The organism is Methylobacterium sp. WL8 (assembly GCF_008040045.1).
In the GTDB taxonomy this organism is placed as follows: Bacteria; Pseudomonadota; Alphaproteobacteria; order Rhizobiales; family Beijerinckiaceae; genus Methylobacterium; species Methylobacterium cerastii.
Window position 1 is genome coordinate 1 of sequence record NZ_VRVF01000014.1, and the last position, 56,038, is coordinate 56,038.

The 56,038-nt window shown below is 69.9% G+C and carries 52 protein-coding genes and 2 pseudogenes (1 of these 54 cut by a window edge); 29 read left to right on the forward strand and 25 right to left on the reverse strand.

Going from position 1 to position 56,038, the window contains the following annotated elements:
- Positions 1-203 (forward strand): annotated as a pseudogene (locus FV234_RS07530) (sugar transporter); the annotation flags it as partial.
- 205 nt (positions 204-408) lie between these two features.
- Complete coding sequence (locus FV234_RS07535) at positions 409-1,470, forward strand: branched-chain amino acid ABC transporter substrate-binding protein (protein WP_246686137.1); 1,062 nt, start codon at positions 409-411, stop codon at positions 1,468-1,470.
- Positions 1,471-1,479: 9 nt separating this feature from the next.
- On the opposite strand, the gene FV234_RS07540 is transcribed toward FV234_RS07535, so the two are convergent.
- Positions 1,480-2,055: a protein-tyrosine-phosphatase gene (locus tag FV234_RS07540; RefSeq protein ID WP_187273614.1), complete on the reverse strand. Its 576-nt coding sequence runs from the start codon at positions 2,053-2,055 to the stop codon at positions 1,480-1,482.
- Between the two features lie 94 nt (positions 2,056-2,149).
- On the opposite strand from FV234_RS07540, the gene FV234_RS07545 reads away from it, so the two are divergent.
- The 4 genes from FV234_RS07545 (at position 2,150) to FV234_RS07560 (ending at position 8,180) form a co-directional block, all read left to right on the forward strand.
- A complete protein-coding gene (locus tag FV234_RS07545; RefSeq protein WP_147828603.1) occupies positions 2,150-3,247 on the forward strand; it encodes an ABC transporter substrate-binding protein in 1,098 nt (365 codons plus the stop codon).
- Positions 3,248-3,340: 93 nt separating this feature from the next.
- On the forward strand, positions 3,341-6,526 hold the full coding sequence (locus FV234_RS07550; protein ID WP_246686132.1) for a CheR family methyltransferase: 3,186 nt from the start codon (positions 3,341-3,343) through the stop codon (positions 6,524-6,526).
- Positions 6,527-6,626: 100 nt separating this feature from the next.
- Complete coding sequence (locus tag FV234_RS07555; RefSeq protein WP_147828604.1) at positions 6,627-7,364, forward strand: Crp/Fnr family transcriptional regulator; 738 nt, start codon at positions 6,627-6,629, stop codon at positions 7,362-7,364.
- Positions 7,365-7,442: 78 nt separating this feature from the next.
- A complete protein-coding gene (locus FV234_RS07560; protein WP_147828605.1) occupies positions 7,443-8,180 on the forward strand; it encodes a sensor histidine kinase in 738 nt (245 codons plus the stop codon).
- A 117-nt stretch (positions 8,181-8,297) separates the two neighbouring features.
- Here the strand turns inward: FV234_RS07560 and FV234_RS07565 are convergent, their stop codons facing one another.
- Entirely contained in the window at positions 8,298-8,672 is a 375-nt protein-coding gene (locus FV234_RS07565; protein WP_147763650.1) for a response regulator, read from the reverse strand.
- Positions 8,673-8,778: 106 nt separating this feature from the next.
- The gene (locus tag FV234_RS07570) at positions 8,779-9,849 is read right to left on the reverse strand and encodes a hypothetical protein (protein WP_147828606.1); all 1,071 of its coding nucleotides are present in this window, start codon (positions 9,847-9,849) and stop codon (positions 8,779-8,781) included.
- Between the two features lie 621 nt (positions 9,850-10,470).
- Here FV234_RS07570 and FV234_RS07575 point away from each other — a divergent pair.
- From FV234_RS07575 to FV234_RS07590, 4 genes are all read left to right on the forward strand, one after another.
- Positions 10,471-11,859, forward strand: coding sequence for a deoxyribodipyrimidine photo-lyase (locus tag FV234_RS07575; RefSeq protein ID WP_147828607.1), 1,389 nt, complete (start codon positions 10,471-10,473; stop codon positions 11,857-11,859).
- A 118-nt stretch (positions 11,860-11,977) separates the two neighbouring features.
- Entirely contained in the window at positions 11,978-13,342 is a 1,365-nt protein-coding gene (locus FV234_RS07580; protein ID WP_147828608.1) for a chloride channel protein, read from the forward strand.
- A 67-nt stretch (positions 13,343-13,409) separates the two neighbouring features.
- Entirely contained in the window at positions 13,410-13,589 is a 180-nt protein-coding gene (locus FV234_RS07585) for a DUF1328 family protein (RefSeq protein WP_147752961.1), read from the forward strand.
- Between the two features lie 10 nt (positions 13,590-13,599).
- Complete coding sequence (locus FV234_RS07590) at positions 13,600-14,499, forward strand: SDR family NAD(P)-dependent oxidoreductase (RefSeq protein ID WP_246686133.1); 900 nt, start codon at positions 13,600-13,602, stop codon at positions 14,497-14,499.
- Between the two features lie 336 nt (positions 14,500-14,835).
- Here the strand turns inward: FV234_RS07590 and FV234_RS07595 are convergent, their stop codons facing one another.
- Both FV234_RS07595 and FV234_RS07600 read right to left on the reverse strand, forming a co-directional pair.
- The gene (locus tag FV234_RS07595) at positions 14,836-16,806 is read right to left on the reverse strand and encodes a PAS domain-containing sensor histidine kinase (protein ID WP_147828609.1); all 1,971 of its coding nucleotides are present in this window, start codon (positions 16,804-16,806) and stop codon (positions 14,836-14,838) included.
- Between the two features lie 506 nt (positions 16,807-17,312).
- Positions 17,313-18,296: a cation diffusion facilitator family transporter gene (locus FV234_RS07600; protein ID WP_147828610.1), complete on the reverse strand. Its 984-nt coding sequence runs from the start codon at positions 18,294-18,296 to the stop codon at positions 17,313-17,315.
- Between the two features lie 150 nt (positions 18,297-18,446).
- Here FV234_RS07600 and FV234_RS07605 point away from each other — a divergent pair, with 150 nt between their 5' ends.
- The gene (locus FV234_RS07605) at positions 18,447-18,878 is read left to right on the forward strand and encodes an HIT family protein (RefSeq protein WP_147763644.1); all 432 of its coding nucleotides are present in this window, start codon (positions 18,447-18,449) and stop codon (positions 18,876-18,878) included.
- A gap of 4 nt (positions 18,879-18,882) precedes the next feature.
- Here the strand turns inward: FV234_RS07605 and FV234_RS07610 are convergent, their stop codons facing one another.
- The 3 genes from FV234_RS07610 to FV234_RS07620 all read right to left on the reverse strand — a co-directional run bounded on the left by FV234_RS07610 (position 18,883) and on the right by FV234_RS07620 (position 21,805).
- Positions 18,883-19,305, reverse strand: a complete 423-nt coding sequence (locus FV234_RS07610; RefSeq protein WP_147828611.1) for a PilZ domain-containing protein — start codon at positions 19,303-19,305, stop codon at positions 18,883-18,885.
- 93 nt (positions 19,306-19,398) lie between these two features.
- Positions 19,399-19,626 carry a hypothetical protein gene (locus FV234_RS07615; protein WP_147812966.1) on the reverse strand — a complete coding sequence of 76 codons (228 nt, stop codon included), beginning with the start codon at positions 19,624-19,626 and terminating at the stop codon, positions 19,399-19,401.
- 103 nt (positions 19,627-19,729) lie between these two features.
- Positions 19,730-21,805 carry an NAD(+) synthase gene (locus tag FV234_RS07620; protein WP_147828640.1) on the reverse strand — a complete coding sequence of 692 codons (2,076 nt, stop codon included), beginning with the start codon at positions 21,803-21,805 and terminating at the stop codon, positions 19,730-19,732.
- 280 nt (positions 21,806-22,085) lie between these two features.
- Here FV234_RS07620 and FV234_RS07625 point away from each other — a divergent pair, with 280 nt between their 5' ends.
- The 3 genes from FV234_RS07625 to FV234_RS07635 all read left to right on the forward strand — a co-directional run bounded on the left by FV234_RS07625 (position 22,086) and on the right by FV234_RS07635 (position 27,196).
- Positions 22,086-25,382: a DNA translocase FtsK gene (locus FV234_RS07625; protein ID WP_246686134.1), complete on the forward strand. Its 3,297-nt coding sequence runs from the start codon at positions 22,086-22,088 to the stop codon at positions 25,380-25,382.
- 223 nt (positions 25,383-25,605) lie between these two features.
- Positions 25,606-26,568, forward strand: coding sequence for an outer-membrane lipoprotein carrier protein LolA (locus FV234_RS07630; protein ID WP_147828613.1), 963 nt, complete (start codon positions 25,606-25,608; stop codon positions 26,566-26,568).
- Between the two features lie 157 nt (positions 26,569-26,725).
- Complete coding sequence (locus tag FV234_RS07635; protein ID WP_147828614.1) at positions 26,726-27,196, forward strand: cupin domain-containing protein; 471 nt, start codon at positions 26,726-26,728, stop codon at positions 27,194-27,196.
- A 156-nt stretch (positions 27,197-27,352) separates the two neighbouring features.
- Here the strand turns inward: FV234_RS07635 and FV234_RS07640 are convergent, their stop codons facing one another.
- Positions 27,353-28,072, reverse strand: a complete 720-nt coding sequence (locus FV234_RS07640; RefSeq protein WP_147750962.1) for a lysophospholipid acyltransferase family protein — start codon at positions 28,070-28,072, stop codon at positions 27,353-27,355.
- Between the two features lie 175 nt (positions 28,073-28,247).
- On the opposite strand from FV234_RS07640, the gene xth reads away from it, so the two are divergent.
- Complete coding sequence (gene xth, locus FV234_RS07645; RefSeq protein ID WP_147828615.1) at positions 28,248-29,057, forward strand: exodeoxyribonuclease III; 810 nt, start codon at positions 28,248-28,250, stop codon at positions 29,055-29,057.
- Positions 29,058-29,265: 208 nt separating this feature from the next.
- Here xth and FV234_RS07650 read toward each other — a convergent pair whose 3' ends face one another.
- Both FV234_RS07650 and serA read right to left on the reverse strand, forming a co-directional pair.
- Complete coding sequence (locus FV234_RS07650; protein WP_147828616.1) at positions 29,266-30,708, reverse strand: amino acid permease; 1,443 nt, start codon at positions 30,706-30,708, stop codon at positions 29,266-29,268.
- A 317-nt stretch (positions 30,709-31,025) separates the two neighbouring features.
- Positions 31,026-32,273 carry a phosphoglycerate dehydrogenase gene (gene serA / locus FV234_RS07655; RefSeq protein ID WP_147828641.1) on the reverse strand — a complete coding sequence of 416 codons (1,248 nt, stop codon included), beginning with the start codon at positions 32,271-32,273 and terminating at the stop codon, positions 31,026-31,028.
- A gap of 504 nt (positions 32,274-32,777) precedes the next feature.
- Between serA and rpsO the strand changes: the two genes are divergently transcribed.
- From rpsO to FV234_RS07670, 3 genes are all read left to right on the forward strand, one after another.
- Complete coding sequence (gene rpsO, locus FV234_RS07660) at positions 32,778-33,047, forward strand: 30S ribosomal protein S15 (RefSeq protein WP_147750959.1); 270 nt, start codon at positions 32,778-32,780, stop codon at positions 33,045-33,047.
- Positions 33,048-33,359: 312 nt separating this feature from the next.
- On the forward strand, positions 33,360-35,579 hold the full coding sequence (gene pnp, locus FV234_RS07665; RefSeq protein WP_147750958.1) for a polyribonucleotide nucleotidyltransferase: 2,220 nt from the start codon (positions 33,360-33,362) through the stop codon (positions 35,577-35,579).
- A 162-nt stretch (positions 35,580-35,741) separates the two neighbouring features.
- Positions 35,742-35,963: a YgaP-like transmembrane domain gene (locus tag FV234_RS07670; RefSeq protein WP_147750957.1), complete on the forward strand. Its 222-nt coding sequence runs from the start codon at positions 35,742-35,744 to the stop codon at positions 35,961-35,963.
- Positions 35,964-36,042: 79 nt separating this feature from the next.
- On the opposite strand, the gene FV234_RS07675 is transcribed toward FV234_RS07670, so the two are convergent.
- Positions 36,043-36,309 (reverse strand): GlsB/YeaQ/YmgE family stress response membrane protein, encoded by a 267-nt coding sequence (locus FV234_RS07675; RefSeq protein WP_147750956.1) that lies wholly within the window; start codon positions 36,307-36,309, stop codon positions 36,043-36,045.
- Positions 36,310-36,534: 225 nt separating this feature from the next.
- Here FV234_RS07675 and FV234_RS07680 point away from each other — a divergent pair, with 225 nt between their 5' ends.
- Together FV234_RS07680 and FV234_RS07685 are read left to right on the forward strand one after the other, a co-directional pair.
- Positions 36,535-36,894 (forward strand): RidA family protein, encoded by a 360-nt coding sequence (locus FV234_RS07680; RefSeq protein WP_147750955.1) that lies wholly within the window; start codon positions 36,535-36,537, stop codon positions 36,892-36,894.
- A gap of 56 nt (positions 36,895-36,950) precedes the next feature.
- Positions 36,951-38,012: a polyamine ABC transporter substrate-binding protein gene (locus tag FV234_RS07685; RefSeq protein WP_238272488.1), complete on the forward strand. Its 1,062-nt coding sequence runs from the start codon at positions 36,951-36,953 to the stop codon at positions 38,010-38,012.
- Positions 38,013-38,078: 66 nt separating this feature from the next.
- On the opposite strand, the gene FV234_RS07690 is transcribed toward FV234_RS07685, so the two are convergent.
- Positions 38,079-38,495 carry a DUF3597 domain-containing protein gene (locus FV234_RS07690; RefSeq protein ID WP_147828617.1) on the reverse strand — a complete coding sequence of 139 codons (417 nt, stop codon included), beginning with the start codon at positions 38,493-38,495 and terminating at the stop codon, positions 38,079-38,081.
- 92 nt (positions 38,496-38,587) lie between these two features.
- Positions 38,588-38,758, reverse strand: a complete 171-nt coding sequence (locus tag FV234_RS26120) for a hypothetical protein (protein ID WP_187273615.1) — start codon at positions 38,756-38,758, stop codon at positions 38,588-38,590.
- A 317-nt stretch (positions 38,759-39,075) separates the two neighbouring features.
- On the opposite strand from FV234_RS26120, the gene FV234_RS07695 reads away from it, so the two are divergent.
- From FV234_RS07695 to FV234_RS07705, 3 genes are read left to right on the forward strand one after another with little or no spacing between them, the layout of a single operon-like run.
- Positions 39,076-40,101: an ABC transporter substrate-binding protein gene (locus tag FV234_RS07695; protein WP_147828618.1), complete on the forward strand. Its 1,026-nt coding sequence runs from the start codon at positions 39,076-39,078 to the stop codon at positions 40,099-40,101.
- Entirely contained in the window at positions 40,098-40,850 is a 753-nt protein-coding gene (locus FV234_RS07700) for an ABC transporter permease (RefSeq protein WP_147828643.1), read from the forward strand. Before FV234_RS07695 ends, FV234_RS07700 begins: the two co-directional genes overlap by 4 nt.
- 4 nt (positions 40,851-40,854) lie before the next feature.
- Complete coding sequence (locus FV234_RS07705; RefSeq protein ID WP_147828619.1) at positions 40,855-41,631, forward strand: ABC transporter ATP-binding protein; 777 nt, start codon at positions 40,855-40,857, stop codon at positions 41,629-41,631.
- Positions 41,632-41,745: 114 nt separating this feature from the next.
- Here FV234_RS07705 and FV234_RS07710 read toward each other — a convergent pair whose 3' ends face one another.
- The 4 genes from FV234_RS07710 to FV234_RS07725 form a co-directional block, all read right to left on the reverse strand.
- A complete protein-coding gene (locus tag FV234_RS07710; protein ID WP_147828620.1) occupies positions 41,746-42,000 on the reverse strand; it encodes a hypothetical protein in 255 nt (84 codons plus the stop codon).
- 179 nt (positions 42,001-42,179) lie between these two features.
- On the reverse strand, positions 42,180-42,458 hold the full coding sequence (locus tag FV234_RS07715; RefSeq protein ID WP_147828644.1) for a hypothetical protein: 279 nt from the start codon (positions 42,456-42,458) through the stop codon (positions 42,180-42,182).
- Between the two features lie 16 nt (positions 42,459-42,474).
- On the reverse strand, positions 42,475-42,660 hold the full coding sequence (locus FV234_RS07720; RefSeq protein ID WP_147750950.1) for a hypothetical protein: 186 nt from the start codon (positions 42,658-42,660) through the stop codon (positions 42,475-42,477).
- 464 nt (positions 42,661-43,124) lie between these two features.
- Positions 43,125-43,409 (reverse strand): hypothetical protein, encoded by a 285-nt coding sequence (locus FV234_RS07725; RefSeq protein WP_147750949.1) that lies wholly within the window; start codon positions 43,407-43,409, stop codon positions 43,125-43,127.
- Between the two features lie 296 nt (positions 43,410-43,705).
- On the opposite strand from FV234_RS07725, the pseudogene FV234_RS07730 reads away from it, so the two are divergent.
- Positions 43,706-43,879: pseudogene (locus FV234_RS07730) on the forward strand (SRPBCC domain-containing protein); the annotation flags it as partial.
- Positions 43,880-43,964: 85 nt separating this feature from the next.
- On the opposite strand, the gene FV234_RS07735 reads toward FV234_RS07730, so the two are convergent.
- Entirely contained in the window at positions 43,965-44,222 is a 258-nt protein-coding gene (locus tag FV234_RS07735; protein ID WP_147750947.1) for a hypothetical protein, read from the reverse strand.
- A 333-nt stretch (positions 44,223-44,555) separates the two neighbouring features.
- On the opposite strand from FV234_RS07735, the gene FV234_RS07740 reads away from it, so the two are divergent.
- A complete protein-coding gene (locus FV234_RS07740; protein ID WP_147750946.1) occupies positions 44,556-45,566 on the forward strand; it encodes an NAD-dependent epimerase/dehydratase family protein in 1,011 nt (336 codons plus the stop codon).
- On the opposite strand, the gene FV234_RS07745 is transcribed toward FV234_RS07740, so the two are convergent.
- Together FV234_RS07745 and FV234_RS07750 are read right to left on the reverse strand one after the other, a co-directional pair.
- On the reverse strand, positions 45,563-45,928 hold the full coding sequence (locus FV234_RS07745) for a nuclear transport factor 2 family protein (RefSeq protein ID WP_147828622.1): 366 nt from the start codon (positions 45,926-45,928) through the stop codon (positions 45,563-45,565). The two genes, FV234_RS07740 and FV234_RS07745, sit on opposite strands and share 4 nt — an antisense overlap.
- Positions 45,929-45,972: 44 nt before the next feature.
- On the reverse strand, positions 45,973-46,416 hold the full coding sequence (locus FV234_RS07750; protein ID WP_147814925.1) for an OsmC family protein: 444 nt from the start codon (positions 46,414-46,416) through the stop codon (positions 45,973-45,975).
- 366 nt (positions 46,417-46,782) lie between these two features.
- Here FV234_RS07750 and FV234_RS07755 point away from each other — a divergent pair, with 366 nt between their 5' ends.
- The 3 genes from FV234_RS07755 to FV234_RS07765 all read left to right on the forward strand — a co-directional run bounded on the left by FV234_RS07755 (position 46,783) and on the right by FV234_RS07765 (position 50,136).
- Positions 46,783-47,202, forward strand: coding sequence for a PAS domain S-box protein (locus FV234_RS07755; protein WP_147764254.1), 420 nt, complete (start codon positions 46,783-46,785; stop codon positions 47,200-47,202).
- 202 nt (positions 47,203-47,404) lie between these two features.
- On the forward strand, positions 47,405-48,655 hold the full coding sequence (frc, locus tag FV234_RS07760; protein ID WP_147764255.1) for a formyl-CoA transferase: 1,251 nt from the start codon (positions 47,405-47,407) through the stop codon (positions 48,653-48,655).
- 302 nt (positions 48,656-48,957) lie between these two features.
- Positions 48,958-50,136 carry an HPP family protein gene (locus tag FV234_RS07765; RefSeq protein WP_147828623.1) on the forward strand — a complete coding sequence of 393 codons (1,179 nt, stop codon included), beginning with the start codon at positions 48,958-48,960 and terminating at the stop codon, positions 50,134-50,136.
- Positions 50,137-50,148: 12 nt separating this feature from the next.
- On the opposite strand, the gene FV234_RS07770 is transcribed toward FV234_RS07765, so the two are convergent.
- From FV234_RS07770 to oxlT, 3 genes are all read right to left on the reverse strand, one after another.
- Entirely contained in the window at positions 50,149-50,841 is a 693-nt protein-coding gene (locus FV234_RS07770) for an esterase (RefSeq protein WP_147750940.1), read from the reverse strand.
- Between the two features lie 63 nt (positions 50,842-50,904).
- Entirely contained in the window at positions 50,905-52,641 is a 1,737-nt protein-coding gene (gene oxc / locus FV234_RS07775) for an oxalyl-CoA decarboxylase (RefSeq protein WP_238272489.1), read from the reverse strand.
- 179 nt (positions 52,642-52,820) lie between these two features.
- Positions 52,821-54,107: an oxalate/formate MFS antiporter gene (oxlT, locus tag FV234_RS07780; RefSeq protein WP_147828625.1), complete on the reverse strand. Its 1,287-nt coding sequence runs from the start codon at positions 54,105-54,107 to the stop codon at positions 52,821-52,823.
- A 336-nt stretch (positions 54,108-54,443) separates the two neighbouring features.
- Here oxlT and FV234_RS07785 point away from each other — a divergent pair, with 336 nt between their 5' ends.
- Positions 54,444-55,547, forward strand: coding sequence for an OpgC domain-containing protein (locus FV234_RS07785; protein ID WP_238272456.1), 1,104 nt, complete (start codon positions 54,444-54,446; stop codon positions 55,545-55,547).
- Here the strand turns inward: FV234_RS07785 and FV234_RS07790 are convergent.
- Positions 55,531-56,038, reverse strand: partial view of an MASE4 domain-containing protein gene (locus FV234_RS07790; protein ID WP_246686135.1) — the end only. 1,916 nt of this gene lie beyond the right edge of the window; the window shows 508 of its 2,424 coding nt (coding positions 1,917-2,424); its start codon lies beyond the right edge, outside the window; the stop codon is at positions 55,531-55,533. The two genes, FV234_RS07785 and FV234_RS07790, sit on opposite strands and share 17 nt — an antisense overlap.

Genomic DNA, 56,038 nt, shown 5'->3' on the forward strand with positions numbered 1-56,038 from the left:
CCCCGGTCGTCCCCGTCGTCTACCGCATCGACATGCGCGACCCCAACAGCCTGTTCACCTCCCAGGCCTTCCGCATGCGCAACCGCGACCTCGTCTACGTCTCCAACGCCCCCTTCACCGAAGTCTCGAAGGTCGTCAGCGTCTTCTCCACCGTCGCAGGACCCGTCGCCTCCGCTGCATCCGTCTACGCCTACGCACGGTAGACGACACCGCGGCTTGCCGGATCGACGGTTTTCCCGGAAACAGGCGGCCGTCCGGGGCGCGGCGCAGCGTTTCGTGCGCCGCCTGCCGGGAGGGGCGTTGATGCCGAGAAGGGGCCTGATGACGATCGGACGCGCTTTCCGGTTCGGCCCGAACCTGCCCGGCCCCTGCTTCCGCGGTGTCAGCGCCGCCGCACTTCTGTTCGCGATGTTGGCGGTGGGACCGGCCGCGGCCGACGTCGTGGTCGGCGTGGCGGTGCCGCGTTCGGGGGCCTACGTCTCCGTCGGCGAGCAGGTGCTGCGCGGGGTCGAGGCTGCGGCCCGCGACGCCAACGCCAAGGGCGGCCTCGACGGTCAGACCATTCGCCTCGACGTCCAGGACGACGCCTGCGACTCGAACACCGCGACCGCCGTCGCCAACCATTTCGTGCGCTCGGACGTCGGCCTCGTGGTCGGCCACGTCTGCTCGAACGCGTCGCTCGCGGCGTCCGAGGTCTACAGCCAGAACGGCGTCACGATGATCACCGCGGCCTCGGTCTCGGCCAAGCTGACCGATCGCGGCCTGCCGACGATCTTCCGCGTCTGTGGGCGCGACGACGACCAGGCGCGCCTCTCGGCGATCGTGCTGGCCGAGCGGTTCCGCGACCGCAAGATCGCCCTCCTCCAGGACTTGACGCCTGCGGCGCGCGCGCTCGCCAACGCGACCAAGGACAACCTCAACCGGATCGGGATCAACGAGACGCTGCTGTCCGCCTTCTCACCGAGCGACGCCGACGACGCGGCTCTCGCCGACCGGCTGAAGGCCGCCGGCATCGAGGTCGCCTATTACGGCGGCGACGCCGTCGAGATGGGCCGTCTGGTTCGGATTTCGGCCGAGCGCGGCTTCCGGCCGCAATGGTTCGGCACCTCCGCCATCGCCACGCCGGACTTCGCCAAGATCGCTGGCGGGGCCAGCAACGGCGTGCTGATGACCTTCTACCTCGATCCGAGCCGCCAGCCGGCGGCGGCCGAGGTGGTCAAGGCGTTCAAGGCGGAGGGCGGCGAGCCGACGGGCTCGACGATCTACGGCTACGCCGCGCTCCAGGCTCTGGTGGCCGCCGGCAACTTTGCCCGGACGCAGGACCCGAGGCGCATCGCCGCGACGCTGCATGCCGAGCGCTTCGACCTCGTGCTCGGCACGGTCGGCTTCGACGGCAAGGGCGACGTCACCGCCCAGGGCTACGTGCTCTACGTCTGGAAGGACGGCGTCTTCACCCCGGCGCCGAAGTAGCCGATCGGCTCAGGCGGCCTCGGCCGCGTCGACCTCGGCTCCACGGCCGAGGCCGCGGAGGAGGTCGGCGAGGTGCGGGCGCACACCGAGCTGGAGCTTGTGTAGGCGCCGCACCGCCTCGTTCAGCGTTCCCTGGCGGTCGAGCATCCGGTCGGCGAAGCCGATCATCCGCGCGTTCGGCCAGGCCGGCTCGCGGATCGCGTGCAGGCGCCGCACGAGGGTTTCCGCCTCAACGGTCGGCTCCGCGTCGCTCATCAGGATCAGCAGCGCCGCGGTCGAGCGCGACAGGCCGTAATGGCAGTGGACGAGGAGATGCGCGGCGGGCCCCGCCTCGCGGTCGCGCCCGAAGGCCAGGATCTCAGCCACGTGGTCGGGCTCCGGCGGGACGAGGCCGTCGCCCGGGCCGAGGCAATCGTGGAAATAGAGGGTCGTGCGTCGGTGCGCCCCGTAGGCGGCGAAGCCCGCCGGCTCCGGCGTGCCCGGATCGAGCAGCGACAGCACGCGGTCGACGCCGCTCGCGCCGTGGCGGGCGAGCTCTTCGAGGCCGCAGACCGTGTGGAGGGTGATGGAAGCCGGTGTCACGATGGCACCGCCCTACCACGCGCTGCCCGCGGTTTCGAGACCAGCGCCGGACGTGTTAGGGCCGCGGGACCGCGACCGATGCCTTGAGGGAGGTGCCATGACGACCGTGAAGCGACGTGCGCTCCTCACCGCGGGGCTCGGTGCCGCGCTGTCGGCGCCTGCGCTCGCCGCCGCGCCGGCGCAGAACGGGTCGGAGGTCCGGTGGCGGTTGGCCTCCGCCTTCCCGAAGAACCTCGACATCCTGTTCGGGGCGTCCGAGGCCCTCGCCCGCATCGTCGGCGAGGCGACAGACGGGCGCTTCGCGATCCAGGTCACGGGCCCGGGCGAGCCGGTGACGGCCGACGGGCTGCTCGACGCCGTGGCGGCCGGGACGGTCGAGATGGGCCACGGGCCGGCGACCGTCGCGCCCGGCAAGGACCCGACCCTCGCGCTCGCGACTGCCCTCCCTTTCGGTCTGAACGCCCGTGGCCAGAACGCGTGGTGGCTCGCCGGCGGCGCCAACGACCTGTTCGCGGAGCTGTTCGCCAAGAACGGGCTCGCCAGCCTGCCCGGCGGCAACACCGGCGCCCAGATGGGCGGCTGGTTCCGGCGCGAGATCAAGACGGCGGCCGACCTCCAGGGGCTGAAGGTCCGCATCGGCGGCCTCGGCGCGCAGGTGCTGGCCAAGCTCGGCGCGGTGCCGCAGGCGGTCTCCGGCTCTGAGATCGCCGCCGCGCTCGAGGCCAAGCGCCTCGACGCCGCCGAGTGGATCGGCCCCTACGACGACGAGCGCCTCGGCCTTCAGAAGGCGGCGCCGATCTACCATTATCCCGGCTTCTGGGAGGGCGGCGCGATGCTGCACTTCTGGCTCAACGCCGAGACGTGGAAGGCCCTGCCCAAGCCCTATCGCGCGATCCTGCAGGCGGCGGCGGCCGAGGTCGCCGCCGACGTCCAGGCGAAGTACGACGCCCGCAACCCCGGCGCCCTCCGCCGGCTGGTGGCGACGGGCGCGCAGCTGCGCCCGTTCCCGCAGGATGTGATGGAGGCGGCGCTGAAGGCGGCCAACGACGTCTACGCCGAAATCGCCGCCAAGAACCCCGATTTCCGCCGGATCCACGAGGCGATGAAGACTTTCCGCAACGAGGAATACCTCTGGTTCCAGGTGGCGGAGTACACCTACGACAATTTCATGATCCGGGCGCGTGCGCGCGGATAAGGCCGGTGCCGCCGTCCCTGGTTTCGTGGCAGGGTCGCGGTTCTCCGATGCCCGTTCGCGACAGGGCCGAAGTGGTCGCGGGAACAGCACGCGATGATGCCCGATGACGATGCGGTCCAAAGCTCCGGTCAGCGCTCGGGCCAAGGCTCCGGGGACGAGGCCGTCGACGACGCGCAGGAGCGGCCCGAACGCTTCCTGATCGTCGGCGTCGGCGCGTCGGCCGGCGGGATCGAGGCGCTGGAAGGCTTCTTCCGCGGCATGCCGTCGATGCCGGGTCTCGGGATCGTCATCGTCACGCATCTCAGCCCCTGGCGCGAGAGCGTGCTGCACGAGATCGTCTCGCGCTTCACCGACATGCCGGTTGAGGTCGCGAGCGACGGCGTCGCGGTCGCGGAGAACCACGTCTACGTCCTGCCGGCCGACGCCGTCGTCGGCATCCGTGACGGGCTCCTCGTCCTGCGCCACCAGAGCGCCGAGCACCGCGAGCGTCACCCGGTCGACATCTTCCTCAGCGCGCTCGCCGCCGACCAGGGCGAGTATGCCGGCGGGGCCATCCTGTCGGGGGGCGACTCCGACGGCACGCTCGGCATCAAGGCGATCAAGGAGCACGGCGGCGTCACGTTGGCCCAGATTGCCAATGGCGACGGGCCGCAGCACCCGAGCATGCCCTCCAGCGCGATCGCGACCGGGTACGTCGATTTCGGCGTGCCCTCGCACGAGATGGGCGCGAAGCTCGTCGCCTACCGGGCGAGCCTGTCGATGACCGACACGATCCTGGCCGGCAACGAGGCCGGCCCGTCGCCCGACGAGCTGCGCGGGGAGATCTACGCGATCCTGCGCGCCCAAGTCGGGCACGACTTCGGCGGCTACAAGACCAAGACCTTCCTGCGCCGCGTCCAGCGCCGGATGCAGATCCTGCAGGTCGAGGTCGTCGCCACCTATGTCGAGCGGCTGCGTCGCGACCCGGTCGAGGTCTCGGCCCTGTTCCGCGACCTCCTGATCAACGTGACCACGTTCTTCCGCGACGCCGAGGCGTTCGCCATGCTCAGCGAACGCGTCATCCCGAAACTCTTCGAGGGGCGCGGCGCCGACCAGACCGTCCGGGTCTGGGTGCCGGGCTGCGCCACCGGCGAAGAGGTGTTCTCGCTGGCGATCCTGATGATCGAGCACATGGAGACGCTGACCGCGGCCTGCCGGGTACAGATCTTCGCCACCGACATCGACGAGCACGCCCTCGGCGTCGCGCGCGCCGGCCGCTATCCGGAGCAGCTGCTCGACGGCGTCTCGCCCGAGCGCCGGCGCCGCTTTTTCCTGCAGGACGGGGCGAGCTTCGTGCTGGCCAAGACCGTGCGCGACCTGTGCATCTTCTCGCCCCACAGCGTCATCCGCGATCCGCCCTTCTCGCGGCTCGACATGGTCTCGTGCCGGAACCTGCTGATCTATTTCGGGCTCAGCATCCAGAACCAGGTGCTGCCGACCTTCCACTACGCGCTGAGGCCCGGCGGCTTCCTGTTCCTCGGCATGTCGGAGAACCTGAGCCAGTTCGCCGACCTGTTTGCGCCGATCGACAAGAAGCACCGCATCTTCCGCAGCCGCGCCGACAACGCGACCGAGCCCCGCGTCCCCCTCGCTCTCAGCGGATTGCGCGCGATGTCCCATGGCAGAGACCTGAGACCGCGCCAGGGCGGCAACAGCTCCCTGGCGCTCCGCCATTCGGTCGAGATGCAGGTCCTGGAGCGGTTCACGCCGCCGCACGTCGCGGTGAACCGCCAGGGCGACGTGGTCTACTACTCGAACCGCACCGGCAAATATCTCGAGGCGGCGGCGGGACTTCCCACCCGTCAACTGCTGACGATGGCGCGCAAGGGGTTGAGGCTCGAGCTCCGGGCCGCGTTCCGCGAGTCTGTCGACACCAACGCCCAGGTGGTGCGCGAGGGGCTCGTCGTCGAAGGCGACGACGGCCGCGTCCAGATCGTCACCGTGACCATCGAACCCCTCGTCGCCCAGCGATCCGAGGAGCCGCTGTTCCTCGTGCTGTTCAGCGACGAAGGGCCCTCGATCAGCCGCGAGGCGGCGCAAAAGCGCTCGGTCTCCGCCCACGACGAGGTCGCGCTCCAGATCGAGCGGGAGCTGCGCGAGACCCGCGAGCGGCTGCAATCGCTGATCGAGGAGTACGAGACCGCGCTGGAGGAGCTGAAATCGTCCAACGAGGAACTCGTGTCGGTCAACGAGGAGCTGCAATCCACTAACGAGGAGCTGGAGGCCTCTAAGGAGGAGCTGCAATCGGTCAACGAGGAACTCTACACCGTCAACGCCGAGCTGAACGGCAAGGTCGAGGCGCTGGATCGCGCCAACACCGACCTGCACAACCTCTTCGCCAGCACCGACATCGCGACGGTGTTCCTCGACGCCAAGCTCGTGATCCGCAGCTACACTCCCGCGGTCACCGAGATCTTCAACATCCTGCCGAGCGACCGCGGACGCCCGATCACCGACTTCGCCGGGCGGCTGACCCTGCCGAACCTGGCCGAGGACGTCGCCGCGATCATGCAGGGCAGCGACACGATCGAGCGGCAGATCGACCGGACGAAGGATTCCGCGCGCTTCCTCGTGCGGCTCGCGCCCTACCGAAACGGCGAGAACCGGATCGAGGGCGTCGTCGTCAGCTTCATGGACGTCACCGTGCTCGCCCGCGCCGAGATGAGCCAGCGCGTGCTGGTGGCGGAGTTGCAGCACCGGACCCGCAACCTCCTGGCCGTGGTCCAGTCGATCGCCCGGCAGACCCTGGGAACGGGGTCGGCGGTCGAGGCCTACTCTGAGCGGCTGAAGGCGCTCGGCCGGGTGCAGGGCCTGTTCGGCCGCTCCGACAGCGGCGCGGTCGACCTCGCCGAGCTGGTGCGGCTCCAGCTGCGCGCCCACGGAACCGAGGAGGGCAGCCGGATCACCATCGACGGGCCGGAGGTCGCCCTCGGCTTCGAGCACGTCCAGACCTTCGCCCTCGCGCTGCACGAGCTCGCGACCAACGCGATCAAGCACGGTGCCCTCGCACAGGCCGGCGCCCGCCTCGCCATCGCCTGGTCCCTGGAGGCGAACCCGGCCAGCGGCCGGCTGCTCGTGCTCGATTGGACCGAGAGCGGGGTCGCCATGCCGCCGGAGCCCGAGCGGCGCGGTTTCGGGCGCGACCTGATCGAGAAGGCGCTGAGCTACAGCCTGCGCGCTCAGGCATGGTTCGAGCTCGGGGCCGACGGCGTCCACTGCCGGATCGAGATGCCTCTATGAGTCGTGACCTCGGGCGGCTACACCTTCAGACGGCAATTGGCGCCGACCGCCGGGACGTCTCGGTCCTCAAGCATGGTTCGGCGCTCAGGTTCGAGACGGCATGAACAACCCCTTCATCCGGAAACTGGAGAACTTCACCCGTTTCTCCCAGGCGGAGCGCAAGGCGCTCGAGGACGCGACCGGGCAGAACGTGCGCCGCCTCGGCTCGCGCGAGGACATCGTCAACGAGGGCGACGAACCGCGCGCCGTCAATCTCGTCCTCGAAGGATGGGCCTGCCGCTACAAGCAGCTTCAGGACGGGCGCCGGCAGATCATCGCGTTCTTCCTGCCGGGCGACCTCTGCGACCCGCACATCTTCACACTGCGCCAGATGGACCACGCCGTCGCCTCGCTGACCCCGGTGACGCTGGCCCGGGTCACCCAGCCCACCATCGAGGGCCTGACGGAGAGCTCGACCCGCATCGCCGAGACGCTGTGGTGGGAGATGCTGCACAACGCGGCGGTCCAGCGCGAGTGGACGGTGAGCCTCGGCCAGCGCTCCGCCGTCGAGCGCCTCGCCCACCTGCTGTGCGAGCTGTACATGCGCCTGCGCGCGGTCGGCCTCACCGAGGGCACCGCCTACGACCTGCGGGTGACGCAGGCCGACCTCGCCGACACCCTCGGGCTGTCGAGCGTCCACGTGAACCGGACCATCCAGGAGCTGCGCGGCGCGGGCCAGATCACCTGGAAGGGCCGGCGCCTGACGATCCACGACCTGCCGGCGCTGATGGCGTTGGCCCTGTTCGACCCCAACTACCTCCACCTCGATCACGAGGGTGCGCATCTCGATGCGCAGTGAGATCCGTTTCGCTCCGGCCACTTTCGCGCGCCGCGCCGCCCGGCGTGGCGGCGATCCCTCCGTAGCGACGGCCGTCCGATGAGCGACGAAGGCCGGATCGCCGCGCTCGAAGCCGAGAACGCGGCCCTGCGCCGACGCCTCGTCGCCGCCGGCCTCGACCTGGATGCGTCGGCGTCGGCGTCGCCCGAGGTGGACGCGGTGCTGCACCGGACGCGCAACACCCTGGCGATGGTCCGCGCGATCATCCGCCGCTCGGCCGATGCGGATCGAAGCGCCGAGGATTGCATGATGCGCCTCGACGGCCGCCTCGGTGCGATCGCACGGGTGCAGAGCGCCGGCATCGCCGACCCGTCGGCCGGCCTCGACCTGCACTCGATCGTCGCCGATGCGCTGATGGCGTTGCTGGCCCGCGAGGGCGAGCGCGTCCACATCGTCGGGCCGAAGGTGCTGCTGGCCCCGCGTGTCGCCGAGGTGTTCGCGCTGGCCGCCCACGAGCTCGCCAGCAACGCGATGGAACACGGGGCGCTGACGGTCCCCGACGGCCGCATCGCCGTCACCTGGACTCTCGACTCGTGCGGGGATGCGCCGACCCTCTCGCTCGGCTGGACCGAGACCGGATTGCACGACTTGCCTGCCGAACCGGCGCCGCTCGGCTTCGGCACCGAGATGCTGACGCGCACCCTGCGCTACGAACTGGGCGCAGAGACCACCCTCGCCTACCGGCCGGACGGCCTGCGCTGCACGATCCGCTTCGCGCTGGCGCCGCGGCTCGGACGCGTCGTCGAGGCTCCGGCGGAGGACGGGGGCGACGCCTAGAGCATTTTCGAGCGAGGTGGATGCCGGCTCGCGTGAAGGAAATGCAACCACACCCGGCTCGAGCATCGTCCGTGATCCAGAGATCATGGACGATGCTCCAGGCGCCGCCGACGGCGCTCAGGCCCCGAACAGGACGCGGGCGATCGTCCCCGGCTCGACCGGCTTCTCGCAATGGGCGACCGCAGCGTAGCGCGGCGGCACCATCGTCCGGTCGTAGCCGGTGGCGAAGACGAAGGGGACACCCCGCGCCGTCAGCGCGTCCGCCAGCGGGAAGACCATCTCGCCCTGCAGGTTGATGTCGAGCACGGCCCCGTCGAGGTCTGGCGCCTCGGCGAGCAACGCCAGCCCGTCGGCGACGGTCGCCGCCGGTCCCACCACTTCGGCGCCCTCCGCCTCGAAGCTGCGCGCCAGATCGGACACGATGAAGTAGTCGTCCTCCACGAGCAGGACGCGGCGCTTGGCCAGCGGTGCCGTCGACGTGGCGTCGCCCATTCGGTCCATCGATCTCAAGACGTTCCACGACCGCGCCCGTCGCGACGTTCATGGCATAGAATGCCAGGGAAAGCGGCCGCGGGCGAGCGGCGTGCGCGCAAGTCGCTCAGGGCGTGCGCTTGCGTAGGACGAAGTTGCCCGAGGCGAGGAATTTCTGGGCGCGCTTGCCGGTGTCGACCTCCGTCGTGAAGACGTTTCCCTTCGAATCGACGGCGAGGTTGTGGACCCAATGGAATTGCCCGGCTCCGCGGCCGTTGCGGCCGAAGGCGCCGAGGGTCTCGCCGGTGGCGCGCGACAGGGTTCGCACCTCGTTGTTCGCCCCGTCGGCGTTGAAGAGGAAGCTCTCGTCGGCATCGGGCCACAGCGCGAGCTCCCAGACCGTGCCGTCGGCGCGGGTCTTCGTCTCGACGAACATCTCCTTCGCGAAGCTGCCGTCCTTCCGGAACACCTGGATACGGTCGTCGGTGCGGTCGCAGACATAGACGAGCCCGTCGCGCGCGATCTTCACACAGTGCACCGGGTTGGCGAATTGCTGCGAGGGAGCTGCGGCCGGATCGTAGGCGGGTAGCTTGTCGTCGGTCGGCGGGCGGCCGTAGGCGCCCAACATCCGCTTGAACGCCCCGGTCTCGGAATCGAACACGATGATTCGGTGATTGTAGTAGCCGTCGGCGACGTCGACTTCGTTGGCGGCGTCGAAGTCGACGTTGGCGGGCCTGCCGAGGCGGCTCGTGTCGCGGCTGTCGGTCTGCGGGCCGGACTTGCCGATCTGCATCACGAACCGCCCGTCGGCCGTGAACTTGAGCAGCTGCCCGTCGTTCGCGCCGTTGCCGGCGATCCAGACGGAGCCCTTCGGGTCGACCTGGATGCCGTGCTCGTTCTCGGGCCAGTCGTAGCCCTGCCCCGGGCCGCCCCAGGAGCGCAGCACCGTGCCGGCCTGATCGAATTCGCGCACCGGGGGCGCCGGCTTGCAGCATTTCGTCCGCGGCGGATCGAGGCTCGCCGCCTTCTCGTCGTCGGTGAGCGTCCGCGGGCGCTGGATCACCCAGACGTGGTCGTCGGCGTCCACCGCGACGCCGGATGCCTGACCCATGATCCAGTTGTTCGGGAGTGGCTTCGGCCAAGCCGGATCGACCTGGAAAGTCGGCACCTCGGCCGCTTCTCCGAGACCGACGGGGATCGCGGCCTATACGAACCCGATCGCCAGCGCTCCAGCGAGCCTGCGCAGGATGTCGTCCTCCCGGCGGCGCTTCTGCGCCTTCCAGACGATCTTAGGCTCGCCTCGATGCGCGGCCAGGGCACGGGGGCGGCAAAGCCGCGCCGACGGTGACAGATCGCGGGAAACGGTTCGAGGCGACGCGGGAAGGGGCGCACCAAGAAAAAAGGCCACTCCCGAAGGAGCGGCCCGAAGTCTAGGGAGGAAACGCCCAAGAAGGGCAGCAGGACCGCGACGCCATCGCTGTCCCGCGTTGCACAATCTGATCCTCCCTCGCCGAAATACAAGGGGGTTCGGTCAGTGACCCTGTCGTTTCTCGGCCCGACCTGCAGCTCGGTCGAAGCATGTGTTGAAAATGTCGCAGACGGGTTCGATCAATCTTCGGCCGTCCTTGGTGTCGTCCTTGAGCGACAAATGCATGCAAATGACTGATCGAAAACAGGTTTCGTCCACCGATGCGGCCCTGTGCTATGGCCCGGATTTCAGCCCCTCCCGCATTGGTGCGCGCGGGACGATCGCGATCTCCGCTCTAGCTGAGCCGGTACGGTTCCGGGCCGTGGACCGGGTTGGGGACGACGCGAGACGATGGCGATTCACGAAAAGCGCTTCCGGGTCCTGAACGATGTCGCACCGCGGAAGGGCGGCGCTTACGTCTTGTACCTGCTGCAGCAGGCCAACCGCGCGCATCACAACCCGGCGCTGGAATACGCGATCGAGGAAGGCAACCGCCTCGGGCTACCGGTGGTCGCCTGCTTCGGGCTGCTCGACGGCGCCAACGGGTTTCCCGAGGCCAACGCCCGGCACTACGCCTTCCTGCTCCAGGGGCTCGCCGACGCGAAGGCGGGACTGGAGAAGCGCGGCGTCGGCTTCGTCATGCGCAAGGCTTCGCCCGCCGAGATCGCGATCGACCTCGGCCGCGAGGCCGCCCTCCTCGTGCTTGATCGCGGCTACCTCGCGATCCAGAAAAGCTGGTACGGCGAGATCGCGAAGGCCGTCGAGACCCGCGTCGTGCAGGTCGAGGGCGATGTGGTGGTCCCGGTGGAGACCGCTTCCCCCAAGCACGAGTTTGCCGCGCGCACGCTGCGCCCAAAGCTGCACAAGCTGTGGGCCGATTTCGTGGAGCCGCTCGCGGCCCGCAAGGTCGAGCATAAAGCCGACGGCCTGAAGCTCCCGAGTGAGATCGATCCGTCCGACCCGATGAAGGTCCTGGCCGGGATGACCCTCGACACCGACGTCGGGCCGGTGAAGCGCTTCGTCGGGGGCGAGACGCAGGCGCGCAAGCGCCTGAAGGCGTTTCTCAAGGACGGGCTGTCCGGCTACGGCAACGGCCGCAACCGGCCGGAGGCGGCGGCAGCTTCGCACATGAGCCCCTACCTGCATTTCGGCCAGATCTCGCCCGTCGAGATCGCGCTCGCCGTGCGCGCGGCGAAGGACGGCGACGACGACGACCGCGGCGCCTACCTCGAGGAACTGGTCGTCCGGCGCGAGCTGGCCTCGAACCACGTCTTCTACACCGAGGGCTACGACCACTACGCCAAGGCGGTGCCCGACTGGGCGCAGAAGACGCTGGCCGAGCACGCGGAGGATCCGCGGCCCTACAGCTACACCGAGGCGCAGCTCGCGGCCGGCGAGACCCACGACCGTTACTGGAATGTAGCGCAGGCGGAGATGCGGGTGACCGGGTACATGCACAACCAGTTGCGCATGTATTGGGGCAAGAAGATCCTCGAGTGGTCGCCGTCGCCGAAGGTCGGCTTCGAGCGGACCCTGCGGATCAACAACCGGTACTTCCTCGACGGGCGCGACGCGAACTCGTTCACCAACGTCGCCTGGGTCTACGGCCTGCACGACCGGCCGTGGGCGCGGCGCAAGGTGTTCGGCACCGTGCGCTACCAGAGCGAGAACTCGCTCAAGAAGTTCGACGCCAAATCCTACGTGAAGGCCGTCGAGACCCTGTGCGCGGCGGAGAAATAGCCGTCGCGCCCCTCGCGGCCTGGCCCGCTCCTCGCTAAGGCAGGGCGGCCGACGCAAACCTCGCCCCAGGCAGGCTTGCCGAGGCGAGCGTGTTCCGTCGGTGTCGAGTCCTCGCGCAATGCCGCCCCGTTTCCGCACCCGCGCCTCGATCGCGCGCCTGCGCCGCGTCTCCATCGGCGCCTACCCGCTCTGGCGCGGGCGGTTGCTGTTCCTGTTCGGCGGCATCTGCGTCGGCCTCGCCGCCGTCCTGATGGCGCGCTGCGCCGACGCGGCGCAGGTCGGCTTCAAGGCGCTGGTCGGCGTCTCGCCGCTGGTCGCCCTCGTGGCGACGCCCGCGGGCTTCGCGCTGGCGGCCCTGCTGGCGCGGACCGTCTTCCCGAACTCGCAAGGCTCGGGCATCCCGCAGGTGATCGCCGCGCGCCACACCCGCGATCCGGCCTTTCGCCACCGCCTGATCTCGCTGCGCGTCGCCTTCGGCAAGATCGTGGTGATGACCTTGGGCCTCGCCTGCGGCGCCTCGTCGGGCCGCGAGGGGCCGACGGTGCAGGTCGGCGCCGCGATCATGGCCGCCGTCGGCCGCCTCACCCCGGATCGGCTGCCCGGCCTGATCCTCGCCGGCGGCGCGGCCGGGGTCGCGGCCGCCTTCAACACGCCTCTGGCCGGCATCGTCTTCGGGATCGAGGAGCTCGGCCGGGCCTACGAGCCGCGCTCGTCCGGCCTAATCGTCGCCGGGATCGTCGCCGCCGGCCTCACCTCGCTCTGGCTCGTCGGCAACTACACCTATTTCGGAACCAGCGACGTGACGCTGCCGCTCGGCAAGGGCTGGCTCGTTGTGGTCGTCCTCGGCGCGGCGGGGGGCTTTGCCGGCGGCGTGTTCAGCCGTCTCGTGATCCTGTTCGCGCGCGGGCTCCCGGGCCGGGGCGGACGCTGGATCGCCCGGCATCCGATCGCCTTCGCGGGGCTGTGCGGCCTCGGCGTCGCGCTCGCGGGGCTCGCCTCGGGCGGATCGGTCTACGGCACCGGCTACGAGGAAGCGAAAGCGCTGCTGCACGGCGATTCGGCAGCCCGGCTCGACTTCGCGCCGCTGAAATTCTGCGCCACCGCGCTCTCGGCGATCAGCGGCATCCCCGGCGGTCTGTTCGCGCCCTCGCTCGCGGTGGGCGCCGGCCTCGGGGGCATGCTTCAAGACGTGTTCCCGCACGTGCCGATCGGCGCGCTGGTGCTGACCGGGATGGTCGCCTACCTCGCCGGCGTGCTGCAGGCGCCGATCACCGCCTTCGTCATCGTCACCGAGATGACCCAGGACCACGCGATGATGATCCCGCTGATGATCGCGGCGGTGCTGGCCGACGCCGCCTCGAAGACCGTCTGCCGCACCGGCCTCTACCACACGCTGGCCGAGATCATGCTCGCCCGCGCCGCGCCGGCGCAGGACGAGGCCGAAATTCCGGGCGCGTCCGCGCGGGTCGGCGGGAACGGTTGAGCTTGGGCCGCATTGATCGGACGCTTTCCACGCCGGCCGTTCGCCGGTTCGATCCGGAGTTTTCGGCATGACCCTTCTGAAATGGGCCCTCATCTGCTTCGTCGTCTCGGTCATCGCCGGCGGCCTCGGCTTCACCGGCATCGCCTCGGGCGCCGGCTCGCTCGCCCGGATCCTGTTCGGCATCTTCCTGGTGATCGCGATCGTCATCGTCGTCATCGCCTTCGCCGTCGGTCAGGCGGTGTTCTAGGGCGCGCCACGTGGCGTCGGGCCTGAGCCGGGGCGCCCCCCCGGCGAAGCGCACGTGTCTGGTCACCGGCGCCACCTCCGGGATCGGCTACGAGACCGCCCTGGGGCTGGCCAAGGCCGGCGCCCGGGTCGGGATCGTCGGCCGTGACCCTGGCAAGGTCGCGGCGACGGCGGCCGCGCTCACCGCGGCCGTGCCGGGCGCCGCGATCGACCGCTTCGTCGCCGACCTTTCGTCGCAGGCGGAAATCAGGCATCTAGCCGGCGAAGTCCGCGCGGCCTATCCCCGCCTCGACGTGCTGGTGAACAACGCCGGGGCGATCTTCGACCGGCGCGAGACCACCGTGGATGGCTTCGAGCGGACCTGGGCCCTCGACCATCTCGGCTACGTCCTCTTCACCCTCGAGCTTCTCGACCTGCTCAAGGCCTCCGGCCGGCCGGGCGCCGCCGCCCGCATCGTCAACGTGGCCTCGGCCGCGCACACCCGCGGCCGCATCGCCTTCGACGACCTCCAGGCCGAGCGGTCCTACGGCGCGATGCGCGCGTATTCGCAGGCCAAGCTCGGCAACGTGCTGTTCACCTACGCGCTCGCCCGCCGCCTCGCCGGCGCGCCCGTGACAGTGAACGCCCTGCATCCCGGCGTGATCGACACGGGCTTTGCCAAGAACACCGGCGGCGCGTTCGGCCTCGCCTGGAACCTGATCCGTCCGTTCCTCAGCACCCCTGCCGCCGGCGCGGCGACGACGCTGCACCTTGCGACCGCGACCGCGGCCGAGGGGGTGAGCGGGCGCTACTTCGCGCGTAACCGCGAGAAGACCTCGTCGCGCTACAGCCGGGACGAGGCGGTGCAGGAGCGGACTTGGGCGATCAGCCTGGAGCAGGTCGGGCAGGCACCGATCGAGGCGTGGACATGAACGCCTGGGAACCGTGCCCGAACGTTCGAGAAGCGCGGACAGGAGCGTCCAACCGTTTGCTTTGGGGCAGGCGGTCCGCTCCCGACCGAGCTCCGTCGTGGAAGCGACTCGTTAGACCAGACCTCGATGAGCCCGACTCATCGAGGTCTGGCCCCCGCGACTGCGGGGCGGCGGCAATCCGCCGGACCTCATGGGTTCCTACCCATGAGACTTGGTATTCGACCGGCCGAAAGCGGGTGTCGGTCGGCGTCGCCGCGTTGGTCTGTCGCTCCGAACCGCCCGCTTCTCTGTGGAGTTCGGCTGGCCGACTCGGTCGCGGAGGGCGACAGGCCAGCCTCAGGCCAGCTTAGGGCGGAAGGGAAGAACGAGACCTTCCGGACGCAAGCTCGTCATGAGGGTCCGCGCGAGTTCCGACTGTCCGAACGGCTTGGTCAATCGCGGGACCGGAACCAGGCCGTTCTGAGGCAGCTCGGCGTAGCCGCTTGCAAGGATCGCGACCATGTCCGGATACTCGGCCCAGATCGCGTCGATCAGCTGCGTCCCGGTCATACCGGGCATCATCTGATCCGTGATGACAAGATCGATGGTCTCCCTCGACCGACGCAGGATGCGCAGAGCCTGCTCCCCGGAGACCGCCTCGACGACCGTGTGCCCGAGATCTTCGAGCATCGCCGCCGTGTTCATCAGCACCAGAGCATCGTCGTCGACGACCAGGACCGTGACCGGGTCGAGCTTCGGAAGTTCCGGCTCGGCCTGTCGGTCGGGTTGGATCGCTTTGCTCATGTCGGCCTCGGGCAACCAGAGCTCAGCCGTCGTGCCCTGGCCCTTGACGCTCTTGAGGAGCAAACGGCCGCCCGACTGCTCGGCGAAGCCGTGGGCCATCGAGAGGCCGAGCCCGGTGCCTTTGCCGACGCCCTTGGTGGTGAAGAACGGCTCCGCCGCCTTCGCCAAAGTCTCCGCATCCATGCCTTCGCCGGTGTCGATCACGGACAGGCAAACGTAGTTGCCCGGCTTCAGGCCTTGGACGTCCTCGGCCGAAACTTTGGCCTCGCGGGCGACCAGCGTGATCGTGCCTCCGGCCGGTGTGGCGTCGCGTGCGTTCACGCAGAGGTTCAGGACGACCAGTTCGAGTTGGTTGGCGTCTGCCAGAACGTGCGGAAGCTGCAGTGGGAACTGCATGTTCACCGGGATGTTCAAGCCGATCGACCGCTGCAGCATGTCGCCCATGCCGCGGATGAGGTCCGGCACGTCGACGGGCGTCGTAGACAACTCCTGCCGCCGCGCGAACGCAAGCATGCGCTTGGTCAGGGTCGCGCCACGATGGGCGGCCTGGATCGAGTTGTCGATCAGCTGCCGGAGCTTTGGGTCGGGCGGCAGGCGCTTGCGGGCAAGCTCCAGGTTGCCGAGAACCACCGCGAGCAGGTTGTTGAAGTCGTGGGCCACCCCTCCGGTGAGCTGCCCGACCGCCTCCATCTTCTGAGATTGGATGAAGCGTGCACGAGTCTCTTCGAGCGCCTGCTGCGCGTCGCGTCGCTCGGTGATGTCACGTGTGATCTTGGCGAAGCCGATGAGTTCGCCGTGGTCACCCCGGATGGCGTCGATCACGACGTTGGCCCAAAAGCGTGAGCCGTCCTTGCGGATGCGCCAGCCTTCGGCTTCGAACCGGCCTTCTTTCGTGGCCGTCGCCAGCGCCGTTCCCGGCAGATCGGTCGCCCGGTCCTCGTCGGTGTAGAACCGCGAGAAATGCTCGCCGATGATCTCCGCGTCGGAGTAGCCCTTGAAGCGCTGGGCGCCCTTGTTCCAGCTGGTCACCCGCCCAGTCGGATCGAGCATGTAGATGGCATAGTCGCGCACGCCTTGAACCAGCAGGCGGAAGCGCTGCTCGCTCTGTCGCAAGGCGGCCTTCGTGGCCTGCTGCTCGGTGAGATCGCGGGTCACCTTGGCGAACCCGAGCAGCGTGCCGTCCTCGGTGCGGATCGGGTCGATAAGAACGTGCGCCCACATCAGGCTGCCATCCTTTCGAACGCGCCAGCCCTCCTGCTCGAAGCGGCCTTCGGTCTCGGCGATCATCAGAGCCCGCGCTGGAAGGTCCGTCGCCCTGTCCCCGACCGTATAGAACCGGGAAAAATGCTGTCCGACGATCTCGTGGTCAGTGTAGCCCTTGAAGCGCTGTGCGCCCTTGTTCCAGCTTGTGACCACGCCTGCCGGGTCGAGCATGTAGATCGCGTAGTCGATGATGCCCTCGACGAGGATCCGGTAGCGATCCTCGCGGGTCAGTCTCGGCGTGGCGGCCTCTTCGATGTCCATGCGGCGGTCCAGAGCTCATTTGGGCCGGGACCCGGCTTCGAGGGCCGCGTGCAGGTTGGTGGCGGAGCGGCCCTGGGCACGATGGGGTGACAGTCGCCCGAACCTAGAACGCCCGTCCCGGACGCTCGTATCCTTCGATCAGGGTGAAAAGCCCCGCGAGCCATGCGGTCACCAGACCGCCGACCTTCGTGTTGTGCCGACGTGCTCCATTCGCAGGGGGCGTTTTCCGAATGGTCGATCGACAGAAGACCATCGCAAACCAACCCATATCGGCCGCCGGTCTCTGGTTCATCAAGCGATCTGCAAGCGGACATTCCCAGGGTCCGCGATGGGTCGAACGCGGGTTCATGACCTGGGTACCACCCGTCGGGTTTCGACCACGAGAAACCTCGCGCGTCCAATGCTGGCGGTCCCTGCGGAAGGGCGGTTTCGAGTTTCGCGCCTTCGCGGCGCGGGCTCGCCTGGAACCACCTCCGCGTCGATCCAGCGGGAGGTGGTCCCGGCGCTCAGCCGCCGACGGCGGCGGCCTTCTCGCGCCCCGCGACTCGTTCGGAACTTGCGCGCGCCTGAGCCTCGATGAACACCCGCGTCACGTCCGGCACGCGTGCCTTCAGCTCGCGGTCGAGGCGCGTCGAGATCCGCTCGACCTCACCCGCGGTGAGGTCGTCGGCCAGGTCGAGGCTCACGTTCACGAGGATGTCCGTCGGCCCGAGGTGCTGGGTCAGCACCTCGTTGACGTGGTTCACCCCGGGCTCGGCGCCGACGACCTCCTGGATCGCTGCGACGACCTCCGGGTCGGCGGCCTCGCCGATCAGCAGGCCGTGGGTCTCGATCATCAGGAAGATCGCCATCCCGACGAGCACGAGCCCGATGCCGATCGAGGACCAGCCGTCGAGCGCGGGCATGTCGAGGAGGTCGGCCAGTACCACGCCGGTGAGCGCGATGACGAGGCCGATCAGCGCCGCCACGTCCTCCACGAGGATCGTGAACAGGGCCGGGTCCTTGCTGCGCCGGATCGCGCTCAAGGGCGAGCGGTCGCCCTTCTCGGCCCAGAACGCCCGCATCGCGACGAAGCAGGAATAGCCCTCGGCCGCGACGGAGAAGCCGAGGATGGCGACGTTCACCCAGAAGCCCGGCAGCGCGTAGCCGAACAGGCTCGCGTCGGCGGCGGGCTCCGGATGCCGGATCTTGTGGGCACCCTCGTAGATCGCGAAGATGCCGCCGCCGAGGAAGATCAGCAGCGCGACGATGAAGGCGTAGAAGTAGACCTCGCGGCCGTAGCCGAACGGGTGCCTTGCGTCCGCCGGCTTCTTCGCGCGCTTCAGGCCGACGAGCAGCAGGATCTGGTTGGCGGTGTCCACCACCGAGTGTGCGCCCTCGGCCAGCATCGCGGAGGAGCCGGTGACGGTGGCGCCCACGAACTTCGCCAGGGCGATGGCGAGGTTGGCGCCGGCGGCGGTGTAGATGGCGCCGGTGCTCTCATGTGCCATGCGCGGGCGTTCCTGTTCGATCTGGGGGGCGGATCGCAGCCGGGCCGCGGCGATCCGAGCCTAAGCGCCGGCGCCGCCGACGGGTTCCGCGCGCGTGGACGCGGCGGCGGCGCCGGTGCATCCTGGCGGCCGCAACCACGGGTACCCTGCATGACGGACACGGCCTACGACCCCGACAACATCTTCGCGAAGATCCTGCGCGGCGAGATCCCCGCGCACCGGGTCTACGAGGATGCCGACACCCTGGCCTTCATGGACGTGATGCCTCAGGGGCCGGGGCACACGCTGGTGATTCCGAAGGCGCCCGCGCGCGGCCTGCTCGACGCCGATCCGGCCTCGCTCGCGGCGTTGGCGGCCAGCGTGCAGCGGGTCGCGCGGGCGGTGAAGGCCGCGTTCGAAGCGGACGGGCTCACGGTGTTCCAGTTCAATGAGGCGGCCGGGGGGCAGACGGTGTTCCACCTGCACGTCCACGTCGTACCCCGGTTCGACGGGGTGCCGCTCCAGCGCCACGAGGGCGGGATGGCCGACCCGACGGTGCTCGCAGGTCACGCGGAGCGCATCCGCGCCGCCCTCGAGGTCTGACGGCTCAGGCGGCCGTCGCCGCGCCGGTTTGCGCCATCCCGGTCAGCAGCCGGCGCAGGGTCGCGTTCTCGGCCTCGAGTTCGGTGATCCGACGCAGCAGCACCGTGACGGAGTTGTCCTCCGTCGCCGGCTCGGCCGCCGCCGTCGGCGCCGCGACGGAAGCGGGCTTGGCCGCCTCGTCGGCGAAGGTGATCCCGACGCCGTCGGCGCGGCGCCAGCGCAGGGTCGAGCGGTAGGTCCGGTCCTTCTGGGGGATGTAGAGGTCGAACACCTCGGGCAACGTCGAGCTTTCGCTGAGGGCCAGCCGCGCCCCCGAGGAGGAGAAGTCGCGCACGAGGCAATCCATGCTCGAGGCACCGTTGTTGAACACGATGCGGCCCTTCAGGAACACCCTTTGACGGGTCTCGTTGCGGTGTTCCGAAGACATGAACAGGGCCCCAGGCTCGAAGACGATAGGCCGATCATCCCACGTCGCCCCTTAAGGAATGCTCGCCGCGACCTTCGACTTACGGCCCTAAGCCTACAAAAAGCGCCGGTCGACGGTCTGGAACAGGTAGAATCCGTTGAAGCGCACGCCGGTCTCCGCGGCCCGGCCGTCGAAGTCGAGGGGGATGTCGGACCGGTCGTCGAGCTTGCCGCCGAAGGTCCAGCGGCCGCCACCGAGGAAGCGCGGCACGCGGCTCGACTCCGGCACGGCGCAGCACAGACCCTCGACGCTCTTCAGGCGGAACAGGTTGTAGCTCTGCATGGGCGCATCCTCCCCTCGGCCGACCCCTCGAACCGGATCTGCCGTACACGGCAAATCAGCTTGACCGTGTGGATAATCACACACTCTGTCCGGTTTGTGTCGATCACGTTTCGGGGACGTTGCGCTCCAACTCGTCGAGCCAGATCCGGGCCGTCCCGTCGGAGGGCGCCCGCCAGTCGCCGCGCGGGGAGAGGGCGCCCCCGGCCGACACCTTCGGCCCGTTCGGCAACGCCGAGCGCTTGAACTGGCTGAAGCCGAAGAACCGGGTCAGGAACACCCCGAGCCAGCGCCGGATCTCCGGCAGGCCGTAGGCGAGCCGCTTGTCGGCGGGGAAGTCGGGCGGCCACGCGCCCTTCGCCGCGTCGCCCCAGGCATGGAGCGCCAGGAAGGCGATCTTCGACGGGCGAAAGCCGTGGCGCAGGGTGTAGAACAGGGTGAAGTCCTGCAGCGCGTAGGGGCCGATCACGGCTTCCGTGCTCTGCGGCGCGGCGTCCGCCCCGGCGGGCACGAGCTCGGGCGAGATCTCGGTGTCGAGCACCGCGCTCAACACGCGCCCCTCCTCCGTACCGAACTGACCGGAGGCGATCGTCCAGCGGATCAGGTGCTGGATCAAGGTCTTGGGCACGCCGGCGTTGACGGCGTAGTGGCTCATCTGGTCGCCGACGCCGTAGGTGCACCAGCCGAGCGCCAGTTCCGACAGGTCGCCGGTGCCGACGACGATCCCGCCGGCGTGGTTGGCCAGCCGGAACAGGTAGTCGGTGCGCAAGCCCGCCTGCACGTTCTCGAAGGTGACGTCGTAGATCGCCTCCCCCGCCGCGTAGGGGTGGCTCATGTCAGCGAGCATCTGGCGGGCGGCGGGGCGGATGTCGATCTCGGCCGCGGTCGTGCCGAGCGCCCGCATCAGCGCGTGGGCGTTGCCCTTCGTCGCGTCCGAGGTGGCGAAGCCCGGCAGGGTGTAGGCCAGGATGTCCGAGCGCGGAAAGCCGAGCCGGTCGAAGGCCTTGGCGATCACGATGAGGGCGTGGGTCGAGTCGAGCCCGCCCGAGACGCCGATCACGGCCTTGCGCGTGCCGGTGGCTTCCAGGCGCTTGGCGAGGCCCGCGACCTGGATGTTGTAGGCCTCGTAGCAATCCTGGGCGAGGCGGGCCGGGTCGGCCGGCACGAACGGAAACCGCTCGATCCGCCGCATCAGCCCGAGGTCGCCGGCCGGCGGATCGAGGCGGAACGGCACGCGGCGGTAGGCCGGGCGGGGGCCGCCGCGAGCGTTGTCGTCGAAGCTGCCGGCCTGCATACGCTCCTGGGCGAGGAGGTCGAGGTCGACGTCGGCGAGCGTCGCGACCGGCGAGGCCGAGAAGCGCTCGCCTTCCGCCAGCCGCACGCCGTTCTCGTCGACGCTGGTCTGCCCGTCCCAGGACAGGTCGGTGGTGGATTCGCCCAAGCCCGCCGCCGCGTAGACGTAGGCGCACAGGCCGCGCATCGAGGCCGCGCGCGAGAGCAGGGCGCGCGACTCCGCCCGGCCGACCGTGATCGGGCTGCCCGAGAGGTTGGCGAGCACCGTGGCGCCGGCAAGCGCCGCGTGCATGCCCGGGGCGTCGGGCACCCACAAATCCTCGCAGATCTCCACGCCGACGGTCAGGCCCGGCACGTCCTCGGCGACGAACAACTGGTCGGCGCCGAAGGGGGCCTCGTGGCCGGCGAAGCGCACGGTCTCGCCCGCGATGCCGGCGCCGGAGGCAAAGTGCCGCTTCTCGTAGAACTCGCGGTAGTTCGGCAGGTGGAGCTTCGGCACGACGCCCAGCAGCCGGCCGCCCTGGATCGCGAGCGCCGCGTTGTAGATCCGGTTCCGCCAGCGCACCGGCGCGCCGACGAGGAGGAGGGGGCGGAGATCGCCCGAGGCCGCGACCAACCGCCTTGCCGCCGCCTCGACCGCATCGAGCAGCGTCGCCTGCAGCAGCAGGTCCTCGATCGCGTAGGCCGACAGCGCCAGTTCCGGGAAGACGGCCACCGCGACGCCCTGCCCGTGGCACCGCTCGGCGAGCGCCAGGATCGCGTCGGCGTTGCGCTCGGGGTCGCCCGGGTGGCTCCGCCCGGTGCAGGCGGCCACGCGGGCGAACCCGTGCGCGTAGAGGGAGTGGAAGTCCTTCCGGGGAAGGGCTTGCGGGAGAGGGGCTTGTGCCAAGGGCGTCACGACCCGCGCGAGGTGGAATGTCCCCACCACCTTACCGCTTGCCGGCCCGCCCCTCCAGCACTCGGCGGCGGGCGGTTTTCAAGGCTCTGTTAACGACGTTCGGCCTAACTCGGATCGACCGTTCCGGGCGGGACGGCCTTTCCGTGTTTCGAGTTTTTGAGAACCCATGCGCGCATCGGGACGGCCTCCCTATTCTCATCGCGACCCCTCTCGCCCCAGCCGCGGCGGCGACCGCCCGAGCCTCACGCTCGGCGCGCTGGCGCATCGGTTGATGTCCCTGCGGGCGAGCCTGACGCGGCGCCTCGTCGGCGGCCCGCAGCGGCCGGGCTACGCCATCGCCGGCACCCGGCCGGCGCCGAGCTGGCTCACGCCGCCGAACGCGATGCTGGGGCGCGGCACCGAGCCGGGCTCTGACGGCAGCTGGACCGATTCCCGCGCCGGCCGCGACGCGGTGTTCGCCGACGCTTGGCCGACCGAGGTCTTCGACGACCGGGCGACCCTCGACATGCTCGACGGCGCCCGGCCCGAGAGCCGCATCGACGCCTCCGCCTCCTCGCCCGGCGTGCTGGTGCGCTCTCCGCGCCGGCCGGCCGCGATCACGCCGGAGGACATCGACCGTCCGCGCGGGGTCGCCCACGCTGTGGCGGGCGCCTCGCTCCGCCCCGACGCCCTGCCCGCCGTGCGCTACACCCGCACCCCCGACACCATCCTGCAGGAGCGCCGCCAGCGCGCGCTGGAGGCCGAGCGCAACGCCCTCGACCTCGCACGGGCCGACGCGCAGGCCGCGATGCTGGCCGCCGCCGCCGAGCGCGACGCCGCCGCGCATGAAGCCGAGATCGATGCCGAACGGTCGGCCGCCGAAGCCGAGCGCGGGGCGGCCGAGGCCGTGGCGATCCCGCCCGGGCCGCCGCTGCCCCTGTGGCGCCAGCCCTTCGTTCCGCCGCCCGGCGTCCGCTTCTTCCGCACGCCCGATCGCCGCCCGTCGCGCCCGGCGGTCGAGCTGTCGGCCGCCACCGCGCCCGCGCCGGCCGAGGCCCGCGACCTGTCCGAGCTGCCCGATTGGTCCGACGTCCAGCCCTGGTTCGAGGCGGGCGACTGGTCCTCCGCCGAGGCCTGGGCGGCGATCCGGCCCGGCTCCGCCGAGGGCGGCGACGCCGCGCAGGAGGTTTCGGTCGCGATGCCGGCCGAGCCTGCGCCGGCCGACCGATTCGTTTCGGTGCCGGTGGACATCTCGCATCTGCGCTCGCTGCCGCCTGCGCCGGTCTACGTCCTCGACCGCCTCGTGCGCTTCGATCGCCCGCTCCGCCCCGAGCACGGGCAGGACAACGCGAGCCAGCACGACGTCGTCCAGGACGACGCCGGCCAGGACGGCCTCGGCCACGGCGGCGACGTGGTGATCGCCGCCGCGGTGCCGGCGCTCTCGGTGCGCCCGGCGCTGTCGCTGGTGTTCGGGCCCGGAACCCCCCTCCCCTCTCCGGCAGCGATCCACGAGGTCCGCCGCGCCCCGGGGCTGTCGGCGATGGCCGCCCGCGCCGCGATCCGTCCCGCGCGGCCGACGGAGCCGGCCCTGCTGCCGGCAATCGACGACCTCGAAGCCGTCCAGCCGGAATACGAGGCCGCGTTCCAGGCCGCCGAGCGGGCCTTCGGCGCCGAATCCTTCGCGCCGAGTTTGGCGATGCCGGCCGCCGCGCCGCCCGTGGTCCTGCCGATCGTGCCGCGCCCCGTGCTGCTGCGCGGCAAGGCCGCCCCGGCCCCGGCTCCGATCGAGGTCGCGCCGGTGCCCGAGCCGACCTTCGAGGCGCCTTCGGAGCCGGTCTTCGAGCAAGCCTTGGAGCACGCCTCGGAGCAAGCCTTCGAGCCGGTGGTCGAGGCCCTGGCCGCGCCGGTCGCGGCGATGCCGGTCGTCGGCCGCCCGCACCTGATCGCCGCCGGCCGTCACCTCGCCATCGCCTCGGTGGAGAACGCCGACTACGAGTTGCCCGCCCTCGACCTGCTCGCCATGCCCGTGCCCGGCGAAAGCCCGGAGGTCGACGCCGACGTGCTGGAGCAGAACGCGCTCAACCTGCAGCAGACGGTCCAGGATTTCGGCGTGCGCGGCGACATCCTCGCGGTGCGCCCCGGCCCGGTCGTGACCCTCTACGAGCTGGAGCCGGCCCCCGGCACCAAGTCCTCCCGCGTCATCGGCCTGTCGGACGACATCGCCCGCTCGATGTCCGCGGTCTCGGCCCGCGTCGCCGTGGTGCCCGGCCGCAACGTCATCGGCATCGAGCTGCCGAACGAGATCCGCGAGACGGTGTTCCTGCGCGAGCTGCTCTCGGCGCCGGACTTCTTCGCCAGCAAGCACAAGCTCGCGCTTTGCCTCGGCAAGAACATCGGCGGCGAGCCGATCATCGCCGACCTCGCCCGCATGCCGCACCTGCTGGTGGCCGGCACCACCGGCTCGGGCAAGTCGGTGGCGATCAACACCATGATCCTCAGCCTGCTCTACCGGATGAAGCCGGAGGAGTGCCGCCTGATCATGGTCGACCCCAAAATGCTGGAGCTGTCCGTCTACGACGGCATCCCGCACCTGCTCTCCCCCGTCGTCATCGACCCCAAGAAGGCGGTCATCGCCCTCAAGTGGGCCGTGCGCGAGATGGAGGAGCGCTACAAGAAGATGTCCAAGATCGCGGTCCGCAACATCGACGGCTACAACGCCCGGATGGCGGAGGCGCGCGCCAAGGGCGAGACCATTACGCGCACGATCCAGACCGGCTTCAACCGCGAGACCGGCGAGGCGGTGTTCGAAGACGAGGCGATGGACCTCTCGGCCCTGCCCTACATCGTGATCGTGGTCGACGAGATGGCCGACCTGATGATGGTGGCCGGCAAGGACATCGAGGGCGCGATCCAGCGTCTGGCGCAGATGGCGCGGGCGGCCGGCATCCACCTGATCATGGCGACGCAGCGTCCGTCGGTGGACGTGATCACCGGCACGATCAAGGCGAACTTCCCGACGCGGATCAGCTTCCAGGTGACGAGCAAGATCGACTCGCGCACGATCCTCGGCGAGATGGGCGCCGAGCAGCTCTTGGGCCAGGGCGACATGCTGTTCATGGCCGGCGGCGGCCGCACGACGCGCGTGCACGGGCCGTTCTGCTCGGACTCGGAAGTCGAGAGCGTGGTCGCCCACCTCAAGCGCCAGGGTCGGCCGGCCTACCTCGAGGCGGTCACCGCCGACGACGGCTCCGAGGATGCGCCGAAGGGCAAGAGCAGGGGCAAGGCCGAGGCGGTCGAGACCGAGGTCGAGGAGGCCGACCTTCCGGTGTTCGACGTCGGCGCCTTCGTGGCGGCGTCGGGCAGCGAGGCCGGCGACCTCTACGAGCAGGCGATCCAGGTGGTGCTGCGGGACCGCAAGGCCTCGACCAGCTACATCCAGCGCCGCCTGCAGATCGGCTACAACCGCGCCGCCTCGATCATGGAGCGGATGGAGATCGAGGGCATCGTCGGCCAGGCCAACCACGCGGGAAAACGCGAGATCCTGGTCGAGGGCGCCCCCCACGCCGCCAGCATGTACGACGACGAGTAGCCGGCACGCGGCGTCGGCCCGAAACCGGGCCGGCGTCGCATCTTCGCCACAGGGTGCCTCTCTAACGGCGCCCCACGACGCGCCCGGATGCCCGGCGCCCCGAGCGGGCGTCCCGGCGCGACGGGCGTTTCGCGCGCCACGACGCCCTCGCGCGGCGACGTTTGCGCGCCGGACGCCGACCATCGCTTGCGGGACGCCGCACCCGCCCAGGAGACGCCTGTCCATGCTCGGCCGCCGCACCCGACTTGCCGGATCGCTCTTCGCGCTCGCGGCCTGGATCGCCCCGGTCGCGCCGGCCGACGCGCAGGTCAGCAGCTTCCTCGACGGCCTGTTCGGCCGCAAGGAACAGCCGGCCCCGGCGCCAGAGCCGGAGGCGGCGCCGGCTCCCTCGCCGACGCCGGCCGCGCCGGCGAAGAAGACGGTCGCCAAGCCTGCGGCCAAGGATTCGACGAAGGACGCGACGAAGGAATCATCGAAGGACGCCAAGGCCCGCTCGGCCGAGAAGCCCGGTCCCGCCAAGCCGGTCGCGGGCAAGCCCTCCGCGGCGGACGCGAAGGTCGCCGCCGTCGGCGCGCCCGCCCCTGCCCCGGCCGGCGCCTCGGACGAGCCGCCGGACGCGGCCACCGTGCTGTCCCAGGCCAACGCCTACTTCAACGGCATGGGCACGCTCACCGGCTCGTTCATCCAGATCGCCGCGGACGGGCGGCGGATCGGCGGCAAGCTCACCATCGCGAAACCCGGCCGCCTGCGCTTCGACTACGACCCGCCCTCGCCGCTGGAGGTCGTGGCCGACGGCACCTCGGTGGCGGTGCGCGACCGCAAGCTCGCGACCCAGGATCTGTACTTCATCGCCCAGACGCCGCTAAAATTCCTGGTCCGCGAGAAAATCGACCTCGCCCGCGACCTCACCGTCACCGACGTGTCGAACGATCCGGGCGGCGTCCGCATCAGCCTGGAGGACCGCGCGACGCTGGGCGGCACCTCGAAGATCCAGCTGTTCTTCGACCCCGACGTGAAGGTGCTGAGCCAGTGGAGGATCACCGATCCGCAGGGCTACCTCACCACCGTGCAGCTCTCGAACCTGCAGCGGGGCAAGGCCGTCGACGGCAACCAGTTCTTCATCAATTACGGCCGTCCCGAGGACAAGGCGATGCAGGAGCGGATCAAGCAGTCGCAGACCCCGTGAGGTTTGGCGCGGCGAGGATTCCTTAACGCTCTCCGCATCGATCCGGGGACAGGCGCCTTGAAGCGTGGCGATTGCCGCCCAGCGCCGCCGCGGTGAACCCGCCGTCAACGCGCGCCGCCCGATCGTGCCCCTCGTTCGATTCGATCGGGGGTACGACATGGAAATCGCCAGGCTTCTCCACACCTTCGCAGGGCCCGTCGCCGCGTTCCTCGCGGTGGTGCCGGGCCTGCGCCGACCGGCCGGCCCGCCGCCGCCGGTGCTGGCCGGGCCGACGGTGACCAACGTCGACTTCCCCGCCGGCCGGCCGCCGGCCGCCGGCTACTGGCCCGAGCGGTCCTGCATCCTCTCCGGCCGCCCGGAGCAGACCGCGACCTACGTCTACGAGAGCCCCGACAAGCTGTTCGCCGCCGGCATCTGGACCTGCCGCCCGGGCAAGTTCCGCATCGACTTCGGCCGGGACGAGTTCATCCACCTGCTCGAAGGCGTCGTGATCGTCACCGACGCCGAGGGCACCGCGAAGAGCTACCGGGCCGGCGACGCCTTCGTCACACCGAAAGGTTTTTCCGGCACCTGGGACGTGATCGAGCCGGTGAAGAAGCACTTCACCTATTACGGCGCCGTCGACTGAAGCGCCTTACGCGGCTTGGGGATTCCAGCCAGGGCGGTCGCTGGAAGCCGCGTTCGCGGCTTCAGGGCGCGAAGAGCGCCCCGCGGAGCGGAAGCCCGAGCCCGCGGATGCGGGCGCCGGCGATTGAGGCCGCAATGAAAAACGGGGCAAGCGCTGTCAGGCGATTGCCCTGGGGCGCCAGCGATCGAGCTCGCTGTCGATCGCGCCCTCGGTGCCGCGCATGAACTCGGCCGCCGACAGGCCGGGCGCCAGGGGGGCGAGGTAGCTCACCGTCACGGTGCCGGCCCGCGTCGAGGACCCGGTCGGCCAGTACAGCCCGGAGTTGACCGCCACCGGCAGCACCGGCAGGCCGAGCCGCCCGTAAAGCAGCTCGACGCCGCGCTTGAACTGCAGCTTCTCCGCGATGGTGCCGCGGGTGCCCTCTGGGAAGATCAGCACCGAACGCCCGTCGGCCACCGCAGCGCGGCTCTCGTCGATCATCGTGCGCAGGGCCTGCGTGCCGTTGGCGCGGTCGATGATGATCATCGGCGAGCGGCGCAGGAACCAGCCGACCACGGGGATGGCGACGAGCTCGCGCTTGGCGATGATCGCCACGTCGGGCACCAGGATCAGGAAGGCCAGCGTCTCCCAGGCCGACTGGTGGTTGGCGACGATCAGGCAGGGCTCGTTCGGGATGCGCTCGCGCCCCTCCTCGACGTAGCGCAGGCCGCAGATCGTGCGGAGCCCGAACAGGATGCCGCGCGCCCACAGGCGCGTCGCCGCGCGGATCGGCCGGACCGGCGAGCCGGAAGCGGCCAGCACTGCGAGCGGCGCCAGGAACAGAGCGGTCCAGGCGGCCCAGTAGGCGTTGAACAGGACGGAGCGGATGCGCGGCAAGGGCGATGTCTCTGGCGTGTCGTCTAGCGGGGGGCGAGCGGTGGTCCGTGCGCGGACATACTCCGTCGTCCGGGGCTGAGCACGCCATTTCCGCGAGGCCCCCGGTCGCGGCGTCGATCGCACGGCCGAATCGCGCTATCCAGCCGCGTCCCCTCGAGAACCGCGAGCGTTTCCGTTGCGCCTCACCGTCACGTCCTGGAACATCAATTCGGTGCGCCTGCGCATCGACCTCGTGCTGCGCTTCCTCGCCGAGGCGAAGCCCGATGTGCTCTGCCTGCAGGAGACCAAGTGCCCGGACGACGCCTTCCCGCTGAAGGCCTTGCGCGGCTCCGGCTACGAGAACGTCGTCTTCGCCGGGCAGAAGGGCTACAACGGCGTCGCGATCCTCTCGCGGTTCCCGCTGATCACCCGCGACGTGATGAGCTTCTGCGAGCGCCAGGACGCGCGCCACATCTCGGCGGTGCTCGGCCCCGAGGCGGGTGCGGCCGCGGGCATCGCGTTGCACGATTTCTACGTGCCGGCCGGCGGCGACGTGCCCGACACCGCCCTCAACCCGAAATTCGCGCACAAGCTCGACTTCCTGCGCGACCTGCGCGCCTGGGGCGGGCGCCGGATGAAGGGGCCCGCGATCCTCGTCGGCGACCTCAACGTCGCGCCGCTTGAGCACGACGTCTGGTCGCACAAGCAACTCCTCGACGTGGTGAGCCACACGCCGGTCGAGACCGAGGCGCTCGAACTCCTGCGCAACGAGGTCGGCTGGGTCGACACCGCGCGGCTGCTGACCCCGCCGCCCGAGAAGATCTTCACGTGGTGGAGCTACCGCTCGCCCGACTGGGCGGCGGCCGACAAGGGCCGGCGACTCGACCACGCCTGGGTCTCGCCGGACCTGGCCGGCACCGTGCGCAAGGTCGACGTCGCGCGGGACGTCCGCGGCTGGGAGCGCCCGTCCGACCACGCGCCCGTGACGCTGACGCTGGAGCTCTGACCGGAACGCGGACGCGCTCGGCGCATTGCACCCTCACACGCTCGTGAAGAAGGTTCGCCGACCCCATGCGAAAGATCCTGCTCGCCTTCCTGCTGCCGAAGGTCGTCTCGTATCTCCGCCGCCGCTACGGCGGCGGGCAGACCCCGCACCGCCGCTCGTTCTGAGCCCCCGCACCCAGCCACGGGGGCATGCCCCCTGTGGTCCGGTTTCAGCCTGACGCCTGCGACGCGCCCGCCCTCACCCGGCGGGCGTTCTTGCGTCCGTAGCCCGCGTAGAGGGCGAGGCCGAGCGCGAGCCAGATTGCGAGGCGGATCCAGGTCTCGCCCGGCAGGCCCGCCATCAGCAGCAGGCACGACAGGATGCCGAGGCCGGCCACCAGCGTGACCGCCGGGACCCGGAACGGGCGCGGCCGGTCCGGCTCGGTCCGCCGCAGGATCAGGACCGCGGTGCAGACCAGCACGAAGGCGAACAGCGTGCCGATGCTGACGAGTTCGCCCAGCTCCTCGATCGGCACGAGGGCGGCGACCAGCGCGGTGAGCCCGCCGATCGTCGCCTGGCTCGACATCGGCGTGCGCGTCGTCGGGCTCACCCGTGCGAACAGGCGCGGCAGCAGGCCGTCGCGGGCCATGGCGTAGAACACCCGCGCCTGCCCGTAGAGCGCGGTCAGCGTCGCGGTGGTCAGCCCGACCAGGGCGCCGAGCTTGATCGCGACGCTGAAGCCGCCGAGCCCGATCGCGTCGATCGCCCTGGCGATCGGGTCGGCGACGTTCAGCGACCGGTACGGCACGAGGCCGGTGAGCACCGCGGCGACGGCCACGTAGAGCACGGTGCTCACCGCCAGCGACCCGAGCAGCCCGATCGGCGCGTCGCGCTGCGGATCACGGGTCTCGCCGGCGGCGGTCGAGACCGTCTCGAAGCCGATGAAGGCGAAGAACACCACGCCGGCCCCGCGCAGGATGCCGCTCCAGCCGAATTCCCCGAAGGTTCCGGTGTTCTCCGGGATGAACGGGTGCCACAGTTCCGGCTTCAGGTGCGCGGCGCCGACGCCGACGAAGCCGAGGATGATCGCGACCTTAAGGGCCACCATCGCAGCGTTGACCCACGAGGCCTCGCGGCTGCCCCGCATCAGCAGCGCCGTCAGCGCGATGACGATTCCCGCCGCCGGCAGGTTGACGAGGCCGCCTCCCCCGGGCGCTGCGGCGAGGACCGCGGGCAGGCGCAGGCCCACATCCGCCAGCAGGCTCTGCGCGTAGCCCGACCAGCCGACCGCGACGGTGGCCGCGGCGAAGGCGAATTCTAGGACGAGGTCCCAGCCGATGATCCAGGCGCAGAGCTCGCCGAGCGTCGCGTAGGTGTAGGCGTAGGTCGAGCCCGGCACCGGGATCATCGCGGCGAGTTCCGCGTAGCACAGCCCGACGAAGGCGCAGGCGATGCCGCCGGCCACGAACGACAGCGCCAGCGCCGGCCCGGCATATTGCGCGGCGGCCGTGCCCGTGAGGACGAAGATCCCCGCCCCGATCGTCGCGCCGAGGCCGATGCAGACCAGCCCGAACGCCGACAGGTCGCGGGCCAGTGCCGACCCTTGGTCGTCGTCATGCGCGGCGACGAGCGCGGCGACGGATTTCTTCGTGGCGAAGAGGCCGGTGCTCATGGGATGGTGTGGTCCGAACCCGCGGGCGATGCGCGAGGCTGCGGCAAGAGCCGCGCCAGCGATAGCCGCGTCGGGCAATGAATCTTCGCGCGCTCCGCGATCAGGCTTCGGCCGGCTGCGGAGGCGAGCGCGGGTTCCTTCTCCCAGGGGGAGAAGAACAGGATGAGGGGCGTGCCCTGTCCTGAGAGGTCACGCCCCTCACCCCAACCCTCTCCCCATGGGAGAGGGGGTCGCGCGGTGCTTCGAACGATCCATTCGGTGCTGTCATGCCGCGATGGACGTCAGTTCGAAGGCAGCGCGACGCGCGACCGCCCCCCTCAGCGCCGCTCGTACAGCAGCCGCGCGCGGATCGTGCCCGGGATCGCGCGGATCTCGGCGAGCAGGGTCTCGGCGTCGGCGTTGGTCGCGTCGGTCTCCAGCACCACGTAACCGACCTCGCCGTCGGTCTGGTAGAACTGGCCGGCGATGTTGATGCCGGCGCTGGAGAACACCGCGTTCAGGCGGTTAAGCATGCCGGGCAGGTTCTGCTGCACGTGGATGAAGCGGGCGCCGGTCGGCCGTGGCGGCAGCTGCACCTGCGGGAAATTCACCGCGCCGATGGTCGAGCCGATGTCGGAATAGTCCACGAGCTTGCGCGCGACCTCCGCGCCGATGCGCTCCTGCGCCTCCTCGGTGGAGCCGCCGACATGCGGGGTCAGGATCACGTTCTCAAGGCCCTGGAGCGGCGAGACGAAGCGCTCCTGGTTCGAGCCGGGCTCGACCGGGAACACGTCGACGGCGGCGCCCGCCAGGTGCCCGTCGCGGAGCGCGCGGGCGAGCGCGTCGAGGTCGACGACGGTGCCGCGGGAGTTGTTGATGAGGTACGCACCCGGCTTCATCGCCCGGATCTCGGCCTCGCCGATCATGTTGGCGGTGGCGTCGGTCTCGGGCACGTGCAGCGAGACCACGTCGCTCTGCGCGAGCAGGTCGGCGAGCGAGGCGGTCGGCTCGGTGTTGCCGTGGCGAAGCTTGTCGGTGTGGTCGTAGAAGACCACCCGCATGCCCATGGCCTCGGCCAGCGTCGAGAGCTGCGTGCCGATGTTGCCGTAGCCGACGATGCCCAGCGTCTTGCCGCGCACCTCGACGGAGCCCGTCGCCGACTTGTCCCACTGGCCCGCATGCGCCCCGACCGAGCGCGGCACGATTCGGCGCAGCAGCATCACGATCTCGCCGATGACGAGCTCGGCTACCGAGCGGGTGTTCGAGAACGGCGCGTTGAACACCGGCACGCCGCGGCGGCGGGCGGCGTCGAGGTCGACCTGGTTGGTGCCGACCGAGAAGCAGCCCACCGCGAGCAGCCGGTCGGCCGCGTCGAGGGCGGCCCCATCGAGCTGGGTGCGCGAGCGGATGCCGAGGATGTGGATGCCCTTCAGGGCCGCGTGCAGGGCGTCGCGGTCGAGCGCCTTCGGCAGGCGGACCAGGTTGGTGTAGCCCGCCGCCTGCATCAGGCCGACGGCGCTGTCGTTGATGCCTTCGAGCAGCAGCACCCGGATCTTGTCCTTCGGCAGGGACAGCCGTTCCGGCAGGACCAGCGTCTCGGGGGGCAGTTCGTGGTTCATGGTGCGATCGGTCATGTGGCGAGAGGCGCGTCGCGCCGCGTTGCGGCAGCGTTAGGAGCCGCAATGCCGCGAAGCAACGACGCATGGGGATGGCTGGGATGCATCCGCGCGCCGTTATATCCGGCCTGGGCCTGCGGCTCCGGGCGCGAAGAGCGCCCCGCGGAGCGAAAGCCTAAGCCCGCGGAGGCGGGCGCCGGCGACTGAAGCCGAAGGAGAATAAGGCAAGCGCTTTCGAGCGGTCGACCGCGTGCCCGCGCCGGGCTGGCGTCGGCGAGGGTTTCGTGTATGGTCCGCGCGGCCTCGGCCCGGCGACGGGCGGGGCCGAAACCGCTTGGGCCAACGACCCTGCTGGACGACATCCCGGCATCGGCCAAGATCCGAGCACGACCCGAGCCTGCCGACGCGCAGCCCTCCCGTTTCGGAGGGGCGACCGCACGGCACCTCCGAACACCTCACCTGAAAGGCACTGCGATGTCGATCTCGGCAGAGCGCAAGACCGCGCTCATCAAGGAATACGCGACCGTCGCCAAGGACACCGGCTCGCCGGAGGTCCAGGTGGCGATCCTCACCGAGCGGATCACCAACCTGACCGCCCACTTCAAGACCCACGGCAAGGACAACCATTCCCGCCGCGGCCTCCTGAAGATGGTCTCGCAGCGCCGCTCGCTGCTCGACTACGTGAAGCGTCGGGACGAGGCCCGCTACCGCGGCCTCATCGAGCGCCTCGGCATCCGCCGCTAAGCACTGCACGCGGTTCCGAGCCCGGCTCGGGACCGTTTTTCATGGAAAGCATTTTCGAGCGAGGCGGACACCGGCTCGCGTGAAGAAAATGCGACGACACACCGAGATGGGGTGTCTTTCGCGATCCGAGGATCGCGGAGGACGCTCCCGTACCTCGGGTGGCCGGAACGGGTCCGGCCCTCCGAGCAACGGGCGACTTCGAGGCGCGAACACCAGGGACAGGATCGCAGGGCACTCCGCCGCCGGAGTGTCCCGCCGTCTTGCCCCTGGCCGCGCCGGGTTCGCCCGCCGCACGATGGCAAGGAAAACAGAATGTTCGACGTACAACGTGAAGAGCTGATGTGGGGCGATCGCCGCCTCGTGCTGGAGACCGGCAAGGTCGCGCGCCAGGCCGACGGCTCGGTGATGGCCACCTACGGCGACACCTCGGTGCTCGCCACCGTCGTCTCCTCCAAGGAGCCGAAGGTCGGGATCGACTTCCTGCCGCTCACCGTGAACTATCAGGAGCGCGCCTACGCCGCCGGCCGCATCCCCGGCGGCTACTTCAAGCGCGAGGGCCGCCCGTCCGAGAAGGAGACCCTGGTCTCCCGCCTGATCGACCGCCCGATCCGCCCGCTCTTCATCGACGGCTGGCGCAACGACACCCAGGTCGTCGTGACCGTGCTCACCCACGACCTCGAGAACGATCCCGACATCCTGGCGATGGTCGCGGCCTCCGCGGCGCTGACCCTGTCGGGCGTGCCGTTCATGGGCCCGATCGGCGCCGCCCGCGTCGGCTACGCCAACGGCCAGTACGTGCTGAACCCGCCGGTCCCGGAGATGGACGGCGCGGTGCTCGACCTCGTCGTCGCCGGCACCACCGACGCGGTGCTGATGGTCGAGTCCGAGGCGAAGGAGCTCTCCGAGGAGATCATGCTCGGCGCCGTGATGTTCGGCCACAAGCACTTCCAGCCGGTGATCGAGGCGATCGTCCGCCTGGCCGAGAAGGCCGCCAAGGAGCCGCGCGCCTTCTCCCCGCCGGAGAACGCCGACGTCGAGGCCGCCGTGCTCGGCGTCTGCGAGTCGGAGCTGCGCGACGCCTACAAGATCACCGTCAAGCAGGAGCGCTACAAGGCCGTCGACGCCGTGAAGGCGAAGGTGGTCGCCGCGCTCTGCCCGGCTGAGGGCGAGCAGAAGTTCGCCCCCGAGAAGGTCAAGGCCGCCTTCAAGGAGGCGCAGTCGAAGGTGGTCCGCTGGAACATCCTCGACACCGGCTCGCGCATCGACGGCCGCGACGTGAAGACCGTCCGCCCGATCGAGAGTCAGGTCGGCGTGCTGCCCCGCGCCCACGGCTCGTCGCTGTTCACCCGCGGCGAGACGCAGGCGCTGGTCGTCGCGACGCTCGGCACCGGCGAGGACGAGCAGTACATCGACGCGCTGCAGGGGACCTACAAGGAGACCTTCCTGCTGCACTACAACTTCCCCCCCTACTCGGTGGGTGAGACCGGCCGCATGGGTTCGCCCGGCCGCCGCGAGATCGGCCACGGCAAGCTCGCCTGGCGCGCGATCCACCCGGTGCTGCCGCCGGCCCACGAGTTCCCGTATACGATCCGCGTCGTGTCCGAGATCACCGAGTCGAACGGCTCGTCCTCGATGGCCTCGGTCTGCGGCGGCTCGCTGTCGCTGATGGATGCGGGCGTTCCGCTGCGCCGTCCCGTCGCCGGCATCGCCATGGGCCTCATCCTCGAGGGCGAGCGCTACGCGGTGCTCTCCGACATCCTCGGCGACGAGGACCACCTCGGCGACATGGACTTCAAGGTGGCCGGCACGGACGAGGGCATCACCTCGCTCCAGATGGACATCAAGATCGCCGGCATCACCGAGGAGATCATGCGGGTCGCCCTCGACCAGGCCCGCGACGGCCGCGCCCACATCCTCGTGGAGATGGCCAAGGCGCTGACCGCCGCCCGCCCCGAGCTCGGCGAGTACGCGCCGCGCATCGAGACCATGCAGATCCCCACCGACAAGATCCGGGAAGTGATCGGCACCGGCGGCAAGGTGATCCGCGAGATCGTCGAGAAGACCGGCGCCAAGATCAACATCGACGATTCCGGCACGGTGAAGATCGCGTCGGCCGACGGCAAGGCGATCAAGGCGGCCTACAACTGGATCCGCTCGATCGTGGCGGAAGCCGAGCCGGGCATGATCTACGAGGGCACCGTCGTGAAGACGATGGAGTTCGGCGCCTTCGTGAACTTCTTCGGCGCCAAGGACGGCCTCGTCCACATCTCGGAGCTCGCCGCCCAGCGGGTCGCCAAGGTGACGGACGTCGTCTCCGAGGGCCAGAAGGTCAAGGTCAAGTTCCTCGGCCAGGACGACCGCGGCAAGATCCGCCTCTCGATGAAGGTCGTCGACCAGGAGACCGGCGAGGACCTCACCGAGAAGCTCAAGGCAGAGCGCGCCGAGCGCGGCGAGCCCGAGCGCGAGGAGCGGGCCCCGCGCGAGCGGAGCGAGCGCAGCAGCCGCGGCGAGCGTCGCAACGCCAACGACTGATCGTCTGGACTCGAGTCCTGGCGGAGAAGACGGCGCGGTCCCCTAGGGGGCCGCGCCTTTTTCGTGGCGGTTCCGGCGCGGCGGCAAACGACACGGCTTGAGGAACGGCGGCGTTCGCAAGGCGTTCGATCCGCGAACCCCAACAGGAGTGCAGTCGATTCCATGGCCAACGACATGATCCACGACATCTTCAGCGGCGAGCCGAACCTCAGCACCACGGAGCGCGCGGTCTCGGTGGCGCTCGGCCTCGGCATCGCGGCGGCCGCCGCGCAGCCGCGCCCGAACAAGTGGCTGAGCCTCGCCGCCCTCGTCGTCGGCGTCGGCCTGGCGCTGCGCGGCGCCACCGGCCATTGCGCGATGAAGGCGGTCTCCGACCGGCTCTGAGCTTCGACGAAGCGAGACGAAAAAGGGGGCGCCTCGCGGCGCCCCCTTTTTTTGGTCGGTCGTCTAAGTGAACTGGACCTCAGAGCGTCGTGGTGCGGCCGCGGCTGGCGACGAAGCCGTAGATGGCGAGCACGACGATCGCGCCGACGACCGCGCCGATGAAGCCTGCGCCCTGGTTCGGGCCGTACCAGCCGAGCGCCTGACCGAGGAAGGTCGCGACGAAGGCGCCGACGATGCCGAGGATGGTGGTCAGAATGAAGCCCGCGGGCTCGTTCGAACCGGGCATGATGAACTTGGCGACGACACCGGCGAGAAAACCGATGATGATGGTCCAGAGAATACCCATGACGAACCCCTTGGCGACGTGACGCCTGACGATGTGACGCCGCTTATCCGATGACGCGACGCTAGAACGGACGTGAAACGCACGGTCGGCTTCGTGGGTTGCGACGGATTGGCCGCGATCGGACCTTTTTCCATGCCTTCTCTGGCTCGATCGCCGGCGCGGCGCCCCTTTACCTGGCTGGCGCCGGGCGGCAGAAGCGGTCCGAACCGCAGCTGAGGACAGGGCATGACGATCGAACGCTTCGAGCCGGGCGCACGGATGGCGCAGGGCGTCGCCTACGGCGACACGGTGTACCTCGCGGGCCAGGTCGCGGCCGACACGGTCGGCACCGGCGTCACCGCGCAGACGCAGCAGATTCTGGGACAGATCGACCGGTTGCTGTCAGATGCCGGCAGCGACAAGGAGCGCATCCTGATGGCGACGATCTACCTGGCCGACATCGGGACCTTCGCCGAGATGAACGCGGCCTGGGACGCCTGGGTGTCGAAGGAAAACCCGCCCGGCCGCGCGACCGTCGAGGCCAAGCTCGCCGGACCGGAATACCTCGTCGAGATCGTCGTCGTCGCCGCCCGCTCGGGCAAGTGAAGGGCGCCGCGATGCGGATGGTCCGGTGCGCCCGCGCGATCCTGCTCGCGGGATTGATGCTCGCGGGCGGTCCGGCGCTGGCGGCCGGCCCCGAGCGGGTCGTCAACATCTACAACTGGTCGGACTACGTCGACCCGAAGGTGCTCGAGGCCTTCACCCGCGAGACCGGGATCAAGGTCGTCTACGACACCTACGACAACAACGAGATCCTCGAGACGAAGCTGCTCGCCGGCAAGTCGGGCTACGACGTGGTCGTGCCCTCGGGGCCGTTCCTGCAGCGGCTGATCAAGGCCGGCGCGTTCCTGCCCCTCGACAAGGCCAAGCTCAAGAACCTCGGAAACGCCTGGCCGGAGATCGCCGGGCGGCTGGCTGCCTACGATCCCGGCAACGCCTACGCCGTCGACTACATGTGGGGCACCACCGGGCTCGGGCTCAACCTCGGGCTGGTGCGCGAGCGCCTGGGCACGAACGCCGCCCTCAACAGCTGGAACCTCGTCCTCAACCCGGCCTCGGCGAACAAGCTGAAGGATTGCGGGATCATGATGCTCGACAGCCCCGAGGACCTGATCCCGAGCATGCTGCCGACCTTCGGCCTGAAGAGCGATTCGAAGCGCTGGGACGACATCACCCAGGTCACCGACGCGCTGTTCAAGGTGCGCGGCACGGTGCGGAAGTTCCACTCGTCGGAGTACATCCAGTCGCTCGCCAACGGCGACCTCTGCGTCGCGGTCGGCTATTCCGGCGACGTGCTGCAGGCGAAGAAGCGGGCCGACGAGGCCAAGAACGGCGTCGAGATCGCCTACCTCATCCCGAAGGAAGGCACGCTGATGTGGTTCGACGCCTTCGCGATTCCGAAGGACGCCGCCCACCCTGCCGAGGCGCTGAGCTTCATCGACTACATGCTGCGGCCAGAGGTGGCGGCGGCCAACACCAACTTCGTCTCCTACGCCAGCGGCAACCTGCCCGCGAAGGCGTTCGTGAAGCCCGAGATCCTCTCCAATCCCGGCATCTACCCCGACGAGGCGACGATGCAGCGCCTCTCGGTCAACACCGCCTGGGACGACCGCACCCAGCGTTTCGTCACGCGAGCCTGGACGCGGGTGCGCACGGGCAAATGATGCGTGCGCCGGGCATGAAAAAGCCCGGCGCGACGGCCGGGCTTCGCTTCTGGTCCGAGGATGCGATCAGTCCTTGAGGTCGGCCGGCACCTTGCCGCCGTTCTCTTCGAGCTTCTTGATCACCTGCTTGTGCAGCCAGACGTTCATGGTCGCCGAATCGTCCTTGTCGCCGGTGTAGTGCAGCTCGTCGGCGAGCTGCTTGCGGGCGGTCAGGTTCGAATCGAGATCGAGGAGCTTCATCAGGTCCACGATCGAAGTGCGCCAGTTCAGCGTCTGGGAGTTCTTCTCGGCCATGCCGTTGAGCACGGCTTCGACGTCGACCTGGCCGCCCGAGGTGGAGGCCGACGGCGACGCGTCGGCCGTGGTGGAGGTCGAGGCCGGGCTGCTGGAGCCGCCGGCATCCGTGGTCGAGGGCGCGGCCGAGGACGAGGCCCCCCCGAACGGATGCAGGATCTTGCTGACGATGCTGCCGAGTAGGCTCATGAGATGGATTCCCTCGATCGATGCCGCGGAAGACGTGCCGCAGTCGCGGGACAACGGGGGCGGGACCGGCCTGTTCCAGTTGTGTTGCGTCCTCAGCGAAAGAACGGCAGGCCGACGCCGAGCAGCACAAGGCCGACGAGCAGGCAGATCCCGCTCCAGCGTTCCAGCATCGGTGCACGTTCGGCGTCGCGCTTCGACAATGCGGCGAGGCCGACGCCACAGGTCAGGCAGGTGAAGCACAGCATCGCGACGAGCATCGCCAAGTTGGATTTGTTACGTCGGCAAAGCAGTTAGATTACCAGAATCCGGATCGCAACGGCTTGCAGATCCATAAATATCGGCCTCACTTGATTTTGATGAGTACGCGTAGCGACTCTTGCACCTGACGGTTGAATTGACGGTTCAAGCGTCATGACGTTCCGACGTATGGTCGTGACCATGTGGTTACATCGATCATCTTGGGACGGTGGACGCCGCAAGGCCTGCGCATGAGACATGCGATTTGACCTTTCGCCGGCCTGTGGCATGGGAGCGGCGAACGCCGAACCCGTCGGTCCCCGAGCCCGGACCCTGAGAGCCCATGCGCTACCTCCCCCTCCGCCGTACGATCCTCGCCGCGGCCCTGTTCGCCCTCGGCGCGGGCGCCGCCCCGGCGCAGACCGCGTTGGTCCCCGTCCGCATCGGCGTGATCCCGGTGATCGGTGCGGCGCCGATCTTCGTCGCCAACGGCGAAGGCTGGCTCGAGGCCGCCGGGCTCAAGCCCGGCTTCACCACCTTCGAGTCCGGCCCGAACATGATTCAGGCGCTGGCGTCGGGCACCATCGACGTCTACGTCGCCGGCATCGCGCCGCTGGCCGTGGCGCGCACCAAGAACATCGACGTGCGCGTGGTCGCCGCGACCGCGGTCGAGGAGATGGTGTTCGTCGCCGGCCCCAAGCTCGCACCCTACTTCGCGGCCACCGCCGACAAGGCGGAGGCGTTCCGCCGCTACCGCGAGAAGGAGGGCCGCGCCGCCCGCCTCGCGACCCAGCCGCCGGGCTCGGTGCCGAACACGACGCTGCAGCACTGGCTCTGGCAGGTGGCCAAGACCGACAAGGCGAACGCCGACGTCGTCGCCATGGGCATCGACGCGACGCAGCAGGCGCTGCTCGCCGGCGCGGTGGACGGCGCCTCGATCCGCGAGCCGGCGCTAACGATCGTCCAACAGCGCAACCCGGCGATCACGCTGATCGCCACCGGTGCCGAGATGTTCCCCGATCAGCCCGGCACCGTCGTCGCCGTCTCCGGCGCCTTCGCCGACCGCAACCCGGCCGCCGTGCAAGGGCTCGTGGATGCGCTGGTGAAGGCGACCGACCTGCTCAAGACCGATCCGGCGCGCGCCGCGCCGCCGGTCGAGAAGGCGCTCGGCAAGGGCATTACCGACCTCGCCACCATCCGGAAGGCGCTCTCCTCGCCGGCGGCGAAGTTCACCGCCGACCCGCGCGTGATCATCGAGGCCACGAAGAAGATGCAGGCCTACCAGGTGAGCATCGGCACCCTCGACAAGGACGTGCCGATGGACGGCCTGTTCGTGCCGGGCTTCTACGAGAAGGCGGTCGCGCGCTGACCTTCCTCCGCTCGATCCTGCTGTCGGCCGCGGGGCTCGCCGCCTTCCTGCTCGTCTGGGAGGCCGCGCCGCGGCTCGGGCTGATCAATCCGGCCTTCTTGCCGCCGCCGACCACGATCCCGGCCGCGTTCCTGCGCGAGATCGAGCTCGGCGTCTGGTTCGAGGCGGTGGCGTCGAGCCTCAGCCACTACCTCGTGGGGCTCGCGGTCGGCGCCGGCGCCGGGATCGCCCTGGGGCTCGTCGGCGGCATGTCGCGGACCTTCGAGTCGGCGACCGCCTGGGTGGTGCGCCTGCTCCGGCCAATCCCCGGCCTCGCCTGGGTGCCCTTCGCCATCATCTGGTTCGGGGTCGAGCCCTCGGCCGCCGTGTTCATCATCGCCATCGGAGTGTTCTGGATCGTGTTCTTCGCGACGCAGGGCGCCGTGCGCGGCGTCGACCGCGACCTGATCGAGGTGGCGCAGGCCTTCGGCTTCCGCTCGGCCCCCGCTCGGCTGACCAAGATTCTGCTGCCCGCGGCGACGCCGGGCATCCTCGTCGGCCTGCGCACGGCCCTGGGCCAGGCCTGGATGGCGGTGGTCGCGGCCGAGATCTTCGGCGTGCCCGGCGTCGGGCAGCGGATGATGCAGGCCTCGAGCCTGCTCTCGACCGACATTGTGGTGGTCTACATGCTGACCATGGCCGGGCTCTACGGGCTGTTCGATTCCGCCTTCGTCGCCCTGCAGGGCTGGCTCCTGCGTTGGCGGGCCTGAGCGCATGACAGCCGACACCGCCCCGCACGCCCCGATCGTCGCCTTCCGTGGCCTCAGCCTCGCCTACGAGCGCGCGGGCACGCGCAACGTCATCCTGTCGAACCTCGACCTCACGGTCGCGCGCGGCGAGTTCCTGGTGATCGTCGGCGAATCCGGCGTCGGCAAGTCGACGCTCCTGCGGGTGCTGATCGGGCTCGCCGCGCCGAGTTCCGGCACCGTCGACCTTGCGACGCGCCCCGGGTGCCGCACCCCGATGGCCCTGGTGTTCCAGGATGCGCGCCTGCTGCCGTGGCGGCCCGTCATCGACAACGTGGCGTTCGGCCTCGAGAACAGCGGCCTGTCGCGTGCCGAGCGTCGCGCCAAGGCCGGCGAGATGCTGGCCCTCGTCGGGCTCGGCGACCTCGCTCAGCGCTGGCCGCACCAGCTCTCGGGCGGGCAGCGCCAGCGCGTCGCCATCGCCCGCGCCCTCGCGGTCGACCCCGACGTTCTGCTGATGGACGAGCCGTTCTCGGCGCTCGACAGCTTCACCCGCGAAGGCCTGCAGGACGAGGTGCAGCGCATCCAGGCCGCCACCGGCAAGACGGTGCTGTTCGTGACCCACGACATCGACGAGGCGGTGACCCTGGCCGACCGGGTGGTTGTGCTCGCCGGCAAGCCCGGCCGCGTGGCGGCGGAGGTGCGCATCGACCTGCCGCGTCCGCGGCGGCGGCGCGACGGCGCGCTGCTGGAGGCGGCCCGGCGCCTGCGCGGCGAGCTGTCCCGCGACTCGGCGGAACTCTAACGGAAGCGTCAGAACCAACCTCGGTGAGCCCGGCTCAGCGAGGTTCGACCCCCGCGACTGCGAGGCGGTGGTCGACCGCCGCACCTCATGGGTTATGACCCATGAGATTTGGTATCAGTTGTCCGAATAGGCCCGCATCATCTCGACGATGCGGGCTCGTACCTCCGGGTCCCCGACCCGCAGGAACGCCGCCAGCATCGCGTCGCATTCGGCCGCATTGGGAGTCAGTGCGTCCGAGACCGGTGGCTCGTGCCGGTAGAAGTCCGAGACCGGGATCGCGAGCACGGCAGCGATCTTGCCCAGGATCTGCTGGCTGGCCGCCGAACGCGAGCCATCCTGCATCAGACGCGAGGTTGCCGGGTCCGTCATCGGTTCGTGCCGTCCAGTCTACCTGCCTGCGGTCGGCCCGGCACGTGTATGCGAGCGAACCGGTTGGTCAAATCGGTATTTACGCAAATCGTTGCATGCGCAACGACTAGTTTCAACCATGCGTAGAAAATACGATCGGTGATCCCAGGCACCTCGACGTCCCACGCGGCGCGACGCCATCACGCCAGCGTCGCCGACACCGCCAACCAGACCAAAGCGACCGCTCCGAGGATGCGCCGCCAGGGGTTCACCCCGCGCAGAACTTCGTCGGCGGCCCACCACCCGAGCGCCGCGCCCGCCCCGATCCGCAACCAGAAGTCCGGCCGACCTTGCGGAACGAGGACCCAGCGCACGATCGAGAACCCAAAAAACAACCAGAGCGGGAGATTGGGCCATTGTCCAATCACGAACGCGCCGGTTCGCCGGTCGCGGAACGTCCAGTCCACGGCGCGGCGCAGGGCCGACACGGCCCGCTCAGACCTTGTCGGTGCCCTCGGCCTGGCGGAGCGGCGCGCAGATCTGCGGGCTGACCTTGTCGAGGTGTACGCAGGCGTTGTCGCGGTACCAGGCGCGCAGGCCGGGCTGGGTCGGCGCGACGTACATCGCGACGAGAACGAAGCCGCCGGCGAGCACGATGAGGGTGAGGAGAAGGTTGCGCATTACGGGGGCTCCGATCGGACGGGCCGCCGGGCGACGGGTCGTCCAGGCAAAAGGCCCGTTCGCCGGAAAGGGCGCGGGCCGGGCGGTCGCCAGGTTAGCCCGACGACGGGTCCTGTTCCGCCCGCACAACGGTCAGGGCGCGCCCGGGTTCCGATCCGCGGCGGCGCCGAGGTCATGGTTACCGCCGGCGCGAGCTTCGCGTGCGGTCTTAACGAAGCGTGAAGCGCGTTTCCGGGAAATCCGGGAGGGCCGGTTAAGAAAGCCTGAAACGATTCGCTCGAATGCGCCGGACGACGGATGGTGGGGCGACCGGGCGACGTCCGGCCCCTTCCCGAGACACCATCAGGCGACGGCCATGACCGAGACGTTCGACGACCTCAAGTTCCTGATGAGCCTCGCCTTCGTGGTCTTCGGCGGCTTCGGGCTCGACGCGCTCCTGCGCTGAGCGCGCGGCGCTGGGTCGATCAGCGCGCCGCGGCCCCGTAGGCGCTGCGCAGGGCGAGCAGGGCGTCGGAGGGACCGATGGCGCTCATCGGTCGCGCGGTCGGACCGAGGCGGATCTCCGGCGCGGGGCGGGCCTCGGCGACGACCTTCACCTTCGGCGCATCCGGGACCTGTCCGGATCGCAGGAAGCGGGCGAGTTCGGCGGCCTTGGCGCGCTGCTCGGCGTGAAGCAGCCGCAGGGCCACCACGATCCCGATCGCCCCGGCGCCTTCGAAACAGGCGGCGATCACGTAGCCGGGCGCCATGGTCGTCACTCCTTGGAGAGTTGCCGGGGCGCATGCGGAGGGCGCCGCCGTTCCGCGACGGGTTCTCGGCGGTCATGGTTACCGCCATGTTAACCGCCGGCGGTGTCGCTCCCGGTTCCGGATTTCGTGATGGCAGCGGGCAATGGTCGCCCTCGAGGCCGGCGGTTGGATCGCCTCGATCGCCGCTGCGTCCGTCCGGTTTGAAACCAGTCGGAGCCCCCGTCACGGTGACACCTTGAGATTCGCATGACTGAGCCGACGCTTCCCTGACGCCGTCTCCGAGCGCGACCTCGGCCAAGCCGTTCATGACGCTGGTCGTCGCCTTCGTGCCGGAAGCGGGCGGGTGCCGCTACACCGCCGTCGCCCGGCACTGGAGCGTGGCCAACCGCGACGCGCACGAGGCGATGGGGTTCCACCAGGGCTGGGGCATCTGCGCCGACCAGTTCGCGGCGCTCGCCCAAACCCCCTGAAGGCTCGCATCGAGACCGAAAAAAGGAAAAAAGGCCGCCCTCGCAGGCGGCCCTCCTTTCGACCGGCGAACCGATCGTACGCCGATCACATGCGGTGACGGCGGTGATGCATCATGCGGTGGCGCCGCTGGTGACGCATCATCGGCCGGCCCATTGGCCGCATGCCGGGGCGCATCGCCGGATCCATGTCGGGCGTGCCGCCCGGCGCACCCATCGCGCGCTCCATGCCGGCGCGCGGGCCGCCGGCCTGGGGGCCGGACCGGTTGTAGGGGGAGTTCCCCTGGGCGAAGGCGGTCGCGGACAGGAGGGTCAGCGACGCGGCGATCAGGAACACTTTCTTCATGGGGAAGTCCTTGGGTCGTCTGTAGGGGCGGAACACCCGCCTCGAACGGCGCCGCAGCCCGATGCGGCGTCGGCGTACGCTGGTGAACTTCGGCCGTCGCGCAGGGGTTCCCCCTCAGGCACGGATTCCGCGCGCAACGGCACGCGTTCGTGCGGACTCCGCTCACTCCCGGTACCCCGCCTCGGTAGTCAGCATCCGCGGCGACGGGCCGGCCGAGGTCTTCCCCCCCGTCCGCGCAGCAGGCCGCCCCGGCTGCGCGCCCGCATCCACCGCACCGGCAAAATGGGCTAGGGACATGGGGCTGCGGAACGCCGGGGCGCGAGGGAGACGCTGATGGATCCGGTACTGATCACGGGGGCCGCCGGGTTCATCGGGTATCACGTGGCCGAGCGCTACCTCGCGGCCGGGCGCCCGGTCGTCGGCATCGACGACCTCAACGCCTACTACGACGTCGGCCTCAAGCAGGCGCGGCTGGCCCGGCTCGAAGGCCGTCCCGGCTTCCGCTTCCTGCGGCTCGACATCGCCGACGCCGCGGCCGTCGACGCGCTGTTCTCCGAGCACCGGTTCAAGCGCGTGGTCCACCTCGCGGCGCAGGCGGGCGTGCGCTACTCGCTGGAGAACCCGCGCGCCTACGCCCGCAGCAACGTCGACGGGTTCCTGAACATCCTCGAAGGCTGCCGCCATCACGGCTGCGAGCACCTGGTCTACGCCTCGTCGAGCTCGGTCTACGGCGCGCTCACCAAGATGCCGTTCTCGGTCCACGACAACGTCGACCATCCGGTCAGCCTGTACGCGGCGACCAAGAAGGCGAACGAGCTGTTCGCGCATTCCTACAGCCACCTCTACCGGCTGCCGACCACGGGCCTGCGCTTCTTCACGGTCTACGGACCCTGGTACCGGCCCGACATGGCCCTGTTCCTGTTCACCCGGGCGATCCTGGCGGGCGAGCCGATCTCGGTGTTCAACAACGGGCTGATGCAGCGCGACTTCACCTACGTCGACGACGTGGTGGACGGCGTCGTGCGGGTGGCTGAGCGCATCGCCGCCCCGAACCCCGCCTGGGACGGCGTACGCCCCGATCCCGGCACGAGCCTCGCGCCCTACCGGATCTACAACGTCGGCAACAACCGGCCGGTGCAGCTTCTCCACCTGATCGACGTGCTGGAGGCGTGCCTCGGGGTGAAGGCGGTGCGCCGGATGCTGCCGATGCAGGCCGGCGACGTGCCGGCCACCTATGCCGACGTGGACGACCTCTCCGCCGCCGTTGGCTTTGCCCCCGCGACGCCGATCGAGGCCGGCGTCGAGCGGTTCGTGCGGTGGTACCGCGACTACTACCGCGCCTAACTCTCAGTCGGCTTGATCTTCAACTGGTCGATGACCCAGCGCCAGGTCCCGTCCGCCTGCTCGCGGGCGGTCTCGACCGAGAGCGTGCCGTCGGGCAGCCGCGCGAAGGTCATCGCGATCGAGCCGTTGCGTATGGGAGGCAGGATTTCGGCGGCCGGAAACTCTGAACGGCGGGCCAGCAGGTCCGCGTAGAAGGCGCGGATCTCGGCGTGCCCGGTGGCGACGACCCGTCCGGCGGCCAGCACCGCCTCCGACTCGTAGAGCGCGACGAGGCCTTCCACGTCGCCGGCGTTCGCGCGCTGGTTGAACAGGCGGGCCAGCGCCTCCGGCGCCTCGGCGCCTTCCCTGTGCATGTCCGACATGGCGGTTCCTTTCGTGATGGTCGGCGGGTTCTTCGAACCGCCGGTTAGGTCAGTTGCGCCCCGGTGCCGTCACGCACCGAGACGGCGATGGGAATGCCGAGCTTCACGCTCTCGGACACGGTGCAGAACCGCTGGAACTGATCCAGGACCCGGTCGATCCGCGGCATGTCGGCGGCGGTGGCGCCCAGGGTGATCCGCACGTCGACGCCGACGATCCGCAGACGTTCGTCGTCGTTGCGCCCGATGCGGCAGGTGGCCTCGGCCGAGACGCCGCCTCCGTCCTGGCGGAACTTGCCCAATGCGAAGACGAGGCTGGCGCACAGGCAGTTCGCGACGCCGGCGATCAGCAACTGCTCCGGGTGCGGCCCGGTCCCACCGCCGATCGGCTCCGCCTCGTCGACCCGCAGGGCCGGCAGGGCCTTACTGAAATCCACGCTGAAGACGTAGTCGCCGACCTGCGTGATCGTGATGCTCGGCGCCGCCGTCATCCCGCGTCCTCCCCACCCTGCCGAATGCCCGGACTCGCCCCGCGTTCCGGCCCCTCCTCTGACAGACTTGCCCCTGACAGATCCGCGATTTGAAACCGAAGCGCCGCCGGGCCGGCTCCGCATGCCTTGACGCGATTTCCGCTCTGGCATACCACATACCATATAAGGAATCGAGCCGAGGCCGGATCGTTCTCAACGATCGCGAGCCCCGCCCGCCTCCGCCGCAGGGAGAGCTTCCATGCCTGGCCGAATTCCCGACCGCTGATCCCGCCTTCCGCTCGCGGCCGTCATCCCCCGCGGGTCGCGCGACCGACGACCTCGCCCACCGGCGGCGGACGACGGGTCCTGGAACGATGAGCGTCTTGCATGTCTCGGGCGATCGACTTCGAACAACTGGTCTCGAATGCCGGCGACGCGATCGTGGTCTCCGACGCCGACGGCGCGATCGTCGTGTGGAACGCCGCGGCGGAGCGCATCTTCGGGTTCACGCCGGAGGAGGCGATCGGGCGCACTCTCGACCTGATCACGCCCGACCGGCACCGCCAGCGCCACTGGGACGGCTACCACAAGACCATGCGGACGGGGGTGACGCGCTACGGCGCCGAGGTGCTGCGCGTGCCGGCCCTACACAAGGACGGTCGTTCGCTATCGATCGCGTTCACCGTGAGCATGCTGTTCGACGCGGACGAGACCGTCACCGGCATCACCGCCGTGATCCGCGACGAGACCGAACGCTGGAACGCGGAGCGGGCGATGCGCCGCCGCATCGCCGAGCTCGAAGCCTGAGCAATCATCAAGATCTCCCGTCGGAAACGGGCAACGAATTCAAGGTCAAGGCCGGTTTTCGCAAGCGAGAGCAGATCCGGCCGAGAGCAACGTGACCGCCGACCGAGGCTCCGAAGATGAGCCCGGCCTTCGATCACCGAGTGCGTCACCGATCCAGGATCGGCGTCGCCATCCGTCCACGCGAAGAGAGGAAAAGCCGACGATGAGCAAGCCACTCGAGGGGATCAAGATCATCGACTTCACCCACGTCCAGGCCGGTCCGGCCTGCACGCAGCTTCTGGCCTGGTTCGGGGCCGACGTGATCAAGGTCGAGCGCCCCGGCTCCGGCGACGTCACCCGCAACCAGCTGCGCCACGTCGAGGGCGCGGATGCGCTCTACTTCACGATGTTGAACTCCAACAAGCGTTCGCTGACGCTGGACACCAAGACCCCCGAGGGCAAGCAGGTCCTGGAGAAGCTGATCGCCGAGTCCGACGTGCTCGTCGAGAACTTCGGCCCCGGCGCCTTGGACCGGATGGGCTTCTCCTGGCCGCGGATCAACGAGCTCAACCCGGGCATGATCGTCGCCTCGGTGAAGGGCTTCTCCGACGGCCACCACTACGAGGACCTGAAGGTCTACGAGAACGTGGCCCAATGCGCGGGCGGGGCCGCCTCCACCACCGGCTTCTGGGACGGGCCGCCCACCGTCAGCGCCGCGGCGCTCGGGGATTCCAACACCGGCATGCACCTGGCCATCGGCATCCTCACGGCGCTCCACCAGAAGAACAAGACCGGCAAGGGCCAAAAGGTCGCCGTGTCGATGCAGGATTCAGTGCTGAACCTCTGCCGCGTGAAGCTGCGCGACCAGCAGCGCCTCGATGCGCTCGGCTACCTGGAGGAATACCCGCAATACCCGCACGGCACGTTCACGGACGTGGTGCCGCGCGGCGGCAACGCCGGCGGCGGCGGCCAGCCCGGCTGGGTATTGAAGTGCAAGGGCTGGGAGACCGACCCGAACGCCTACATCTACTTCACGATCCAGGGCCATGCCTGGGCGCCGATCTGCCGGGCGATCGGCAAGGACGCGTGGATCGACGATCCGGCCTACAAGACCGCGTCCGCCCGCCAGGACAAGATCATGGACATCTTCGGCACGATCGAGGAATGGCTCGCCGACAAGACCAAGTTCGAGGCGGTCGACATCCTGCGCAAGTTCGACATCCCCTGCGCGCCGGTGATGTCGATGAAGGAGATCTCTGTCGATCCGAGCCTTCGCGCCAGCGGCACGGTCGTCGAGGTGCCTCACCCCCATCTCGGCTCGTACCTGACGGTCGGAAGCCCGATCAAGTTCTCGGACATGACCGTCGAGATCAAGTCGTCGCCGCTGCTGGGCGAGCACACCGACGAGGTGCTGGTCGACCTCGGCTACACCCAGCAGCAGATCGAGGAGCTGCACCAGGCCCGCGCGGTCTGATCGGTTCGACGATCTAGCGAAGCCGCTTCCGGCCCGAAAAGGCACCGGGGCGGCTTCCGTCATATCCATTGCTGCTGCTTCGGAGCTATCAAATTGATCGCGCGAAGCACCGACCGGCCCCCTCTCCCAGGGGGAGAGGGTTGGGGTGAGGGGCGTGACCTAACCGGACATGTCACGCCCCTCATCCTGTCCTTCCCCCCTGGGAGAAGGAACCCGCGCTTGATCCTGCCGGCGGTGCGACGACGGCGGCCTTCGCGGGTGTCGGAATGGCGCGTCCCTAAAACACGCGAAGGCTCGGATCCATGCAGCCACTTTGGCGCCGGTTCGTTCCGGCGGCGACGCCGCTCAGCCTGCGGGAACGCGCCCGCTCGGCGCTCGGCGCAATGCTCGGCATCCTCGTCACCGGGGCGCTCGCGGCCTGGGCATTGGGGCCGACCACCGCCCTGCCCTTCCTGATCGCGCCGATGGGCGCCTCCGCGGTGCTGCTGTTCGCCGTGCCCGCGAGCCCGCTGGCGCAGCCCTGGTCGATCGTCGGCGGAAACCTCGTGGCGGCCCTCGTCGGCGTGAGCGTCGCGGCGCTCGTGCACGATCCGATCCTGGCGGCGGCGCTGGCCATCGCAGGAGCCGTCGGGTCGATGATGGCGCTGCGCTGCGTCCACCCTCCGAGCGGCGCGGTCGCGCTCACCGCGGTGCTGGGCGGCCCGGCGATCCACGACCTCGGCTACGGCTTCGTGCTCTGGCCGGTCGGCGTGAACTCGTTGCTGCTGCTCGCCGCGGCGCTCCTCTTCAACAACCTCACCGGCCGCCCCTACCCGCATCCCGGCATCGCGCCCGCGCCCGGCCGCACCGATCCCGTCGCCGCGCCGCTGGGCTTCAGCGGCGAGGACCTCGATGCGGCGCTAGAAGACTTCGACCAGATCCTCGATGTCGGGCGCAGCGACCTCGAGGCGATCCTGCGGCAGGCGCAGCTCCGCGCCACCCGCCGTCGCTCGGGCCAGACGGACTGCGCCGCGATCATGACCCGCGACGTGGTGGCGATCGCCCCCCACGCGCCGCTGATGGATGCGCTCGCCCTTCTGCGCCGCCACCACATCAAGGTCCTGCCGGTGACCGACGAGAGTGCTCGCGTGGTCGGCATCGTCACGCAGACCGACCTCCTCGACAAGGCGGCGTGGGACCGACGCGGGCCGCGCCTTGGGCTCCTCCGCCGCCTGCGCCTGACCGCGGCCCGCGGGCGCGCCCCGCACGGCTCGGTCGAGGACATCATGACGAGCCCTGTCGTGACGCTGCGGCCGGACAGCCCGATCGGCGAGGTCGTGCTGCAGATGTCTGGGCTCGGCCTGCACCATCTGCCGGTGGTCGGGCCGGACGACCGCCTCGTCGGGATCGTCTCGCAGGGCGACCTCGTGGCGGCCCTGCTCACCGACGCCACGCGGCACCAGGCCGAGGTGCCGACGCCGCGGATGCTGGCGCCGGCCTGATCCGAGGGGGCGTCAGGCTGGGTTCGGCACGTCGAGGAAGAAGGCGACGGCCTGCGCCACCACCGCCGGGTCGTAGGCGTGGGGGCCGTCGTACTCGACGTAGGTGGTGTCGTAGCCGGCCCGTTCGAGCTGCGCGGCATGGCTGCGGCCGCCATGCGCGACCGCGATCTGCGCGTCCCGGGTGCCGTGCGAGACGAAGACCCGCGGCGCCCCGGTCTGGACCTGCACGCTCAGGAAGCCGGCGGACGAGGCGATGACGTGGGTGACGACGTCCCCGTTGGTCAGCCCCGAGGACAGGGCGTAGCTACCGCCGTCCGAATGGCCGGCGAAGGCCAGATGCGACGGATCGAGCAGGAAGCGCGATCCGACCTCGGAGAGCGCGGCTTCGAGGCGCTCGCGGTCGGGACCGTGGCCGGCGATGACGAGGTCCCAGGTCGGGAACAGCGATTGCGGGGCCAGCAGCAGGAACCCGCGCGCCTCCGCGTGGGCTTCCAGCATCGGCAGGATCTTCTCCGCGCCGCCCCCGCCGCCGTGGAACAGCACCGCCAATGGCGTGGCCCTTCGCGGGTCGATCCGGGCCGGCACGTGGAGGATCGCGTCGCGCTCCGGAAACAGCCCGAGCGGGTGACGCCCCGGCGGTAGCGGCGGCTTCACGGGGAGCCGGTGCGCGAAGGCGATGCGGCCGACGAGGCGCGGATCGATCATCGCGTCGGCTCCCATGGTCGCGGGAGGGCGGCGACCGCCCTCCCGCTCTTCGCCCGGCTGCACTTACTTCCGCTTCACGGTGCTCTGCGGGTTGAGGCTGCCGATGTTGCCGCTCTCGGTGCCCGCAGAGGGATCGATCACCGCGTTGATCAGGGTCGGACGACCCGAATCCATCGCCGCGTTGACCGCCTCGCGGAGCGCATCCGGCGTCGTGACGTTGACGCCGACGCCGCCGAAGGCCTCCATCATCTTGTCGTAGCGCGCGTCCTTCACGAACACGGTCGGCGCCACGTCGGCCGCGCCCGACGGGTTCACGTCGGTGCCGCGATAGATGCCGTTGTTGTTGAACACCACGATGCAGACCGGCAGGTCGTACCGGCAGATCGTCTCGACCTCCATGCCGGAGAAGCCGAAGGCCGAGTCGCCCTCGACCGCGAGCACCGGCTTGCCGGTCTCGACGGCCGCCGCCACGGCGAAGCCCATGCCGATGCCCATGATGCCCCAGGTGCCGACGTCGAGGCGCTTGCGCGGCTGGTACATGTCGATGACGCCGCGGGCGAGATCGAGGGTGTTGGCGCCCTCGTTGACGAGGATCGCGTCGGGGCGCTCCTTGATGATCGTGCGCAGCACGCCGAGCGCGCCGTGGAAGTCCATCGGGATCGAGTTCTTCAGGAGGCGCTGGCCCATCTTGGCGATGTTGGCGTCCTTCTTCGCCTTGATCGTCTCGGTCCAGGCCGCGGGCGGCGCCGGCCAGCCGCCCTTCATCCCGTCGAGCAGCGCCGCGACGCAGGAGCCGATGTCGCCGACGACCGGCGCGACGATCTCGACGTTCGAATCCATCTCGCGCGGCTCGATGTCGATCTGGATGAACTTCTTGGAGCCCGGGGCGCCCCAGGTCTTGCCCTTGCCGTGCGAGAGCAGCCAGTTCAGCCGGGCGCCGACCAGGAGCACGACGTCGGCCTCCTTCAGCACCGTCGAGCGCGCGGCGCCGGCCGAGAGCGGGTGGGTGTCGGGCAGGAGGCCCTTGGCCATGCTCATCGGCACGTAGGGGATGCCGCTGGTCTCGACCAGCGCGCGGACCGCCTCGTCGGCCTGCGCGTAGGCGGCGCCCTTGCCGAGGATGATCAGGGGGCGCTCCGCGGTCTTCAGCACGGCCAGCGCCCGCGCGATCGCTTCCGGCGCCGGGATCTGGGCGGGCGCCGGGTCGATCACCTTGACCAGCGACTTCGCGCCGGCCTCGGCGTCCATCACCTGCGCGAAGAGCTTGGCCGGCAGGTCGAGGTAGACGCCGCCGGGACGGCCGGAGCAGGCGGCGCGGATCGCGCGGGCCACGCCGATGCCGATGTCGGCGGCGTGCAGCACGCGGAAGGCCGCCTTGCACAGGGGCTTGGCGATGGCGAGCTGGTCCATCTCCTCGTAGTCGCCCTGCTGCAGGTCGACGATCTCGCGCTCGGACGAGCCCGAGATCAGGATCATCGGGAAGCAGTTGGTGGTGGCGTTGGCCAAAGCCGTCAGGCCGTTGAGGAAGCCCGGCGCCGAGACCGTAAGGCAGATGCCCGGCTTCTTCGTGAGGAAGCCGGCGATCGCCGCCGCGTTGCCGGCATGCTGCTCGTGCCGGAACGAGATCACCCGGATGCCCTCGGCCTGGGCTAGGCGCCCGAGATCGGTGATCGGGATGCCCGGCACGCCGTAGATCGTGTTGATGTCGTTGAGCTTCAACGCGTCGATGACGAGGTGGAACCCGTCGGTCAGCGCAGGCTGGGTGTCGGCCTCGGCCATGTTCACGTCGGCGGTATGCATGTCGATGACTTGTGCGTGCGCGGGCATCTCGGCCTCCCGAATGGATGGTTGTTGGGCCTCTCCGAGGCTTGGGCCTCGGATGGCTGGTCGCAGGACACGCGCCATGGGGGTGTCGATGGGGCGGGTCGACGAGGCGGACGTCGGAGGCGGGGCGGGCGCGCGGCGCGGGCCCGCCGGTGTCAGGCGATCCGGATCGGCTCGGCCTTCGGCACGGACACGGTCTCGTCGAGGGCGAGGTAGCGCGCCCGCATCGGCTTGAGCACGAAGATCGCCAAAGCCGCCGCGGTGAGGTTCAGGGCGACGATCATGCCGAACACCGCGTACCAGCCGTAGGCGGCCGCCACGAGGCTGCCGAAGGGAACCAGGAACGAGGCCGTGCCCTTGGCGGTGTAGAGCAGGCCGGCGTTGCTGGTGGCGAACTTCGAGCCGAAGGTGTCGCCGCAGGTGGCGGGGAACAGCGAGTAGATCTCGCCGAACACGCCGAAGTACAGGGCGGTCGCCAGCACGAACACCGTCGGGATGGTGCCGTAGCTGAGCAGCAGCAGCACCGCGACCGCCGCGGTCGAGAACGCGATGAACATCGTGTTTTCGCGCCCGATCTGGTCGGAGACCCAGCCGAAGAACGGGCGCCCGAACCCGTCGAAGATCCGGTCGAGCGAGATCGCCAGGGTCAGCGTCGCCATCGTCAGGCCGAGCATGCTCACCGGCACGTCGGCGACGTGGAAGTCGTGGGCGATCGGCGCGATCTGCGCCGCCGCCATCAGGCCGCCGGCGGCGACCATCACGAACATCGCGTACATCACCCAGAAGACCGGGGTGCGCACGGTCTCGCTCGGGGTGCGGTCGACCTTGCTCTGGGGCAGGTTGTGGCGCTTGCGCTGCACCGGGGCCGCGCTCCTCGGCTTGCGCAGGAACACCGAGAGGAACACCACCACCGCGCCCTGGATCAGGCCGAAGGTGAGGAACGCGCTCTGGTAGCCGCTCGACGCGATCATCTTCGCGATCGGCACCACCGTGATCGCGGCGCCCGCGCCGAACCCGGCGGCGGTGGCGCCGGCGGCGAGGCCCCGGCGATCCGGGAACCACTTCAGCGCGTTGCCGACGCAGGTGCCGTAGACCGACCCGGCGCCGATGCCGCCGACCACCGCGCCGAGGTAGAGCATCGGCAGCGAGCCGGCATAGGCGTTGATCACCCAGGCCAGCGCGATCATCACGCCGCCGAAGGCGACGACGATCTTGGGTCCGTAATTGTCGACGAACCAGGCCTCGACCGGGACCAGCCAGGTCTCGGTGGCGACGAAGACGGTGAAGGCGAGCTGGATCGAGGCCCGGCCCCAATGATGCTGGGCATCGATCGGATCGACGAACAGCGTCCAGCCGTATTGGAGGTTGGCGATCATCGCCATGCAGAGCACGCCGAAGGCGAGCTGCCACCATTTCGCCGCAGGGGCGTCCTGACGTTCCATCCCGGTTTCCTCCGCCTGCGACTCTCGGTTCGCGTGGATGCATCATGCATCGATTGCTCAGGTATGCAATATACCAGAGGCGGGGCGGCGGCGGAAACGTATTATCTTGCCGCTTTCTGTCATGCGGCCTCTTCGTGCGGCCGCGCAAGGCGGTGGCTCTGCCTCTCGGTAACGCGGCGGCGCGAGACCCGTGCCCTGCCCTTCCAGGGCCATCGACGACCACATCGTGACCGGAGGCCCGTGATGCGCGCTGGCTCAACGGGCGCGCGGCATGCGACAGGGTGCGAACCCGCCCGACGAGAGCCCGATGCCCTGCGCCCCCGACCGACTGCCCGCGTGACCGATCCCGCTCCCGCGTCGCGCAAGCGCGACCCGCGCGTCGACGTGCTGCGCGGCCTGGCCCTGCTGATCATCTTCGTCGACCATATCCCCAACAACGCGCCGGCGCTGATCACGCCGCACAATCTCGGCTTCTCGGACGCCGCGGAGCTCTTCGTGCTGTTTGCCGGATACTCGGCGATGGCCGCCTATGGCGGCCTGTTCCGCCGCGCCGGCACGATCGAAACCCTGAAGCGCGTCGCACGGCGGTGCCTGCGCATCTACCTCTTCCAGGCGGCTCTCCTGCTGGCCACCCTGCTGATCGTGCGGGCCTGGATGGACGCGACCGGCCTCGTCCCCCGCTTCGGAGTCGCGCCGCTGCTGCAGATGGGGCTGTGGTCCGGCCTGTGGCGCGGGCTGCTGCTCAACGCCTTGCCGAACTACCTCGACATCCTGCCCCTCTACATCGTGCTGCTGGCCGCCTTCCCGCTCTACTATGCCGGCATGCGCCGGAGCGTCTGGGGCGTGCTCGGCGTCTCGGCCCTGATCTGGCTGCTCGCCAACCTCGACCCGGCCTTCAACCTGCCCAACGCCGCGGCCGACGACGGCTGGTACTTCAACCCGTTCGCGTGGCAGTTCCTGTTCGCGATCGGGATGGCGCTGTCCGTCGCCATCCGGGGCGGCGACGGCCTGCTGCCGCGCCGTGCCTGGCTGAGGGCCGCGTGCTGGCTGATGCTCGCCGTCTCGCTGCTGCAGGCCGCGCCCTGGAGCGCCTGGAACCTGCCGGACCTGAGTCTCGTCGCCATGGCGCCGCCGGACAAGGGCCACGTCGCCCCGCTGCGGCTGCTCCACATCCTGGCGGTGATCTATCTGCTGTTCGGGTCTCCCCGCGTCTACGCCCTCACCACGAGCCCGCGCCTGCGCTGGCTCGAGCTGTGCGGGCGCCACTCCCTGGAGGTGTTCGCGCTCGGGTGCCTCGCGGCGCTGATCGGCCGGATCAGCTACCGCACCTTCGGGCCGACTTGGCCGCTGCAGGTCGGCGTCAACGTCGCCGGCCTCGCGGCGATGATCGCGCTGGCGTGGTTCCTCGACCGGCGGGCGCGCCTCAGCGCCGCCCCATGACCACCCGCAGCTTGTCGGCCAAGTCCTCGCGGCCGTAGGGCTTGTTGAGCAGCGGCAGGTCGGCGGGCAGGCCGTCCTCCCCGAAGGCGGAGGCGGTGTAGCCGGAGGCGAGCAGCACCCGGAGGCCGGGCCGGAGCCGGCGCGCCTCGACCGAGAGCTGCACCCCGTTCATCCCGCCCGGCATCACCACGTCTGAGAACAGGATGTCGACCCGCTCCGGCCCTTTCAGCCGGGCGAGCGCCTCGGCGGCATGGTTCGCGGTCAGGGTGCGGTAGCCGAGCTCGCTCAGGCTCTCGACCGCCATGTCGAGCACCGCCGGCTCGTCCTCGACGACGAGGATCACCTCGCCGTCGGTGGCGCGGCGCAGCGGCATCGGCCCCTCGGGCCGGGCCGGCGCGGCGATCTCCTTCGAGTGCGGCAGGTAGATCGACACGGTGGTGCCCGCGCCGACCTCGCTTCGCAGCAGCACCTGCCCGCCGCCCTGGCGCGCG

Bases quoted from the DNA above. Each gene is read 5' to 3' on its own strand.
- FV234_RS07535 (WP_246686137.1), top strand. From the start codon at position 409: ATGTTGGCGGTGGGACCGGCCGCGGCCGACGTCGTGGTCGGCGTGGCG.
- FV234_RS07545 (WP_147828603.1), top strand. From the start codon at position 2,150: ATGACGACCGTGAAGCGACGTGCGCTCCTCACCGCGGGGCTCGGTGCC.
- FV234_RS07550 (WP_246686132.1), top strand. From the start codon at position 3,341: ATGATGCCCGATGACGATGCGGTCCAAAGCTCCGGTCAGCGCTCGGGC.
- FV234_RS07555 (WP_147828604.1), top strand. From the start codon at position 6,627: ATGAACAACCCCTTCATCCGGAAACTGGAGAACTTCACCCGTTTCTCC.
- FV234_RS07560 (WP_147828605.1), top strand. From the start codon at position 7,443: ATGAGCGACGAAGGCCGGATCGCCGCGCTCGAAGCCGAGAACGCGGCC.
- FV234_RS07565 (WP_147763650.1), bottom strand. From the start codon at position 8,672: ATGGGCGACGCCACGTCGACGGCACCGCTGGCCAAGCGCCGCGTCCTG.
- FV234_RS07575 (WP_147828607.1), top strand. From the start codon at position 10,471: ATGGCGATTCACGAAAAGCGCTTCCGGGTCCTGAACGATGTCGCACCG.
- FV234_RS07580 (WP_147828608.1), top strand. From the start codon at position 11,978: ATGCCGCCCCGTTTCCGCACCCGCGCCTCGATCGCGCGCCTGCGCCGC.
- FV234_RS07585 (WP_147752961.1), top strand. From the start codon at position 13,410: ATGACCCTTCTGAAATGGGCCCTCATCTGCTTCGTCGTCTCGGTCATC.
- FV234_RS07595 (WP_147828609.1), bottom strand. From the start codon at position 16,806: ATGGACATCGAAGAGGCCGCCACGCCGAGACTGACCCGCGAGGATCGC.
- FV234_RS07600 (WP_147828610.1), bottom strand. From the start codon at position 18,296: ATGGCACATGAGAGCACCGGCGCCATCTACACCGCCGCCGGCGCCAAC.
- FV234_RS07605 (WP_147763644.1), top strand. From the start codon at position 18,447: ATGACGGACACGGCCTACGACCCCGACAACATCTTCGCGAAGATCCTG.
- FV234_RS07610 (WP_147828611.1), bottom strand. From the start codon at position 19,305: ATGTCTTCGGAACACCGCAACGAGACCCGTCAAAGGGTGTTCCTGAAG.
- FV234_RS07615 (WP_147812966.1), bottom strand. From the start codon at position 19,626: ATGCAGAGCTACAACCTGTTCCGCCTGAAGAGCGTCGAGGGTCTGTGC.
- FV234_RS07625 (WP_246686134.1), top strand. From the start codon at position 22,086: ATGTCCCTGCGGGCGAGCCTGACGCGGCGCCTCGTCGGCGGCCCGCAG.
- FV234_RS07630 (WP_147828613.1), top strand. From the start codon at position 25,606: ATGCTCGGCCGCCGCACCCGACTTGCCGGATCGCTCTTCGCGCTCGCG.
- FV234_RS07635 (WP_147828614.1), top strand. From the start codon at position 26,726: ATGGAAATCGCCAGGCTTCTCCACACCTTCGCAGGGCCCGTCGCCGCG.
- FV234_RS07650 (WP_147828616.1), bottom strand. From the start codon at position 30,708: ATGAGCACCGGCCTCTTCGCCACGAAGAAATCCGTCGCCGCGCTCGTC.
- rpsO (WP_147750959.1), top strand. From the start codon at position 32,778: ATGTCGATCTCGGCAGAGCGCAAGACCGCGCTCATCAAGGAATACGCG.
- pnp (WP_147750958.1), top strand. From the start codon at position 33,360: ATGTTCGACGTACAACGTGAAGAGCTGATGTGGGGCGATCGCCGCCTC.
- FV234_RS07670 (WP_147750957.1), top strand. From the start codon at position 35,742: ATGGCCAACGACATGATCCACGACATCTTCAGCGGCGAGCCGAACCTC.
- FV234_RS07675 (WP_147750956.1), bottom strand. From the start codon at position 36,309: ATGGGTATTCTCTGGACCATCATCATCGGTTTTCTCGCCGGTGTCGTC.
- FV234_RS07680 (WP_147750955.1), top strand. From the start codon at position 36,535: ATGACGATCGAACGCTTCGAGCCGGGCGCACGGATGGCGCAGGGCGTC.
- FV234_RS07685 (WP_238272488.1), top strand. From the start codon at position 36,951: ATGCTCGCGGGCGGTCCGGCGCTGGCGGCCGGCCCCGAGCGGGTCGTC.
- FV234_RS07690 (WP_147828617.1), bottom strand. From the start codon at position 38,495: ATGAGCCTACTCGGCAGCATCGTCAGCAAGATCCTGCATCCGTTCGGG.
- FV234_RS07695 (WP_147828618.1), top strand. From the start codon at position 39,076: ATGCGCTACCTCCCCCTCCGCCGTACGATCCTCGCCGCGGCCCTGTTC.
- FV234_RS07705 (WP_147828619.1), top strand. From the start codon at position 40,855: ATGACAGCCGACACCGCCCCGCACGCCCCGATCGTCGCCTTCCGTGGC.
- FV234_RS07710 (WP_147828620.1), bottom strand. From the start codon at position 42,000: ATGACGGACCCGGCAACCTCGCGTCTGATGCAGGATGGCTCGCGTTCG.
- FV234_RS07720 (WP_147750950.1), bottom strand. From the start codon at position 42,660: ATGCGCAACCTTCTCCTCACCCTCATCGTGCTCGCCGGCGGCTTCGTT.
- FV234_RS07725 (WP_147750949.1), bottom strand. From the start codon at position 43,409: ATGGCGCCCGGCTACGTGATCGCCGCCTGTTTCGAAGGCGCCGGGGCG.
- FV234_RS07735 (WP_147750947.1), bottom strand. From the start codon at position 44,222: ATGAAGAAAGTGTTCCTGATCGCCGCGTCGCTGACCCTCCTGTCCGCG.
- FV234_RS07740 (WP_147750946.1), top strand. From the start codon at position 44,556: ATGGATCCGGTACTGATCACGGGGGCCGCCGGGTTCATCGGGTATCAC.
- FV234_RS07745 (WP_147828622.1), bottom strand. From the start codon at position 45,928: ATGTCGGACATGCACAGGGAAGGCGCCGAGGCGCCGGAGGCGCTGGCC.
- FV234_RS07750 (WP_147814925.1), bottom strand. From the start codon at position 46,416: ATGACGGCGGCGCCGAGCATCACGATCACGCAGGTCGGCGACTACGTC.
- FV234_RS07755 (WP_147764254.1), top strand. From the start codon at position 46,783: ATGTCTCGGGCGATCGACTTCGAACAACTGGTCTCGAATGCCGGCGAC.
- frc (WP_147764255.1), top strand. From the start codon at position 47,405: ATGAGCAAGCCACTCGAGGGGATCAAGATCATCGACTTCACCCACGTC.
- FV234_RS07765 (WP_147828623.1), top strand. From the start codon at position 48,958: ATGCAGCCACTTTGGCGCCGGTTCGTTCCGGCGGCGACGCCGCTCAGC.
- FV234_RS07770 (WP_147750940.1), bottom strand. From the start codon at position 50,841: ATGATCGATCCGCGCCTCGTCGGCCGCATCGCCTTCGCGCACCGGCTC.
- oxc (WP_238272489.1), bottom strand. From the start codon at position 52,641: ATGCATACCGCCGACGTGAACATGGCCGAGGCCGACACCCAGCCTGCG.
- oxlT (WP_147828625.1), bottom strand. From the start codon at position 54,107: ATGGAACGTCAGGACGCCCCTGCGGCGAAATGGTGGCAGCTCGCCTTC.